The organism is Zoogloea sp. LCSB751, assembly GCF_002028455.1.
Lineage (GTDB): Bacteria > Pseudomonadota > Gammaproteobacteria > Burkholderiales > Rhodocyclaceae > Zoogloea.
This window is the reverse complement of record NZ_MWUM01000025.1, coordinates 1-57,671: the sequence shown is the minus strand read 5'-3', so window position 1 is coordinate 57,671 and position 57,671 is coordinate 1. Positions and strand designations below refer to the sequence as shown.

49 protein-coding genes and 1 pseudogene (1 of these 50 running past the window's edge) are annotated in these 57,671 nt (G+C 61.6%); 32 read left to right on the top strand and 18 right to left on the bottom strand.

The window, feature by feature from the left end:
• On the bottom strand, positions 1–388 hold the 5' end (the start) of the coding sequence (locus B4920_RS21140) for a mannose-1-phosphate guanylyltransferase/mannose-6-phosphate isomerase (protein ID WP_079436666.1). Its footprint begins 1,049 nt before the window's first position; only the first 388 of its 1,437 coding nucleotides appear in the window; its start codon is at positions 386–388; the stop codon falls past the left edge of the window.
• Positions 389–480: 92 nt separating this feature from the next.
• A complete protein-coding gene (gene yihA, locus B4920_RS21135) occupies positions 481–1,098 on the bottom strand; it encodes a ribosome biogenesis GTP-binding protein YihA/YsxC (protein ID WP_079436665.1) in 618 nt (205 codons plus the stop codon).
• 112 nt (positions 1,099–1,210) lie between these two features.
• Between yihA and B4920_RS21130 the strand changes: the two genes are divergently transcribed.
• The 3 genes from B4920_RS21130 (at position 1,211) to ccsB (ending at position 5,146) form a co-directional block, all read left to right on the top strand.
• A complete protein-coding gene (locus B4920_RS21130; protein WP_079436683.1) occupies positions 1,211–1,846 on the top strand; it encodes a cytochrome c in 636 nt (211 codons plus the stop codon).
• Positions 1,847–1,942: 96 nt separating this feature from the next.
• Positions 1,943–3,991 (top strand): cytochrome c biogenesis protein ResB, encoded by a 2,049-nt coding sequence (locus B4920_RS28470; RefSeq protein ID WP_088179525.1) that lies wholly within the window; start codon positions 1,943–1,945, stop codon positions 3,989–3,991.
• Positions 3,992–4,006: 15 nt separating this feature from the next.
• Positions 4,007–5,146 (top strand): c-type cytochrome biogenesis protein CcsB, encoded by a 1,140-nt coding sequence (gene ccsB / locus B4920_RS28465; RefSeq protein WP_088179524.1) that lies wholly within the window; start codon positions 4,007–4,009, stop codon positions 5,144–5,146.
• Between the two features lie 7 nt (positions 5,147–5,153).
• On the opposite strand, the gene B4920_RS21120 is transcribed toward ccsB, so the two are convergent.
• From B4920_RS21120 to ffh, 5 genes are all read right to left on the bottom strand, one after another.
• Complete coding sequence (locus B4920_RS21120) at positions 5,154–6,032, bottom strand: ferritin-like domain-containing protein (protein ID WP_254051008.1); 879 nt, start codon at positions 6,030–6,032, stop codon at positions 5,154–5,156.
• A gap of 50 nt (positions 6,033–6,082) precedes the next feature.
• Positions 6,083–6,628 (bottom strand): phasin family protein, encoded by a 546-nt coding sequence (locus B4920_RS21115; RefSeq protein WP_079436664.1) that lies wholly within the window; start codon positions 6,626–6,628, stop codon positions 6,083–6,085.
• A 198-nt stretch (positions 6,629–6,826) separates the two neighbouring features.
• A complete protein-coding gene (locus B4920_RS21110) occupies positions 6,827–7,444 on the bottom strand; it encodes a response regulator transcription factor (protein ID WP_079436663.1) in 618 nt (205 codons plus the stop codon).
• A gap of 78 nt (positions 7,445–7,522) precedes the next feature.
• Entirely contained in the window at positions 7,523–9,037 is a 1,515-nt protein-coding gene (locus tag B4920_RS21105) for a PAS domain-containing protein (RefSeq protein ID WP_079436662.1), read from the bottom strand.
• Between the two features lie 180 nt (positions 9,038–9,217).
• A complete protein-coding gene (ffh, locus tag B4920_RS21100) occupies positions 9,218–10,579 on the bottom strand; it encodes a signal recognition particle protein (RefSeq protein WP_079436661.1) in 1,362 nt (453 codons plus the stop codon).
• Between the two features lie 38 nt (positions 10,580–10,617).
• On the opposite strand from ffh, the gene B4920_RS21095 reads away from it, so the two are divergent.
• From B4920_RS21095 to nudB, 12 genes are all read left to right on the top strand, one after another.
• Complete coding sequence (locus B4920_RS21095) at positions 10,618–11,445, top strand: inner membrane protein YpjD (RefSeq protein WP_079436660.1); 828 nt, start codon at positions 10,618–10,620, stop codon at positions 11,443–11,445.
• A gap of 53 nt (positions 11,446–11,498) precedes the next feature.
• Positions 11,499–12,773 (top strand): HlyC/CorC family transporter, encoded by a 1,275-nt coding sequence (locus B4920_RS21090; RefSeq protein WP_079436659.1) that lies wholly within the window; start codon positions 11,499–11,501, stop codon positions 12,771–12,773.
• Between the two features lie 90 nt (positions 12,774–12,863).
• Positions 12,864–14,585 carry a type IV-A pilus assembly ATPase PilB gene (gene pilB / locus B4920_RS21085; RefSeq protein WP_079436658.1) on the top strand — a complete coding sequence of 574 codons (1,722 nt, stop codon included), beginning with the start codon at positions 12,864–12,866 and terminating at the stop codon, positions 14,583–14,585.
• Positions 14,586–14,605: 20 nt separating this feature from the next.
• On the top strand, positions 14,606–15,850 hold the full coding sequence (locus B4920_RS21080) for a type II secretion system F family protein (RefSeq protein WP_079436657.1): 1,245 nt from the start codon (positions 14,606–14,608) through the stop codon (positions 15,848–15,850).
• A gap of 18 nt (positions 15,851–15,868) precedes the next feature.
• Entirely contained in the window at positions 15,869–16,726 is an 858-nt protein-coding gene (locus tag B4920_RS21075) for an A24 family peptidase (RefSeq protein ID WP_079436656.1), read from the top strand.
• Between the two features lie 117 nt (positions 16,727–16,843).
• Positions 16,844–17,110, top strand: coding sequence for an FmdB family zinc ribbon protein (locus tag B4920_RS21070; RefSeq protein WP_079436655.1), 267 nt, complete (start codon positions 16,844–16,846; stop codon positions 17,108–17,110).
• Between the two features lie 25 nt (positions 17,111–17,135).
• Entirely contained in the window at positions 17,136–17,771 is a 636-nt protein-coding gene (locus tag B4920_RS21065; RefSeq protein WP_079436654.1) for a DUF502 domain-containing protein, read from the top strand.
• A 53-nt stretch (positions 17,772–17,824) separates the two neighbouring features.
• The gene (gene aspS, locus B4920_RS21060; RefSeq protein WP_079436653.1) at positions 17,825–19,615 is read left to right on the top strand and encodes an aspartate--tRNA ligase; all 1,791 of its coding nucleotides are present in this window, start codon (positions 17,825–17,827) and stop codon (positions 19,613–19,615) included.
• A gap of 170 nt (positions 19,616–19,785) precedes the next feature.
• On the top strand, positions 19,786–21,411 hold the full coding sequence (locus tag B4920_RS21055) for a tetratricopeptide repeat-containing response regulator (RefSeq protein WP_079436652.1): 1,626 nt from the start codon (positions 19,786–19,788) through the stop codon (positions 21,409–21,411).
• Between the two features lie 115 nt (positions 21,412–21,526).
• The gene (locus B4920_RS21050; RefSeq protein WP_254051010.1) at positions 21,527–21,832 is read left to right on the top strand and encodes a ribonuclease domain-containing protein; all 306 of its coding nucleotides are present in this window, start codon (positions 21,527–21,529) and stop codon (positions 21,830–21,832) included.
• Positions 21,833–21,834: 2 nt separating this feature from the next.
• Positions 21,835–22,278: a barstar family protein gene (locus tag B4920_RS21045; protein ID WP_079436650.1), complete on the top strand. Its 444-nt coding sequence runs from the start codon at positions 21,835–21,837 to the stop codon at positions 22,276–22,278.
• Positions 22,275–22,748 (top strand): dihydroneopterin triphosphate diphosphatase, encoded by a 474-nt coding sequence (gene nudB, locus B4920_RS21040; RefSeq protein ID WP_079436649.1) that lies wholly within the window; start codon positions 22,275–22,277, stop codon positions 22,746–22,748. The genes B4920_RS21045 and nudB overlap by 4 nt, the downstream gene beginning before the upstream one ends.
• Here nudB and B4920_RS21035 read toward each other — a convergent pair.
• Positions 22,711–22,923, bottom strand: coding sequence for a cysteine-rich CWC family protein (locus B4920_RS21035; protein WP_079436648.1), 213 nt, complete (start codon positions 22,921–22,923; stop codon positions 22,711–22,713). The genes nudB and B4920_RS21035 overlap by 38 nt on opposite strands.
• A 141-nt stretch (positions 22,924–23,064) precedes the next feature.
• Here B4920_RS21035 and B4920_RS21030 point away from each other — a divergent pair, with 141 nt between their 5' ends.
• The 9 genes from B4920_RS21030 (at position 23,065) to ychF (ending at position 34,015) form a co-directional block, all read left to right on the top strand.
• Entirely contained in the window at positions 23,065–23,481 is a 417-nt protein-coding gene (locus B4920_RS21030; RefSeq protein WP_079436647.1) for an Hsp20/alpha crystallin family protein, read from the top strand.
• 129 nt (positions 23,482–23,610) lie between these two features.
• Positions 23,611–24,510 (top strand): acetylglutamate kinase, encoded by a 900-nt coding sequence (gene argB / locus B4920_RS21025; RefSeq protein WP_079436646.1) that lies wholly within the window; start codon positions 23,611–23,613, stop codon positions 24,508–24,510.
• 80 nt (positions 24,511–24,590) lie between these two features.
• On the top strand, positions 24,591–25,088 hold the full coding sequence (locus tag B4920_RS21020) for a disulfide bond formation protein B (RefSeq protein WP_079436645.1): 498 nt from the start codon (positions 24,591–24,593) through the stop codon (positions 25,086–25,088).
• A gap of 341 nt (positions 25,089–25,429) precedes the next feature.
• Positions 25,430–27,892: a nitrite reductase large subunit NirB gene (gene nirB / locus B4920_RS21015; RefSeq protein ID WP_079436644.1), complete on the top strand. Its 2,463-nt coding sequence runs from the start codon at positions 25,430–25,432 to the stop codon at positions 27,890–27,892.
• A gap of 11 nt (positions 27,893–27,903) precedes the next feature.
• A complete protein-coding gene (gene nirD / locus B4920_RS21010) occupies positions 27,904–28,215 on the top strand; it encodes a nitrite reductase small subunit NirD (RefSeq protein WP_079436643.1) in 312 nt (103 codons plus the stop codon).
• A 154-nt stretch (positions 28,216–28,369) separates the two neighbouring features.
• Complete coding sequence (locus B4920_RS21005; RefSeq protein WP_079436642.1) at positions 28,370–29,584, top strand: NarK/NasA family nitrate transporter; 1,215 nt, start codon at positions 28,370–28,372, stop codon at positions 29,582–29,584.
• Between the two features lie 80 nt (positions 29,585–29,664).
• Positions 29,665–31,371: a bifunctional protein-serine/threonine kinase/phosphatase gene (locus B4920_RS21000; protein ID WP_079436641.1), complete on the top strand. Its 1,707-nt coding sequence runs from the start codon at positions 29,665–29,667 to the stop codon at positions 31,369–31,371.
• Between the two features lie 92 nt (positions 31,372–31,463).
• Entirely contained in the window at positions 31,464–32,657 is a 1,194-nt protein-coding gene (locus B4920_RS20995; RefSeq protein ID WP_079436640.1) for an acetylornithine transaminase, read from the top strand.
• A 266-nt stretch (positions 32,658–32,923) separates the two neighbouring features.
• Positions 32,924–34,015, top strand: a complete 1,092-nt coding sequence (ychF, locus tag B4920_RS20990) for a redox-regulated ATPase YchF (RefSeq protein WP_079436639.1) — start codon at positions 32,924–32,926, stop codon at positions 34,013–34,015.
• A 100-nt stretch (positions 34,016–34,115) separates the two neighbouring features.
• Here ychF and B4920_RS20985 read toward each other — a convergent pair whose 3' ends face one another.
• The 10 genes from B4920_RS20985 to B4920_RS20940 all read right to left on the bottom strand — a co-directional run bounded on the left by B4920_RS20985 (position 34,116) and on the right by B4920_RS20940 (position 46,970).
• Positions 34,116–35,744 (bottom strand): methyl-accepting chemotaxis protein, encoded by a 1,629-nt coding sequence (locus B4920_RS20985; protein WP_161493361.1) that lies wholly within the window; start codon positions 35,742–35,744, stop codon positions 34,116–34,118.
• A 198-nt stretch (positions 35,745–35,942) separates the two neighbouring features.
• Positions 35,943–37,601 (bottom strand): hypothetical protein, encoded by a 1,659-nt coding sequence (locus B4920_RS20980; RefSeq protein WP_079436637.1) that lies wholly within the window; start codon positions 37,599–37,601, stop codon positions 35,943–35,945.
• Between the two features lie 80 nt (positions 37,602–37,681).
• Positions 37,682–40,375, bottom strand: coding sequence for a type VI secretion system ATPase TssH (gene tssH / locus B4920_RS20975; protein WP_079436636.1), 2,694 nt, complete (start codon positions 40,373–40,375; stop codon positions 37,682–37,684).
• Between the two features lie 9 nt (positions 40,376–40,384).
• On the bottom strand, positions 40,385–41,428 hold the full coding sequence (gene tssG, locus B4920_RS20970) for a type VI secretion system baseplate subunit TssG (protein ID WP_079436635.1): 1,044 nt from the start codon (positions 41,426–41,428) through the stop codon (positions 40,385–40,387).
• A complete protein-coding gene (gene tssF / locus B4920_RS20965) occupies positions 41,392–43,227 on the bottom strand; it encodes a type VI secretion system baseplate subunit TssF (protein ID WP_079436634.1) in 1,836 nt (611 codons plus the stop codon). The genes tssG and tssF overlap by 37 nt, the downstream gene beginning before the upstream one ends.
• Positions 43,228–43,683, bottom strand: a complete 456-nt coding sequence (tssE, locus tag B4920_RS20960) for a type VI secretion system baseplate subunit TssE (protein ID WP_254051006.1) — start codon at positions 43,681–43,683, stop codon at positions 43,228–43,230.
• A 52-nt stretch (positions 43,684–43,735) separates the two neighbouring features.
• Positions 43,736–44,272, bottom strand: a complete 537-nt coding sequence (locus B4920_RS20955) for a type VI secretion system tube protein Hcp (protein ID WP_079436632.1) — start codon at positions 44,270–44,272, stop codon at positions 43,736–43,738.
• 29 nt (positions 44,273–44,301) lie between these two features.
• Complete coding sequence (gene tssC, locus B4920_RS20950; RefSeq protein WP_254051005.1) at positions 44,302–45,765, bottom strand: type VI secretion system contractile sheath large subunit; 1,464 nt, start codon at positions 45,763–45,765, stop codon at positions 44,302–44,304.
• 17 nt (positions 45,766–45,782) lie between these two features.
• Positions 45,783–46,292 (bottom strand): type VI secretion system contractile sheath small subunit, encoded by a 510-nt coding sequence (gene tssB, locus B4920_RS20945; protein WP_079436630.1) that lies wholly within the window; start codon positions 46,290–46,292, stop codon positions 45,783–45,785.
• A 60-nt stretch (positions 46,293–46,352) separates the two neighbouring features.
• On the bottom strand, positions 46,353–46,970 hold the full coding sequence (locus B4920_RS20940) for a tetratricopeptide repeat protein (RefSeq protein ID WP_079436629.1): 618 nt from the start codon (positions 46,968–46,970) through the stop codon (positions 46,353–46,355).
• A 117-nt stretch (positions 46,971–47,087) separates the two neighbouring features.
• Between B4920_RS20940 and tssJ the strand changes: the two genes are divergently transcribed.
• The 8 genes and pseudogenes from tssJ to B4920_RS20900 all read left to right on the top strand — a co-directional run.
• Positions 47,088–47,699 carry a type VI secretion system lipoprotein TssJ gene (gene tssJ / locus B4920_RS20935; protein ID WP_079436628.1) on the top strand — a complete coding sequence of 204 codons (612 nt, stop codon included), beginning with the start codon at positions 47,088–47,090 and terminating at the stop codon, positions 47,697–47,699.
• Between the two features lie 13 nt (positions 47,700–47,712).
• Entirely contained in the window at positions 47,713–49,056 is a 1,344-nt protein-coding gene (gene tssK, locus B4920_RS20930) for a type VI secretion system baseplate subunit TssK (RefSeq protein WP_079436627.1), read from the top strand.
• Positions 49,053–49,826 (top strand): type IVB secretion system protein IcmH/DotU, encoded by a 774-nt coding sequence (gene icmH / locus B4920_RS20925; protein WP_079436626.1) that lies wholly within the window; start codon positions 49,053–49,055, stop codon positions 49,824–49,826. Before tssK ends, icmH begins: the two co-directional genes overlap by 4 nt.
• Positions 49,827–51,041: 1,215 nt before the next feature.
• Positions 51,042–51,647: a M15 family metallopeptidase gene (locus B4920_RS20920; protein WP_254051004.1), complete on the top strand. Its 606-nt coding sequence runs from the start codon at positions 51,042–51,044 to the stop codon at positions 51,645–51,647.
• A 52-nt stretch (positions 51,648–51,699) separates the two neighbouring features.
• A complete protein-coding gene (gene tssM / locus B4920_RS20915; RefSeq protein WP_079436624.1) occupies positions 51,700–55,446 on the top strand; it encodes a type VI secretion system membrane subunit TssM in 3,747 nt (1,248 codons plus the stop codon).
• The gene (tagF, locus tag B4920_RS20910) at positions 55,443–56,426 is read left to right on the top strand and encodes a type VI secretion system-associated protein TagF (protein ID WP_079436623.1); all 984 of its coding nucleotides are present in this window, start codon (positions 55,443–55,445) and stop codon (positions 56,424–56,426) included. Before tssM ends, tagF begins: the two co-directional genes overlap by 4 nt.
• A gap of 3 nt (positions 56,427–56,429) precedes the next feature.
• On the top strand, positions 56,430–57,242 hold the full coding sequence (locus B4920_RS20905) for an OmpA family protein (RefSeq protein WP_088179523.1): 813 nt from the start codon (positions 56,430–56,432) through the stop codon (positions 57,240–57,242).
• A gap of 95 nt (positions 57,243–57,337) precedes the next feature.
• Positions 57,338–57,526: pseudogene (locus tag B4920_RS20900) on the top strand (IS110 family transposase); the annotation flags it as partial.
• Positions 57,527–57,671: the final 145 nt, after the last annotated feature.

Below are 57,671 nucleotides of genomic sequence, written 5' to 3'. Positions count from 1 at the left end.
TGGCGCCCTGAAAGCCGTCCAGATCACGGATGACGTGGTCGGCCGGCATCACCAGCAATACCGGATCGGCCTCCTGCACGGCCAGGGCCGCCAGGGTGAGGGCCGGCGCAGTATTGCGGCCGAAGGGTTCGAGAACGATGTTGCGGCTGCTCTGGCCGCTCGCCCGCAACTGCTCGGCGGTGACGAAGCGGTATTCCTCGTTGCAGACGACGACCGGCTCGGTTGCCACCGGCAGACGCCCCCGGAAGCCGGCCAGCCGGCCGGCCGTGGCCTGCAGCATGGTTTCGCTGCCGACCAGGGCCAGCAACTGCTTGGGGTACTGCTCGCGGGACAAGGGCCACAGGCGGGTGCCGGAGCCCCCGGAAAGAATGACGGGTTGAAGTTCCATGGCGGGCTAAGGACTCTCAAAAATTGAAGCGCTGCACAATGCCATATGTTTTAACACAAAGTTGCGGAAAACACCCTCCCGTCATTCACGATTCACATATCGGAAGCCTCTTCCGCCAGACCGGCGAGCCAGCCACCGACCACCTTTTCGACGTCCTCAACGCCGGTTTTCTTGAGACTGGAGAAGAGTTGCACGGTCACATGCCCGCCGAGCGGCTCAAGTTCCTTGCGGACCGCAGCGAGGGTCGCGGCAGCTTCACTGCGGGTGAGCTTGTCGCTCTTGGTGAGCAGCACGTGGATCGGTCGCCCGCTCGGCGCAAACCAGCCGATCATCGTGCGGTCGAGTTCCTTGAGGGGGTGGCGGGAGTCCATGATCAGCACCAGCCCGACCAAGTTGGGCCGGCGGGTCAGGTAGTCCTCGAGCAGGTGCTGCCACTGGCGACGCACCGCCTCCGGCACTTCGGCGTAACCGTAGCCGGGCAGATCCACCAGCACGGCACCGTTTTGCAGACGGAAAAAGTTGATCAGCTGGGTGCGGCCCGGCGTTTTGGACACGAAGGCCAGCCGGGTGTGATTGGCGAGGGTATTGATGGCACTCGACTTGCCGGCGTTGGAACGTCCGGCAAAGGCGATCTCGGGGCCGCGGGGCGCAGGGAGGCCGCTGGCCTTGGCAATGGAAATTTCAAACTGGGCGTTGCGGAAGAGAGGCATGGGGAATGGCGTGGAGCTTGCGCGTCAGGGCTTTATTGCATCGCGCAAATGACTGGAATTGCTATAGAATAGCAGGTTTGAGACTTCCACATTCTTGGCTTCCGAGGACATCATGATCAAGCGTTCCCTGCTGCTTTCGTTGCTTCTGGCCACCGGTGCGGTTCAGGCTGAAGAAAAGGCTTCCGCCCAACCCGATCTGGCCAAGGCCAAGCAGACTGCAGAAACGGTCTGCGTCGCCTGCCACGGCGCCGACGGCAACAGCCAGATCCCCACCAACCCGAAACTCGCGGGCCAGCATGCGGAATACCTCGCCAAGCAGTTGCGGAACTTCAAGAGCCAGGACGGCAAGCCCGCCGAGCGCGCCAACCCGGTGATGGGTGGCATGGCCGCACCGCTGTCCGACGACGACATCAAGGGCCTGGCCGCCTACTTCGCCGGCCAGCAACTCAAGCCCGAAGCCGCCAAGAGCAAGGCCACCATCGAACTCGGCCAGAAACTGTGGCGCGCCGGTGACCTGAAGCGCGGCATCCCTGCCTGTGCCGCCTGTCACGGCCCCGCCGGCGCCGGTCTGCCCGCCCAGTTCCCGCGCCTGTCCGGCCAGTTCTCCGATTACACCGAAGCCCAGCTGAAGGCCTTCCGTGCCGGCGAACGCGCCAACGATCCGAACAAGATGATGCGCACCATCGCCCTCAAGATGACCGATCCGGAAATCAAGGCCGTCGCCGACTTCGCTGCCGGCTTGCGCTGAGTCAAGGCGCATTTCCGCGCCGTCCGGCTATAAAGAAAGGGGTGGTTTCGGCCACCCCTTTTTCCATTCTCGCCCCCGCCTATCTCGACGCCATTCATGCGACAGCGCAGTTTTTCCCGCGCGTTCTACGAGCTGATCAGCTCGATGCGCTTTGCGGTCAGCCTGCTGACCGTCCTCGGGATCGCCTCCATCATCGGGACGGTGCTCAAGCAGAACGAGCCCTACAACAACTACCTCAATCAGTTCGGCCCCTACTGGTTCCCGATCTTCGAGGAGCTCGGTCTTTACGCGGTCTATAACTCGGCCTGGTTCCTGGTCATCCTGGCCTTCCTGGTGCTGTCCACGTCAGCCTGCATCGTGCGCCAGACGCGGCCGATGCTGAAGGACATGCGCAGTTTCCGCGAGCATGCGAAGGAAGCCTCGCTGGCCGCCTTCCAGCACCACGAACGCCTGCACACCGCCCTCCCCACCGACTCCGCCTCCCAGAAGATTCAGGCGTATCTGGCCGCCAACGGCTTTCAGAGCCGGACCGGCGCTCGCGAAGATGGCGTGCTGCTGGCCGCCAAGCAGGGCAGCTGGACGCGCGTCGGCTACTTTCTGGCCCACTCCGCCATAGTACTTATCTGCATCGGCGGCCTGCTGGACGGCAATCTGCCGCTCAAGATCCAGATGGCGCTGGGTGGCAAGACGACCACCTCGGGCAACCAGTTGATATCCGACATCAAACCGGAGAGCCGCCTGGGGCTGGACAACTGGAGCTTCCGCGGCAACGTCTTCATCCCCGAAGGCAAGAGCGCCAACGTGGCGATCCTCAATGTGAAGGATGGCATCCTGCTGCAGGACCTGCCCTTCACCGTATCCCTGCGCAAGTTCCACCTGGAGCACTATTCCACCGGGATGCCAAAGCGCTTCGCCAGCGACATCCTGATCACCGACAAGGCCAGCGGCAAGTCCGTCGAGAAGACCATCGAAGTGAACAAGCCCTTCGAGTTCGACGGCATCATGATGTACCAGGCCAGCTTCGAGGACGGCGGCTCCCGCCTGCACCTGGTCGGCCACGACCTGCGCACCGGTGGCCGGGCGCCCTTCCAGACCGACGCCACCGTCGGCGAGGCCATCAAGCTCAAGCAGGACGGCCTCGACTACACACTGGAGCTGGGCAGCTTCCGCCCCTTCAACATCGAGAACATGGCCAACGAGGAGCCGGCCGAGACCAGCACCGTGGCCCGGCTCGAAAAGCATCTGGGCAGCGGCGCCCGCTCGGTGTCGAAGAAGGATCTGCGCAACGTCGGCCCCAGCTTCGAATACCGGCTGCGCGACTCGTCGGGTCAGGCCCGGGAATACCAGAACTACATGCTGCCGATCGAGCAGGACGGTGCCTGGTACATGCTGGCCGGCATGCGCGAGACGCCGGCGGCTCCGTTCCGCTTCATGCGCATCCCGATGGACCAGGACGGCAAGCCGGACAGCTGGTTCGTGATTCGCGGTGCACTGCTCGACAAGAGCCGCCACGCCGAGATCGCCAGTCGCTTCACCGCCACGGCCCTGGGAGCAGAGACCGACGAGACAGTGCGCGGCCGTCTGCGCGAGACCACCCGCAAGACTCTGGAACTGTTCGCCATTGGCGGTTTCGAGAGCCTCGGCAAGTTCATCGAGAGCACCGTGCCGCCGGCCGAGCGGGACAAGGCAGCCGACGTGTTCATCAAGATCCTGGAGGGCTCGGCCTGGGAGGCCTGGAAACTGGCGCGCAGTACTGCCGGCCTGCCGGCCGTCGAACTGGACCAGAAGAACGGGCGCCTGTTGCGCGACACGCTGAACGCCACCAGCGACAGCCTGCACTACGGCGCGCCGGTCTATTTCCAGCTCTCCAGCTTCGAGGAAGTGCGTGCCACTGTACTGCAGGTGACCCGCTCGCCGGGCAAGCCGGTGGTGTATTTCGGCTCCCTGCTGCTGGTGCTGGGCGTCTTTGCGATGCTCTACATCCGCGAACGCCGGCTCTTCGTATTGATCAAACACAACGGCGACGCACTGGTGGCCCTGAGCGCCAATCGCAAATCGATGGACGTGGAAGAGGCCTTCCAGCGCCACCGCAAGGCCATCGCGGCCCTGCTCGACCCAGCCGCCACGCCGCCAGCCCAATCCTGATCCGAGGTCATTCCCATGGACATCGCCCACTCCGGAACCCCATCCCCGCTGCGCCGCGTCGGCATTGGCGACGGCCTGTTCGCGCTCGCTCTGGCCCTCGCCGCCGGCTTTGCCCTGAGCCAGTACGGCGACTTCATGGACATCTACGACAAGGCGATCCTCGCCGCCGTGGTGCCCGCACTGGCCGCCATCGGCTGGGCCTGGAAACCCTTCCGGGGCTTCCTCGCCGCCGCTGCCGCGCTGGCCGTGCTGAGCATCAGCCTGTACGGCGGCGACCTGGCCCGCGCCGAGCAGGCCTTCTTCCTCAAGTACCTGATCTCCAGCCAGACGGCGATCATGTGGATGAGCGCGCTGTTCTTCATCGCCACCGGCGCTTACTGGATCGGCCTGGCAGCCCGCTCGGACTTCGCCGAGAAAACCGGATCGGCCCTGACCTGGAGCGCGGTGACGATGGGCACCACCGGCCTGCTGGTACGCTGGTACGAGAGCTATCTGATCGGCACCGACGTGGGCCACATCCCCATCAGCAACCTGTACGAAGTCTTCGTGCTGTTCTCGCTGATCACGGGCCTGCTCTATCTGTACTACGAGGGCCACTATGCGACCCGCCGGATGGGGGCCTTCGTGCTGCTGGTGATCTCGGCGGCAGTGGCCTTCCTGCTGTGGTACACCTTCTCCCGCGAGGCCCAGGAGATCCAGCCGCTGATACCGGCCCTGCAGAGCTACTGGATGAAAGTGCACGTGCCGGCCAACTTCATCGGCTACGGCGCCTTTGCTCTGGCAGCGATGATCGGCGTAGCCGACCTGCTGGTGCGCAAGGGCATCCTGGCCAGCCGCCTGCCGCCCGCAGAGGTGCTGGACGACGTGATGTACAAGGCGATTGCAATCGGCTTCGCCTTCTTCACCATCGCCACCATCCTCGGCGCCCTGTGGGCCGCCGAAGCCTGGGGCACCTACTGGCAATGGGATCCGAAGGAAACCTGGGCCTTCATCGTGTGGCTGAACTACGCGGCCTGGCTGCACATCCGCTTGACCAAGGGCCTGCGCGGCCCGATGCTGGCCTGGTGGGCGGTAATCGGCCTGGTGGTGACGGCCTTCGCCTTCGTCGGCGTCAATATGTTCCTGTCAGGCCTGCATTCCTACGGCTCGCTGTGAGCCCTGCCTAGACCTCGTTGCGGCGGGGCCGCCCGGCTTCCAACCGGTTGATTTCAGCAGCACTGAAGCCCGCCTTCCGGCGGGCTTCGACGTTTAGCGGCTTGGGCGGCCACGGAGCGTCGAACTCAGTCATCAGAGCGAGATAAGTCGCTTCCGGCTCAAGCCCCCGCTCCGCGCAGAAGTGACGGAACCAGCGGTCGCCCAGCGCCACATGGCCGATCTCGTCACGCAGGATGATGTCGAGCACCGCGATGGTCGCTTCGTCGCCGATCTTCCGCAGCTTGGCAACGATGGGCGGCGTGGCGTCCAGCCCCCGCGCTTCCAGCACCCGCGGCACCAGGGCCATGCGCGCCAAGGGATCGTCGGCGGTTTTTACAGCCATGTCCCACAGCCCACGATGGGCAGAAAAATCACCATAGGTAAAACCCACGGCGACGAGCCGCTCCGTCACCAAGCCAAAATGGTAGGCCTCTTCCGCCGCCACCTGTAGCCATCCCGCGTAGAAATCGGTTGGCAGACCACGAAAGCGGTAGACGCAATCCAGCGCCAGGTTGATGGCGTTGAACTCGATATGGGCAATCGCATGCAGCAACGCAGCCAAGCCCTCGGCAGAAGAGGGTTTGCGCCGCGGCACGGAGGTATGGGCGATCAGTTCGGGGCGATCCGGCCTGCCAGCATCGATCACTGGCAACACGGGACAGGCACCGGCATCGACGGGCGCCGGTAGCGCACCCCGTCTCCAGTCCTGGCTCAGGCTTGCCACCAGATCGGACTTTTCCGCGGGGTCAGCGCACATCAGGGCCCGGTAGGCCCGGGCATGCAGATTTTCAGGGGTTTCCAGCATGGCGCGATGGTACACCAGGAAAAAACGAAAGGCCGTCTGCATGGACGGCCTTTCGCGGGCGCGATTGCGCGCCTCTTTCTCTCCCCCCTCAATCAAGCGGTCTTGCGGGCAGCCTCCCGGCGAGGACTGGCAGCCGGCTTGGCGGCCTGAACGGCAAGCGCCACGTCCTGGATCTGCTCACCGAGCTTGCCGAAGTTCTCGAAGGCCGCCACCTGGGCCTCGAAACCACTGCGCAGGACATCAAACCATGCATCGAAGCCAGCCGGCGCACCTTCCGCCACGCGGTCGATGTTGTGCCGGACCTGACCGGTTGCCGTAGCAGCCGTGTTCCGGAAAGCCTCGGCGAAAAGCTGGCCAGCCTCCAGCAGCACTTCGTACTGCTGACGGGCACTGTCGGTCGAACGCTGCAGTTGCGGCTGGAAGAAGCGGGCCTGCCAGTCGGCAAGACCAGCCACATCGCGAATCCCGAAGAAGCCGGCGGAACCGGCCAGGGCCTCGCGGGCCAGCTCCAGGTTGTTTTCAAGTTGCAGACGCACAAGCTTCTCGGCCTGATCTGCCAGCCCCTGGGCCAGTTCGATGAACTGGTCGAGCTCGGCGCCCTGCAACGGCGCGAAACGTGCAATGCTGACCACGGTCATTCAAATCTCCTATCGAGTTGACCTCTTGCCATGGGTGTCTCCCCCATCCTTCTCGATCCTGCACCGGGCACAACACGGCGCCGGACGGGCTGCACATCCAGGTGCAGCAAGAAGTTGGATGGAGTATGTCATCGGCGGCCGCTTTCATGAAGACGGCATTTTCCCCGCGTCAATACCGGGAAAACCCTGAGACGGGATTCAGTCGGCATGGTAGCGGGCTTCGATCACCAAGCGGACCAGTTCGGCCAGGGACTCGACCTGCAGCTTTTCCATGACCCGCGCCCGGTGCTGCTCGACCGTCTTGATGCTGATGCCGAGGCCCTCGGCGATCTGCTTGTTGAGCCGGCCGGCCACCATGCCATCCATGACGTCCCGCTCGCGGGCCGTCAGCCCATCCAGGCGGCCCTGAATCTCGGTCCACCGGGCCCCTTCCTGGCGTCGCTGGGCGGCCACCTGCACCGCCTCATTGATCCGGTCGAGCAGAACCTGCTCGTTGAAGGGCTTCTGCAGGAAGTCAAAGGCGCCTTCGCGCATGACCCGGGCGACCATCGGCACATCGCCATGGGCCGACACGAAAATGATCGGCAAACGCTGGCCGATGCGTCCGAGGCGGTCCTGCAGGCCAACGCCGCTCAAGCCCGGCATGCGCACATCGAGCACCAGGCAGTGGGCACGCTCCAACGCTTCGCCATCATTCAGGAAGTCCACTGCCCCGCGATAGCAACGCACCGGAAAACCGAGGGTTTCGACCAGCAGGCCAATCGACAGACGAACGGCGTCGTCGTCATCGACCACACAGACAAGTGGCCTATTCATATGATTCTCCCGGTCGGTAGTGACTACCTTCTTGTCGTTGTCCCAACAGGGTAACGCCCTCTTCTTGCGTGCACACCGCTACCCAGCTGGCTGCGGCAGGGACAGGCAGAACGTAGTGCCCCGCCGCGTACTCTTTTCGACCCACATCCGGCCACCATGGTTCTCGATGATGGTGCGGCAAATCGCCAGCCCGAGCCCGACACCGTCAGGCTTGGTGGTGACAAAGGGCGCAAAGGGATCGTCACGCACGGTATCGGCGAGGCCGCCTCCACTGTCGCTGACCGCCATTTCGACCATGCCGTCGGGCCCCAGGCGGGTCGCGACCTGCAATAGCCGCTCACCCTCGATCTCACTCATCGCGTCGATGGCGTTCTTTGCCAGATTGCTGAGCACCTGCTCCAGCTGCAGCTGGTCTCCCTGGACCTGGAGGGAAGGCTCGGCCAGCGCCAGCTGCCACTGCACCGCGTGGGCCCGCGCCTCGAACTCCATGAAACGGACCACGTCATTGATCACGTCGTTGATGGTGATGGGCGCCGTCAGCAGGCTGTCCCGGCGGACAAAACCGCGCACCCGGTGCACGATCTCCCCGGCCCGCAAAGCCTGTTCGGCAATCAGTTGCAGGGGCTCCCGGATGCCGTCGCCCGAGGCTCCCAGCTCATCCAGACGCCGCAAGGCCACGGCGCTGAAATTGCGTAATGCGGTGAGTGGCTGGTTGAGCTCGTGGGCCAGCGCCGAAGCCATTTCCCCCACGTGGATCAGGCGGGCCGCCCGGGCCAGTTCCTGTTGCTGGCGCATCTCGCGCTCCACGCTGAGATAGTGGTCATGCACGTCACGGACGGTGCCGATCATGCGCAAAGGCTTGCTATTGCGGTCCCGCTCCATGATCTTGCCGCGCAGGGCAACCCAGCGATACGCCCCCTCTTCGGTGCGCAGCCGGAACTCCACCTCGGTAATTGAGCGCACACCCACCAGATGTGCCGAAAAAGCAGCCACCGCACCGCGCACGTCGTCCGGATGCAGGCGTGCCGGCCAGATGTCATTACCGCGCAGGGGGCGGTCGGCAGGCAGGCCGATGATCGCCCGGAAGGTCTGGCTGACATTGATCACGCCGCTTTCCAGGGTCCAGTCCCACAGCGCATCGCCGTGGCCCTCAAGGGCAAACTGCCACAGCCTCTCGGAGGCCTGCAGGGCATCCATCAGGCTGTGTGCCTCATGAATGTCCCGATAGACGCCAACCATGCGGCCCGGCCGGCCCGATGCATCGCGGGCGACGACCCGCCCCCGCGATGCCACCCAGCGATACTCGCCGTTCTTGCAGAGCAGACGAAACTCGGCAGCGAAATCCGGGGATGCGCCCGACAGGCAAGCCGAGAGTCTGTGGTGAGCCTCCTCCCGGTCGTCGGGGTGCAGCAACTCCCCCCATTTCAGGCCAGTTGAATCCTCGCTCGAGTAGCCCAGCATTTCCCCCCACAACGGGCTGCGGTATATCTGTCCGCTGTGGAGGTTCCAATCCCAGACGCCCTCGCCGGCCACCTCGAGGGCCAGACGCCAGCGCTCCTCATCTTCGGCCAGGTCCGCCGATACGGCGCTCATTCCGCTCTCGCGCTTCACTCCCAGCCCCTTGCCTGCGTCACCCTCCGAATGGGGCGCACTCTGTCCGAATAAAGACGGACATGCGTCGGAAGGCAAGCCCTGCGGGCACCTTCGACGCCGGCAGCGGAACCACTACACGTTTGCGGGCGAATGAATTCGCCCCCACACGCCACGCCACCCTCAGCGCAAGCCACCGCCAGGCATCAGCCCCTTCATGGCGCGCATCATCTTCTGCATGCCGCCCTTGGAGAATTGCTTCATCATCTTCTGGGTCTGCTCGAACTGGCTGAGGAGGCGATTCACCTCCTGCACCGTCACGCCGGCCCCCGCCGCGATGCGGCGTTTGCGAGAGGCCTTGAGGAGCTCCGGCTTGGTACGCTCGATCGGCGTCATCGAGTTGATGATGCCCTCGATGCGTTTGATGGCCTTTTCCTCGACACCGCCCTGCAGCTGGCCGGCAGCCTGGGCGAACTGGGCCGGCAGCTTGTCCATCAGGCTCGACAGGCCACCCATATTCTTCATCTGCCCGAGCTGCTCCTTGAAGTCGTTGAGGTCGAAGCCCTTGCCGCTCTTCAGCTTCTGGGCGAAGGCCTTGGCCTTTTCCTCGTCGACGCCTCGCCGCGCATCCTCGACCAAAGACAGGATGTCGCCCATGCCGAGGATCCGGCTGGCCATCCGCTCGGGGTGAAACTCTTCCAGGCCAGCCAGCTTCTCGCCGACACCGGCGAACTTGAGAGGCTTGCCGGTGACATGGCGCACCGACAGGGCCGCACCGCCGCGGGCATCGCCATCGAGCTTGGTGAGCACGACGCCGGTCAGCGGCAGCGCGTCGTTGAAGGCGCGGGCGGTGTTGACCGCATCCTGGCCGAGCATCGCATCGACGACGAACAGGGTTTCGATCGGCTTGACTGCGGCGTGCAGGGCCTGGATCTCCTCCATCATCGCCTGGTCGATGGCGAGCCGGCCGGCGGTATCCACCAGCAGCACGTCGATGTAGTGGCGGCGCGCGTAATCCACCGCCGCCAGCGCGATGTCCACCGGCTTCTGGTCCGCAGTGGACGGGAAGAACTCGATACCGGCCTGTTGCGACACGGTTTCCAGCTGGGCGATGGCGGCCGGACGATAGACGTCGGTGGACACCGCCAGCACCTTTTTCTTCATCCGCTCGGTAAGCAGCTTGCCGAGCTTGCCGGTGGTGGTGGTCTTACCGGCGCCCTGCAGACCGGCCATCAGAATGATCGCCGGAGGCTGGGTGGCGAGATTGAGGCCAGCATGGGCGCCGCCCATCAGCTCGGTGAGCTCCCGGTGCACGACCCCGACCAGGGCCTGGCCCGGCGTCAGGGAGCTGAGGACTTCGGTACCGACGGCCTTTTCCTTGACCCGGGCGATGAAGTCCTTGACCACCGGCAGCGCCACGTCGGCTTCGAGCAGGGCCATGCGCACTTCGCGCAGGGCGTCCTGGATGTTGTCTTCGGTAAGGCGAGCCTGACCGCGCAGGGTCTTGACGACTTTGGCGAGTCGCGTTGTGAGGTTGTCCAGCATGATGGTTTGGAACCGAGGCCTTGGAGTAAACTTGAAGAATGCCCTCGATTCTACTTCATCTGCTCCCCGCCTCTCTGTATGCGCTGCTCGGCCTGCACTTCTGGCATAGCCGTTGGCATGCGCCCGCACAGACGCCCCATCATGGCCTGAGCCTGTGGGAGCGGATATCCTTGCTGGCCGCCCTGCTGGCTCACGGCATTTCCCTGCACCGCGCCTTCTTCTCGCCGGAAGGCCTGCATTTCGGCTTCAGCCTGGCGCTGTCGCTGATGCTGTGGCTGGCCATGCTGTTCTACTGGATCGAAAGTCTCTATGCCCGCCTCGAGGGCCTGCAGACCCTGGGCATGCCGGTTGCCGCGATATGCGCAGCCTTGCCGGCCATCCTGCCGGCACCTCATCTGCTGGAGAACACAGGATCGCCGCTGTTCCGTGCCCATTTCGTGGTCGCCATGCTGGCCTACAGCCTGTTCACGCTGGCTGCCCTCCACGCCATGCTGATGGCGGTAGCGGAACGCCGCCTGCATGGTGCCCGCCTGAGCCGTGCCTTCGCATCCCTGCCGCCGCTGTTGACGATGGAAACCCTGCTATTCCGGCTGATCAGCATTGCCTTCGTGCTGCTGACCCTGACCCTGGGCTCCGGCATCCTGTTCTCCGAGGCCCTGTTCGGCAAGGCTTTCCGCTTCGATCACAAGACCGTCTTCGCCATCGTATCGTGGGGCATTTTCGGTAGCCTGCTGGTCGGCCGGCAGGCCTGGGGCTGGCGCGGCAAGAAGGCCCTGCACTGGACTCTCGCCGGCTTCGTGGCGCTGATGCTGGCCTATGTGGGCAGCCGCTTCGTCGCCGACGTGCTGCTCGGCCGGCCGGCTTGACAAGCCGGCACCCGGACTGAATACTCTCCCGAACGTCATTTTTCCCACGCCTCGTGGACAGCATCCCCCTTTCCGCCCAGTCCGCCATCCTGGCCGCTCTGCTGGCCCTGTCCGGCTTTTTCTCGATGGCCGAAACGGCCATGATGGCCGCCAACCGCTACCGCCTGCGCTCAGCTGCCCAGCTCGGCTCCCGCGGCGCCCGGCTGGCGCTCGACCTGCTCGATCAGACCGACAAGCTGCTCGGCATCATCCTGCTCTTCAACAACCTAGTGAACGCGGCCGCGGCCACGCTGGTCAGCGTCATCACCATTCAGCTGTTCGGCAGCGAGGAATGGGTGCTCGGCGTCAGCACCCTGCTGGTGACCTTCCTGATCCTGGTGTTTTCCGAGATCACCCCCAAGGTGATCGGCGCCAACCATGCCAACCGACTCGCCTGTATCGTCAGCTACCCCCTCTCGGCCCTGCTGAAGGGGCTGTATTTCATCGTCTGGTTCATCAATCTTTTCGTCACCGGGCTGCTGCGCCTGCTGCGGCTGGCGAAACACGACAACAACGACGCCCACGCCTTGTCCACCGAAGAACTGCGAACCCTCGTCCTCGAATCCGGCGCCTTCATTCCCCCCAAGCACCGCAGCATCCTCCTCAACCTGTTCGAGCTGGAGGACATCACCGTCGAGGACGTGATGACCCCACGCAACCAGATCGAAGCGGTCAACATCGCCGAACCACTCGACGTCATCCAGCGCCATCTGGCCACCTGCTACCACACCCGCCTGCCGGTGTTCGACGGGGAAATGAACGCCGTCATCGGCGTGCTGCATGTGCGCCGGGTGCTGGGCCAGACGCTGGACCACCATCTGGAGGTCGCCGACATCCGCCAGATGCTGGCCAGACCCTACTTCATTCCCGCCAGCACCGCGATCTACTCACAGCTTCAGTTCTTCCAGGAAAATCGGGAGCGCCTCGGCCTCGTGGTGGACGAATACGGCGAACTGCTGGGCCTCGTGACCCTCGAGGACATCATTGAAGAGCTGATCGGCAAGTTCACGACCACCGCCCCGGATGCAGCCGAGAAACTGAGCTGGGGTGCCGATGGCAGCGTACTGACAGATGGCAGCCAGCACCTGCGCGATCTGAACCGCAAGCTCGGCCTGTCCCTGCCCCTGGACGGCCCCAAGACCCTCAACGGGCTGATCCTCGAGTGCCTGCAGGACATTCCCGAATCCGGTGTCTCGGTGAAGATCGCCAACGTTCCGATCGAAGTGGTGCAGGCCGAAGACCGTCGCATCAAAACCGCCCGTATATTCCGTCCACACAAACGCAAATAGCCACTCCCGGCGTGCAGGCTTTACAAGCCTTGCCCGCGGCGGCATGATCGCCGCACGCCTCCGGCCGCTCAACCTTATCGACGCTTCGGCATGTCTGCTAACCCCCAGGTCGCGCTGAGCGGCCTCGCCCGCGCCCTCATCCAGCATGGTCGCCTGCTCGAAGCAGAGGCGGTCGCCTGTTCGTCGCCGTCGGGCAACCCCAACGACTTCATCATCGCAGTCATCCAGCGCGGGCTGATGAGCGCGCTGGACATCGCCCGCTTTGCTGCCGAGACCTTCGGCTCGCCGGTCCTTGATCTCGCCGCGTTCGACGAATCCTTCATTGCAGCGGATGCCATCGACCGCAAGCTGATGAACAAGCACCAGGTCGTGGCCCTCGGGAGGCGCGGCAACCGGCTTGCCCTCGCGCTGTCCGACCCGTCCAACCTGCGCATCCTCGACGAGATCCGTTTCCAGACCGGGCTGGCGGTGGACCCGGTGGTGGTCGAAGCTCCAAAGCTCGTAGCGCTGGTGGAGAAGCTGTCGGAATCGGCGGCCGACACGATCAAGGAGCTCACCGGCGAAGACTTCGACATGGAGCTCCTCGGCCAGGAGGGGGCCGCCGAAACTCAACTGCAGCAACAGGACGACAACCCGTCGGAGGTGGACGACGCACCGGTCGTGCGCTTCATCCAGAAGCTGTTGATCGACGCCATCAACGAAGGGGCCTCGGACATCCACTTCGAGCCCTACGAAAAGTATTACCGGATCCGTTTCCGCACCGACGGCGTCCTCCGCGAGATCGCCCAGCCGCCGCTGGTGCTCAAGGAAAAGATCGCCGCCCGCATCAAGGTCATCTCCCGCCTCGACATCTCGGAGAAGCGCATCCCGCAGGATGGCCGGATGAAGCTGGTGCTGTCCAAGAACAAGGCCATCGATTTCCGGGTTTCGACGCTCCCGACGCTGTACGGCGAGAAGATCGTGATGCGGATCCTCGATCCGACCTCGGCCATGCTGGGTATCGAGGCCCTCGGCTACGAGCCGGAGCAACGGGATGCCCTGATGGCCGCGATCGAGCGCCCCTACGGCATGATCCTGGTCACCGGCCCGACCGGCAGCGGCAAGACGGTTTCGCTCTATACCTGCCTGAATATCCTCAACAAGCCCGGCGTGAACATCAGCACCGCCGAGGATCCGGCGGAAATCAACCTCCCGGGGGTCAACCAGGTCAATGTCAACGAAAAGGCCGGCCTCACCTTCGCCTTTGCCCTGCGCGCCTTCCTGCGCCAGGATCCGGACGTGATCATGGTGGGCGAAATCCGCGACCTCGAAACCGCCGAGATCTCGGTCAAGGCGGCCCAGACCGGCCACCTGGTGCTGTCCACACTGCACACCAACGACGCTCCCTCGACGCTGGAGCGCCTGAAGAACATGGGCGTGGCACCGTTCAACATCGCCTCCTCGGTCATCATGATCACCGCCCAGCGTCTGGCCCGGCGCCTGTGCACATGCAAGCAGCCGGTGGATATCCCGATCGAGGCCCTCATTTCGGCCGGCTTCGACGAGGCCGAACTGGATGGCAGCTGGCAGCCCTACGGTCCCAAGGGGTGTGAGCGCTGCAAGGGCAGCGGCTACAAGGGACGTCTTGGTATTTACCAGGTGATGCCGATTTCCGAGGAGATCGCACGTATAATCATGACAAACGGCAACTCGATGGATATCGCAGCCCAGGCCCAGATCGAAGGAGTCCGGGATCTGCGCCAGTCCGGCCTGCTGAAGGTCAAGCAGGGGGTCACTTCCCTGACCGAAGTCCTTGCCTGCACGAACGAGTGATCGCCTAGCGGAAAGCACCGATGGCCACAGCAACCAGCAAGAAACCCGCCCCCCGCGGCACAAACACCACCCGCGAACACCTCTTTCTCTGGGAAGGCAAGGACAAGAACGGCAAGATCATCCGCGGTGAAATGCGGGCGGCCACGGAAACCGTGGTCCAGACCATCCTGCGCCGCCAGGGCGTTCTCGCCCACAAGATCCGCAAGCAGTCCTTCTCCCGCGGCCGCAAGATCTCCGACAAGGACATCGCGCTGTTCACCCGGCAGTTGTCCACGATGATGCGTTCGGGCGTACCGCTGCTCCAGTCTTTCGACATCGCCATCAAGGGCTGTGGCAATCCGTCCCTGGGGCGCCTGCTCAACGACGTGCGCGCCAATGTTGAAACCGGCAGCAGCCTGTCCCAGGCGTTCCGGCGCCACCCCGAACATTTCGACGCCCTGTTCTGCAACCTCGTCGAGGCCGGCGAGCAGGCCGGCATCCTCGACTCCCTGCTCGATCGCCTGGCTTCCTACAAGGAAAAAATTCTTGCGATCAAGAGCAAGATCAAGTCCGCAATGTTCTACCCGATCGCCGTGGTGGTGGTTGCCGCCCTGGTTGTCACGGTGATGATGCTGTTCGTGGTGCCCGAGTTCAAGAAGGTGTTCGCGAGTTTTGGTGCCGATCTGCCAGCCCCGACCATGTTCGTGATCGCCATTTCGGACTTCTTCGTCCAATACTGGTACATTGGCTTCACGGCGGTCATTGGAACGATCGTGGGCATTGCCTACACGTATAAACGTTCGGTGCCGATGCAGATCGCCGTGGACAAGGCCGTGCTGCAGCTTCCAGTGATCGGTGACGTGGTGCGCAAGGCCACCATCGCCCGCTGGACGCGCACGCTGTCCACCATGTTTGCGGCCGGCGTCCCCCTCGTCGAAGCCCTCGACTCGGTCGGCGGCGCCTCCGGCAACGTGGTCTACAAGAACGCGACCAAGCAGATCCAGTCCGACGTGAGCACCGGTACCAGCCTGACCGTCGCCATGCAGAACTCCCTCGTCTTTCCGACCATGGTGGTGCAGATGGTGTCCATCGGCGAGGAATCCGGTCAGCTCGACGCCATGCTCAGCAAGGTGGCCGACTTCTTCGAACGTGAAGTGGACGATGCCGTGGCCGGCCTCAGTCAGTTGCTCGAACCCCTGATCATGGTCTTCCTCGGGGTGGTGATCGGCGGCCTGGTGGTGGCCATGTATCTTCCCATCTTCAAGCTCGGCGCCGTCGTCGGCTGAGTCGCTGCCTCCCGCAATATGGACATCCTGCAGGACAACTTAGTCTTCTCAGCACTGTGCACGCTGCTCGGCCTTTTCATGGGCAGCTTCCTGAACGTGGTCATCCATCGCCTGCCGATCATGATGGAGCAGGAATGGCAGGCCGAGGCGGCAGCCCTGCGCGGCGAGGAGCCCGGCAACGGCGGCGCCCAGCCGCGCTTCAACCTGGCGACACCGCGCTCGCGCTGTCCCCACTGCGGCCACCTGATCAGCGCCCTCGAGAACATCCCGGTCGTCAGCTACCTGCTGCTGCGCGGGCGCTGCCGGCACTGCAACGGGCGGATCAGTGTCCGCTACCCGCTCATCGAGGTGTTATGCGCCGGGCTTTCCTGGTTCACCGCCCACCACTTCGGGTTCGGCTTGGCCGGCTGGGGGGCTCTGGTCCTGGTATGGGCCCTGATCGCCCTGTGTTTCATCGACCTCGACACCCAGCTGCTGCCCGACAGCATCACCCTGCCTCTGCTGTGGCTGGGCCTGCTGCTCAACCTGTCGGACACCTATACGGATATTTCCAGCGCAGTGATCGGTGCATCGGCCGGCTACCTCATCCTGTGGTCGGTGTATTGGCTGTTCAAGCTCACCACTGGCAAGGAAGGCATGGGCTACGGCGACTTCAAGCTGCTCGCCGCCCTCGGCGCCTGGCTGGGCTGGCAGATTCTGCCGCTGACCATTCTGCTCTCCTCGGTGGTCGGGGCGGCGGTCGGCGTGGCGCTGATCATCCTGCGGCGCCATGGCCGGGAAGTCCCGATCCCCTTCGGTCCCTACCTGGCCGCCGCCGGATTACTGGCTCTGTACTGGGGAGGCCCCCTGACGCAGGCCTACCTCGGCATGCTGTGATGAGCACCTCCGGAGCTTGAAACCGGCTCCGCTGCCCCCAACTGGTGGACTGCGGGTCTGTTTCGCCCGATGTTGCGATGCGCTAAACTTCGCCCCATTGACCTCCCGGAGCTCGTCATGCCTATCTACGAGTACCGCTGCAGCAGCTGCGGCCACCAAAAAGACCATCTTCAAAAAATGAGCGACGCACCGCTCACCACCTGTCCGGCCTGTGGCGCGGAAACCTACGCCAAGCAGTTGTCGGCGGCCGGTTTTCAGCTCAAGGGCAGCGGCTGGTACGCCACCGACTTCAAGGGTGGCAGCGGCTCCAGCCCGAAGGCCGAGGCGTCCAAGTCCGACAGCCCGGCGCCAACGCCCTGCGGCGGCAGTTGCGCGTGCCACTGACAGCGATGCACGCGAACTGCACTGAATGAAAAAATACTTCGTCACCGGCCTGCTGATCTGGATCCCGGTCGTCATCACCTTCGTGGTGCTGGCCTGGATCGTCAACACCCTCGACCAGATCCTGCTGCTGGTCCCCGAAGCTTTGCGTCCCGAGGCCTTCCTGGGCTTCCACCTGCCCGGCATCGGCGTCATCGTCTCCCTGCTGCTGATCCTCGTCACCGGCCTGGCCGCCGCCAATTTCGTCGGCCAGCGCCTGGTGCGCTTCTGGGAAGGCGCCCTGTCGCGCATCCCGGTCGTCAAGTCGATCTACTACAGCGTCAAACAGGTCTCGGACACCTTGCTGTCCAGCAATGGCCAGGCCTTCCGCAAGGCGCTGCTGATCCAGTACCCGCGCGAAGGGATGTGGACCATAGGCTTCCAGACCGGCGCACCGGGTGGCGACGCGGCCCATCACCTGGGGCCCGACTTCGTCAGCGTGTATGTGCCGACGACGCCCAACCCGACCTCCGGCTTTTTCCTGATGCTGCCCCGCAAGGACGCGATCGAGCTGGACATGAGCGTCGATGAGGCCCTCAAGTACATCATCTCGATGGGTGTTGTGGCGCCCCCTGCGCACCGTACGCCAGGCCCGCAGCCCGCACCTGCCCTTCTGAATCAATAAACGCGGTTGCCTCCCAACCGCGTTCCGCTTTCTCCAGGAATACTGATCCCACCATGCGAACTCAATATTGCGGCCTTGTATCCGCTGCCTACCTCGACCAAATCGTTACCCTCAGTGGCTGGGTCCACCGCCGCCGTGACCATGGCGGCGTGATCTTCATCGATCTGCGCGACCGGGAAGGTCTCGTGCAGGTCGTGTGCGATCCGGACCGCGCCGAGACGTTCCAGGTGGCCGAATCGGTTCGCAACGAGTTCGTTCTGCAGATCACCGGCAAGGTCCGCCGCCGTCCGGCCGGCACCGAGAACACCGGCCTGGTGTCCGGTGAGATCGAGGTCCTGTGCCATGAGATCGAGATCCTCAACACCTCGGCCACGCCCCCGTTCCAGCTCGACGAGGAAAACCTCTCCGAGACCACGCGCTTGACCCACCGGGTCATCGACCTGCGCCGGCCGCAGATGCAGAAGAACATGATCCTGCGCTACCGCACGGCCATGGCCTTCCGCCGCTTCCTCGACGCCCAGGGCTTCATCGACATCGAAACCCCGATGCTCACCAAGAGCACCCCGGAAGGCGCCCGCGACTACCTGGTGCCGTCCCGCGTGCACGATGGTCAGTTCTTCGCGCTGCCCCAGTCCCCGCAGCTCTTCAAGCAGCTGCTGATGGTGGCCGGTTACGACCGCTACTACCAGATCGTCAAGTGTTTCCGCGACGAAGACCTGCGCGCCGACCGCCAGCCCGAATTCACCCAGATCGATATCGAAACCTCCTTCCTGACCGAAGCCGAGATCACGGCACTGACGGAAGAGATGATCCGCACGATCTTCAAGGAAGTGCTGTCGGTCGAGCTGCCCAACCCCTTCCCGCGCATGACTTACGCGGAAGCCATGGACCGTTTCGGCTCCGACAAGCCTGACCTGCGCGTGACCCTCGAACTGACCGACGTCACCGACGTGGTCAAGGATGTGGCCTTCAAGGTCTTCTCCGGCCCGGCCAACTCCGGCGGCCGTGTCGCGGCGATCCGCGTACCGGGCGGTGCCAGCCTCTCGCGCGGCGAGATCGACGAGTACACCAAGTTCGTCGGCATCTATGGCGCCAAGGGCCTGGCCTACATCAAGGTCAATGACGTTACCCAGCCGAACGAAACCGGCCTGCAGTCGCCGATCGTCAAGAACCTCAACGAAACCGCACTGCGCACCATCCTCGAGCGCACCGGCGCCCAGTCCGGCGACCTGATCTTCTTTGGCGCCGACAAGACCAAGGTGGTCAACGATGCGCTCGGCGCCCTGCGCACCAAGCTCGGCCACGAAAAGGGCTACGTCAATGGCAAGGCCTGGGAGCCCCTGTGGGTTGTGGACTTCCCGATGTTCGAGTACGACGAGGACGACAAGCGCTGGACCGCCTGCCACCACCCCTTCACCAGCCCGAAGGACGAGCACCTCGAGCTGCTGACCAGCGATCCCGGCAAGTGCCTGGCCAAGGCCTACGACCTGGCCCTCAACGGTTGGGAAATCGGTGGCGGCTCGGTGCGTATCCACCGTGCCGACGTGCAGGAAAAGGTCTTCTCCGCCCTCAACATCGGGCCGGAAGAACAGCAGGCCAAGTTCGGCTTCCTGCTCGATGCCCTCAAGTACGGTGCGCCCCCGCACGGCGGCCTGGCCTTCGGCCTCGACCGCATCGTCACGATGATGACCGGCGCCGAGTCGATCCGCGACGTGATCGCCTTCCCGAAGACCCAGCGTGCCCAGTGCCTGCTCACCAACGCCCCGTCGCCGGTGGACGAGAAGCAACTGCGCGAACTGCACATCCGTCTGCGCAACAAGACACCCGAGGCACCAGCGGCCTGAGCGACAAGGTAGATTGCATCAAAGGGCGAACGGCCGCACAGGCTGTTCGCCCTTTTTCTAGGTGTGCCGACAACACTGTTCCGCCAGGCGTCATTCGTGGCCGTACCACTCTCAAGAATGACGCTGCGCGGCCGTAGCTCTATCCGTACCCGATATCCGCCCCAGCAGCCGTGATCGACCTCGACAACATCTCCGCCCTCGTCGTTGAAGCCAATCCGAGCATGCGGACCCAGCTCCGCAACATGCTCAACATGAGTGGCATCAACAAGGTGCAGTTCGCCGTCACAGCAGGGGTTGCCGTACGCAAGCTGCGGGAATCGCGCTTCGACCTGATCCTGTGCGAGTACCACCTGGGCGACGGCCAGGACGGACAGCATCTGCTGGAAGACCTGCGCCACCACCACATCATTCCGCTGACCACCCTGTTCCTGATGGTCACCGGCGAACGCCAGTACGAACGGGTCATCAGCGCCGCCGAGCTGGCCCCCAACGATTACATCCTCAAGCCCTTCGCCGCCGACACTCTGCACGACCGCATCGAGCGTGCGCTGGAAAAGCGCAACGCCTTCATGCCCGTCTATCGGCTGATTGAACTGGGCAACGCGCCGGACGCCATTGCCGCCTGTGTCACCGGCGAGGAAAGCCACCCCCAGTGGGCCATCGATTTCATCCGCCTGCGTGCCGAGCTCCAGCTCGCCAGTGGTAACGGCGAGGAAGCCTTTGCGCTGTACGACAAGATCCTGGCCAACCGAAGCATCCCATGGGCCAAGCTGGGCCTGGCCAAGGCACTGCATATGCAGCGCCGTTACGGAGAGGCCGAGGAGATCCTGCAAAGCCTGGTTGCTGAAAACGACATGTTCCTGGATGCCTACGACTGGCTCTCACGCACCCGTGAGGCCGCCGGAGAACTTCAGGGCGCCCGTAACGTGCTGGCCACGGCAACCAGTCTGTCGCCCCACCGGGTGGGCCGCCTGCGCCGCCTCGGTGAGTTGGCCATCGAGACCGGCGATCACGATACCGCCGAGAAAGTGCTCAGCGAGGTCGTACGCAAGGGCAAATACTCCGACTTCCGCGATCCGGAAGACCACGTCCGGCTCATTCAAGCCCAGCTCGGCAAGGGCGACACGGCCCAGGCCGAAGCCACCATCCGCGATCTCGATCGCTCCATGCTGGGGCTCGACAAGACCCGCAGCTGTTCGTCCCTGTCGAGTGCCCTGGTGCACCTTAAAAAAGGCGACACAGCCAAGGCTGGCGAGGCCATCAAGGCCCTCGCCAGCGAGGGCACTGCCGCCGGCACCAACCTGTCACTGAGCCTCAAGAAGGAACTCGCCCGGGCCTGTTTTGCCAGCAAGATGGAAGAGCACGGTACCGAAGTGATACTCGACCTGATGCGCAACGCCACCGACGACCGGGCCCTGGAAAGCACCAAACGCATCCTCCGCGAAGCCGGTCGGAGCGAGTTGTGCGAACAGCTGCTGTCGCGCACCCAGGGTGAAGTCAAGGATCTGGTGGCCGAAGGCGCCCGCAAGGCCCAGGGCGGCGATTACGAAGGCGCGGTGCAGTTCATGCTGAGCGCCGTCCGCAAGATGCCGACCAATATCCACGTGCTGTTCAACGCAACCCTGGCGCTGCTCAAATACGTGGAAAACTGCGGCTGGAACGAACGCTTCGCGGAGCAGGCCCGCAACCTCATGGAGCGTGCCCGCCAGATCGACCCGGGCAATTCCCGCCTGCCAGCACTGACCACCTACTATTACAACCTGTTGAAGAAGTACGGCATCCGCCCCTCCTCCTGAATCGCCGCTGCTACACTGGCAGCGTCGTCCGTGACTCCGGCCTGCCATGCCCACACTCTTCCGTCTTCTTGTCGCCCTTCTACTGTGTGTCGCCGGTGCCGTCCAGGCCCGCGACATGCCCGACTGGCTGCGCCGCGAACCGGCCCCGGTCAGCGCCCATGCCCTGCCTCCGGAAGCCCGTGACACCCTGGCACTGATCCGCCAGGGCGGCCCTTATCCCTACCGGCGCGACGGCGTCACCTTCCAGAACCGGGAAGGCCGCCTGCCGGATGCGCAGAACGGTTTCTACCGGGAATACACCGTCACCACCCCGGGCTCCCGCGACCGCGGCGCCCGGCGCATCATCAGCGGCGGTCGCCCCCCCAACGTGTTCTACTACACCGACGATCATTACCGCAGCTTCCGGCGGATTCAGGACTGAGCATGAACGCCCCCCCCTTTCACACGCTGCTGCCCCGTGCCGAACGGGCCGGCATCTATCACCTGCCCTACGCGGCCGACCTTGCCCTGGAGGAAGCGGCCGAAAGCCTGGGATACCCGCTGCTCCGGCTCGATCTCGCCCGCGTCAACGACAGGGAAGGCTTTCTGGCCGCCATCGGCAAGGCCCTGGATTTCCCCGACTGGTACGGGCACAACTGGGACGCACTGGCGGACTGCCTGAACGACATGTCGTGGCTGGAAGCGGACGGCTATGTGCTGGTCCTCGACCATGCGGATGCCTTTGCCGCCGCCAGCCCTACCGATTTCGGCACCGCCCTGTCGATCCTCCAGGAAGCGTCCGATGCCTGGCGGGAGGACGGCGTTCCCTTCTGGACCCTGGTCGGCATCACCGCCGACGGCATCGCCTGGCTGCGCGACCTGGAATGAGCGAATACAAGCAGCCGGTCTCGGTGCTGGTCCTCATCCACACCCCGGCGCTGGACGTCCTCCTGCTCGAGCGGGCCGGCAGCGGTAACCTGTGGCAATCGGTAACCGGCAGTCGCGAAGGCGACGAGAGCCTGACGGCCACTGCCCTGCGGGAAGTGGCGGAAGAAACCGGCATCCAGGCGTCGCCGGACACCCTGGTCGATTGGCAGCTGTCCAACCGCTTCGTGATCCTGCCGCGCTGGCGCGGCCGCTATGCCCCCGGCGTGACCCACAACACCGAGCATGTGTTCAGCCTGCGCGTGCCCGCCCCCATACCCGTGCAGCTCGCCGCCGACGAACATACGGCCGCCCTGTGGCTGCCGTGGCAGGCCGCGGCTACCAAGGTCTTCTCGTGGACCAACCGCGACGCCATCCGCCTGCTGCCGCGTCGTCTCAGCGCAACGCAGCCGCCGCCGCGAGCCTGCGCTTGAGACAGTCGGGGCAATAGCAGGCACCGACATCCCCGGCCGGTATCGCCGGCACATCCAGCACCGGCGGCAGGCTCGCGCACCAGCACTCGGGTAGCCCTGCGTTCATCCCGCAGGTGAAGGCAACGCCACAGGCCGGGCACACATTGGTAACCGGTACATTCTTGTTCTGCTCCATCGACTTGCTCCGCTTGATCCACCTCAAGTCTAGCGCGGATCGGCAGCCCAACGCCTTGAAGCGGCCCCGGGCCCTCCCTATATAACAATCAGGGAGGGCGGACTGCCCTCAGCTACGCCCACCAGAACAAGGAGACGACACATGAGCAACATCACTCGCCGCGACCCTCTGGACGATCTGTTCCGCGGCTTTTTCGTTCGCCCGGTCGAATACGCCGGCGCCCCCGTCGAAGCACCTCAGATGCGCGTGGACGTGAAGGAGGCCAGCGATGCCTACCAGGTGCACGCCGAGCTGCCAGGCATCAAGAAGGAAGACATCCACGTGCATATCGACGGCCCGGTCGTCTCGATCAGCGCCGAACGCAAGCAGGAGAAGGAAGTGAAGGAAGGCGAACGGGTTCTGCGCACCGAACGCTATTTCGGCGAGGTGTCACGCAGCTTCCAGCTCGGCGCAGATGTGGACGAAGCCAGGGCCACCGCCAAGTTCAACGATGGCGTTCTTGAATTGACACTCCCTAAGAAAGCGCCGGCCCAGAGCAAACGGCTCGTCATTGAATAGGCCGTCCCGGTCGCCACATCCGGTCGGCAGCAGAGCGGGAAGAGCGATCTTCCCGCTTTTTCTTTTGGTTTGAGTGTCGCCTCATTACAATCGCAGGCACACCAAAACAACCTTGCGCTGCAACACATCATGACCGTTCCCATCGACACCTCCGATCTGACTCCGGCCCAGAAGGCCGCCATCATCGCCGAGGCCCTGCCCTACATCCGGCGCTTCCAGGACAAGACGCTGGTCATCAAGTACGGCGGCAACGCGATGACCGATCCGCACCTGAAGGCCTGTTTCGCCCACGACGTGGTGCTCCTCAAGCTGGTCGGCTTCAACCCGGTGGTGGTGCACGGCGGTGGCCCGCAGATCGAGAACATGCTGTCGCGCGTCGGCAAGAAGGGCGAATTTGTGCAGGGCATGCGCGTGACCGACGCCGAAACCATGGAAGTCGTGGAGATGGTGCTCGGCGGCCAGGTGAACAAGGAGATCGTCAATCTGATCAACCAGGCCGGCGGCAAGGCGGTGGGCGTGACCGGCAAGGACTCCAACTTCATCCGCGCCAAAAAGCTGATGATGGAGGACAAGGACGCGCCCGGCGAATTGATCGACATCGGCCAGGTCGGCGACATCACCCAGATCGACCCCAGCCTGATCTCCTTCCTCGACAAAGGCGACTTCATCCCGGTCATCGCACCGATCGGCGTCGGCCCCGACGGCGAGAGCTACAACATCAATGCCGACGTGGTGGCCGGCAAGCTGTCCGAAGTGCTGAAGGCCGAGAAGCTGGTGCTGCTGACCAACACCCCGGGCGTGCTCGACAAGGACGGCAAGCTGCTCACCGGCCTGACCCCGCGCCAGATCGACGAACTGGTGGCCGACGGCACCCTGTCCGGCGGCATGCTGCCGAAGATCGGCTCTGCCCTCGACGCCGCGCGCAATGGCGTGAAGAGCGTGCACATCATCGACGGCCGCGTCGAACACTGTCTGCTGCTGGAAATCCTCACCGACCACGGCGTCGGCACGATGATCAAGAGCAAGTAAAACACGCCATCTTTGCGGAACTCCGGGGCGCGGCGGGCACTCTTCACTTGCCCCTAGCTCCGGTTTTCCGTTTGCGATCCATGCCAACCCATCAAACGCGCCCCCTCGCCCTCGCCCTCTTCGTCGTCTGCAGCAGCCTGCTCGCGATCGGCCTCTATCTCCAGCACGTCAAGGGCATCGAACCCTGCCCGATGTGCATCATGCAGCGGTATGCGCTGCTGGCCTGCGGCCTGATCGGCCTGGGCGCCGGCCTGCACAATCCGGGCACCAAGGGGCGCTACGTGTGGTCGGCCTTGCTGGCCGTGGCGGCCATTGCCGGCGCCGGTGTGGCAGCACGCCAGTCGTGGATCCAGTGGTATCCGCCGGCCGTCTCCGAATGCGGCCCGGGCCTGGAATACATGCTGGAGAGCTTTCCCCTGTCCTCCTCGCTGCCGATGATCTTCCGCGGTGCCGGTGATTGCTCGGTGGTGGACTGGACCTTCCTCGGCCTGTCCATCGCCAACTGGTCCTTCCTGGCCTTCGCGACCATCCTCGCCGGCCTCGCCGTGCATCTGCTGCGGCACCGCAAGTCCGCCTGATTCTGCGCCCCAGCGCAGGGCGATGCGCACCAGCCAAGTGCGCATCGCCACCTCTTCCGCCCTCCTCCTCCGCACTTTTCCCAGTCTTTACCTGACTTGGGCGCAGTGGCACGGCCATTGCTAATAGCCATCCAACAAACGTGCGCATGAGGCAATAAAGACTTTGCCGCACTGCGCACTACCTGAATCCAGGTGCTTGCGCGCCGCCCCCGAGGCTGGCGACGCGGTTCGGCCAACGACGGCCCCGCCGCGATCAACGACGATCTCTCTCCTGCTCAAGGCTTACCCGCCCGCATCGGTCCTGTGTGTCCGGTCCGGGGAGAATCAATGTCGGAGGAATCATGCGCAAACAGAAACTGGTCATGGTCGGCAACGGGATGGCGGGCGTCCGCACGCTGGAAGAGCTGCGGAAGATCGCCCCGGACATGTACGACATCACGGTCTTCGGCGCCGAGCCGCATCCCAACTACAACCGCATCCTGCTCTCCCCGGTGCTGGCCGGCGAGATGACCATCCAGGACATCATCCTCAACGACCTGCAGTGGTACGCGGATAACGACATCACGCTGCACCTGGGTGCCCGCGTCACCCAGATCGACCGCAAGAGCCGCTCCATCGTCGCCACCGGCCAGGACGGCCAGCCGATCACCGTCGATTACGACCGCCTGCTGCTGGCCACCGGCTCGACCCCCTTCATGCCGCCGATTCCGGGCAAGGACTTGCCCGGCGTGATCTCCTACCGGGACATCAAGGACACCGACGAGATGATCGACGCGGCGTCCAAGTACCAGCACGCGGTGGTCATCGGCGCCGGCCTGCTGGGCCTGGAAGCCGCCAACGGCCTGGCCCTGCGCGGCATGGACGTGACCGTGGTGCATCTCTCCGACTGGATCATGGAGCGCCAGCTCGACCGCACCGCCGGCAAGATGCTGCAGGCCGCCCTCGAAGCCAAGGGCATGAAGTTCAAGCTCAACGCCCAGACCGCCGAGTTGGTGCAAGGCGAGTCCGGCCGCGTCTGCGCGATCAAGTTCAAGGACGGTGACAGCCTCCCCGCCGACCTCGTCTGCATCGCCGCCGGCATCCGCCCCAACGTGGAGCTCGCCGAGAAATCCGGCATCCACTGCAACCGCGGCATCGTCGTCAGCGACACGCTGCAGACCTACGATCCGCGCGTCTACGCCGTCGGCGAGTGTGCCAACCACCGGGGCACCGCCTACGGCCTGGTGGCGCCACTGTTCGAACAGGCCAAGGTGGCCGCCAATCATCTGGCGGAAATGGGGATCGGTCGCTACGAAGGCTCGGTGACCAGCACCAAGCTCAAGGTCACCGGCATCGACGTGTTCTCCGCCGGCGACTTCTCGGGCGCCGAAGGCACCGAGGACATCGTCCTCCACGATCCCGGCGTGGGCGTCTACAAGCGCCTGGTGCTGAAGGACGACAAGCTGGTCGGCGCGGTGCTGTACGGCGACACCAAGGACGGCGCCTGGTACTTCCAGCTGCTGAAGGACGAGCAGGACATCCGCGACATCCGCGACAACCTGGTATTCGGCAATTCCCACCTGGGCGACGTCGGCCACAAGGGCAACAGCCTGGCCGCCAGCATGCCCGACACCGCCGAGGTGTGCGGCTGCAACGGCGTGTGCAAGGGCACCATCGTCAAGGCCATCAAGGAACAAGGCCTCTTCACGCTGGAAGACGTGCGCAAGCACACCAAGGCTTCCAGCTCCTGCGGCTCCTGTACCGGCCTGGTCGAGCAGATCCTCGCCTCAACGATCGGCGGCGCCTACCAGCCGGCCGACTCCAACAACAAGGCGGTGTGCGGCTGTACCGACCATTCCCACGGCGAAGTACGCAAGGCCATCCGCGACAACAAGCTGTTGTCGGTGGCCGACACACAGAAGTTCCTGGCCTGGAAGACGCCCAACGGCTGCGCCACCTGCCGCCCGGCCCTCAACTACTACTGCATTTCCACCTGGCCCCACGAAGCCATCGACGATCCGCAGAGCCGCTTCATCAACGAGCGCGCCCACGCCAACATCCAGAAGGACGGCACCTACTCGGTGGTGCCGCGCATGTGGGGCGGCCTGACCACTCCCGACGAGCTGCGCGCCATTGCCGACGCCGCCGAAAAGTACAAGGTACCGACCGTCAAGGTGACCGGCGGCCAGCGCATCGACCTGCTCGGCGTGAAGAAGGAAGACCTGCCGGCCATGTGGGAGGACTTCGCCAAGGCCGGCATGTGCTCCGGCCACGCCTACGGCAAGAGCCTGCGCACCGTGAAGACCTGCGTCGGCGCCGAGCACTGCCGCTTCGGCACCCAGCGCTCGATGGACCTGGGCGTCAAGCTGGAGAAGATGCTGTTCGGCATGTGGAGCCCCCACAAGGTCAAGCTGGCGGTCTCCGGCTGCCCGCGCAACTGCGCCGAATCGGGCATCAAGGACGTGGGCGTGATCGGCGTGGATTCCGGCTACGAGCTCTACATCGGCGGCAACGGCGGCATCAAGACCGAAGTGGCGCAGTTCTTCTGCAAGGTGAAGGACGACGCCGAAGTCATGGAATACGGAGGCGCCTTCATCCAGCTCTACCGGGAAGAAGGCTTCTACCTGGAACGCACCTGCCATTACCTCGAGCGGGTCGGCATGGAGCACATCAAGAAGCGGGTCCTCGAAGACGAGGCCAACCGCAAGGCGCTCTACGAAAAGCTCCTCTTTGCACTGCAGAACTACAAAGACCCGTGGGCCGAGATCTTCGAAGACAAGAGCGGCGGCATCCACAAGCGTCAATTCGAGATCATCAAGGTTTGAGGAGCCCGCAAATGAGCGAATGGAAACGAATCTGCGCCGTCAGCGACGTGCCGGTCCTGGGCTCCCGCGTGGTGCATAGCGAGGACGAAGGGCGCATCGCGCTGTTCCGCAACTCGGCCGACCAGGTCTTCGCGGTACGCGACCGTTGCCCGCACAAGGGTGGCCCCCTGTCCCAGGGGCTGGTCCATGGCACCACGGTCACCTGCCCGCTGCACAGCTGGAAGATCCAGCTCGATGACGGCCAGGTCGTACCGCCGGACGTGGGCTGCGTGAAGCCCTTCCCGGTCAAGGTCGAAAACGGCGAGGTCTTCCTCTCCTTGTAAGGGTTTCACGCGCGGGGGCGGTGTCCTGCGCAAGCCGTCTCCCCCACCGCCCCCGTCGCGTGAGCCCCTTTTAACGCGTTCCCGATATTCAAAACTGCCCACGGCAGCGCCTCGCAAGGCGCCGCCAGGCCCCACTCGTACCCAGGAGTCTGAAATGGACCGCAAATCCTTCCTGAAAGCCGGCCACACCCCCACCCTGCTGGCGGCCTTCCTCTACTTCGACCTCGCCTTCATGGTGTGGGTGCTGCTCGGCCCGCTGGGCGTGCAGATCGCCAAGGACCTCGGCCTGACCCATGCCCAGAAGGGCCTGATGGTGGCCACGCCGGTGCTCGCCGGCGCGCTGCTGCGCCTGGTGATGGGCGTGCTGGTGGATCACCTCAAGCCCAAGATGGCCGGCGCCATCGGCCAGGTCATCGTGATCTGCGCACTGGCCTTCGCCTGGCACTTCGGCATCCACAGTTATGAAGAGACGCTGGTACTGGGCCTCTTCCTCGGCGTCGCCGGCGCATCCTTCGCCGTCGCGCTGCCGCTGGCCTCCCGCTGGTATCCGCCGGAGCACCAGGGCACGGCGCTGGGCATTGCCGGTGCCGGCAACTCCGGCACTGCCATGGCCGCCCTGTTCGGCCCCGGCCTGGCCGCCGCCTACGGGTGGACCAATGTGTTCGGCCTCGCGCTGATCCCGCTGTCCATCGTCTTCGTGCTCTACCTGATGTTGGCCAAGGACGCGCCCGAGTGCCCGCCGGCCAAGTCCTTCGCGGAATACCTGAAGGTGCTCAAGGACAAGGATTCCTGGTGGTTCATGTTCTTCTACTCGGTGACCTTCGGCGGCTTCGTCGGCCTGGCCTCGTCCCTGACCATTTACTTCAACACCCAGTACGGGCTCGACCCGAAGATGGCCGGCTTCTTCACCGCCGCCTGCGTGTTCGCCGGCAGTCTGGTGCGCCCGATCGGTGGCAACGTGGCCGACCGCATCGGCGGCATCAAGATGCTCACCACCATGTACGCGCTGGCCGCCATTTTCCTGGCCATCATCAGCTTCGGCCTGCCGGCGGCCTGGATGGCCCTCGCCGTCTTCGTCTGCGCCATGCTGTCCCTCGGTATGGGCAACGGCGCGGTGTTCCAGCTGGTACCCCAGCGCTTCCGCAAGGAGATCGGCGTGATGACCGGCCTGGTGGGCATGGCCGGCGGCGTCGGGGGCTTCTACCTGGCGCTCAGCCTCGGCTACAGCAAGCAGGTCACCGGCAGCTACCAGGCCGGCTTCCTGATCTTCGCCAGCCTGGCCCTCGTCGCGCTGGCCGGCCTCACTGCCGTCAAGAGCCGCTGGCGCACCACCTGGGGCGCCTCACACCTGACCAGCGCCAAGATCTGAGCGCCCTCCTCCCTGACACCCACTTGAACAGATCGGAACCGGGGCATACTCCCCGCTTCCGATCCGCGCCGTTTACGACCATGACCGCGCCCCGCCTCCTCGCTTCCCTCGGCTATTCGTCCCTCACCGGCCCGCGGCCGCGCAACGAGGATTTCTGCGGCGCCGTCACGCCGGAAGGCCCGGAGCTCGACGCCAAGGGCATCCTGGCGGTGGTGGCGGACGGCGTCGGTGGCCACGCCAACGGCCGCGAAGCCTCCGAATACACCGTGCGCGGCCTGCTCTCCGACTACTACGCGACGCCGGACACCTGGGCCGTCAACAAGTCCCTCGACACCGTACTGGCCTCCCTCAACCGCTGGCTGATCTCCCATGCGGCACGCACGCGGGAGGCCGCCGGCATGGCCACCACGCTGTCCGCCGTGGTGCTGCGCGGGCGCCGCTACTATCTGGCCCATGTGGGCGACTCGCGGATCTACCGGCTGCGCGCCGGCAAGCTGGAGCAACTCTCCACCGACCACGTGTGGGAGCACCCGGAACTCAAGAACGTGCTGTCCCGCGCGGTCGGCCTCGACGCCCACCTGTCGGTGGATTACGCCGACGGCGAACTGGAAGCCGGCGACGTCTTTGCGCTGATGAGCGACGGCGTGTGGGGCCAGCTCGGCGACCGCAAGATCGGCGACATCCTGCGCGCCGAGCAGGATCCGCAGGACGCTGCCGCGCGCCTCGCGATGGGTGCCGAAGGTGGCGGCAGCCAGGACAACTGCACCGCGCTGGTGCTGCGCGTGGAGGCGCTGCCGGCCGACAAGCTGCGCGACAACATCGCCCGCTTGCAGCACCTGCCGCTGCCACCGCGCTTGAAGATCGGTCAGACGCTGGACGGGCTGACCGTCGACGCGCTGCTGCACGAGTCCATCGCCACACTGCTCTACCGGGTCAGCGACGAGCAGGGCCAGCCCCGCGTGCTCAAGACCCTGCGCCCCGAACACGACGACCCGGAGGCCGCCGCCGCCCTCGCCCACGAGGAATGGCTGGCCCGGCGGGTCAACGACAGCTGGTTTCCGCAGGTCATTCCCTACCCGCCGCGCAATCACCTGTACTACCTGATGAGCTGGCACGAAGGCGCCACCCTCAAGGCCCGCCTCGACAGCGGCCATCGCTTCGGCACCGGCGAGGCGGTCAACCTGGGCGAGCGCATCCTGAAGGGTGTGGCCAGCCTGCACCGCCTGTCCATCGTGCACCGGGACATCAAGCCGGACAACCTGCACCTGGACGCCGAAGGCCGCCTGCGCATCCTCGACCTGGGCGTAGCCGCCTCCGACGCCACCCAGCAGGGCCAGAAATTCGAAGAGATCAACAATCCCGGCACGCCCAGCTACATGGCGCCGGAGCTCTACGGCGGCAAGAGCGTGGCCGCCAGCGAGCAAACCGACCTCTACGCGGTCGGCGTGACCCTCTACCAGCTGCTGACCCGCAAGTATCCCTACGGCGAGATCGAACCCTTCCAGCATCCGAAGTTCGGCGACCCGGTGCCGCCGACGCGCTACCGCCCGGACATCCCCGACTGGCTCGAAGCGGTGCTGCTGAAGGCCGTCGCCCGCGAACCCAAGGCCCGCTTCGAGACCGCCGAGGAATTCCTGCTGGCCCTCGAACGCGGCGCCCGCCGCCCGCTGGTCGTGGCCCGCAAATCGCCGCTGCTGGAGCGGGATCCGCAACTCGGCCTCAAGCTGCTGGCAATCACCTCGCTGGTCCTCAATGTGCTGCTGGTCTACCTGCTGCTGGCGCGCTGAGGAGCCCCCTCGCCGCATGAATTTTCCGTGAAAGGTCGCATCGCGCCCCTGCGCGCGCTAACATTTATCGCTTTACGCAAGGAGATAGCGCCATGCAATACGGCGAATTCGACGCCAATTCGTTGATGTACATCACAAACCGGCCCGAGCTCGTCTTCGTCCGAGGCAGTGGTTCCTGGCTGTACGACGAACAGGACAAGGCCTATCTCGACTTCGTGCAGGGCTGGGCGGTGAACTGCCTCGGCCACTGTCCGCCGGAAATCAGCGAAGCCCTGGCCACCCAGGGCGCCCAGTTGATCAACCCGAGCCCGGCCTTCTACAACGGCCCGGCCATCGAGCTGGCCGGCCTGCTGACCCGCCATTCCGTCTTCGACCGGGTGTTCTTCGCCAACACCGGCGCCGAAGCCAATGAAGGCGCCATCAAGCTGGCCCGTAAATGGGGGCGCCTCAACCGCGACGGTGCCTACGAGATCATCACCTTCGAGCACGCCTTCCACGGCCGCACGCTGGCCACCATGTCGGCCTCCGGCAAGCCGGGCTGGGACACCCTCTTCGCGCCGCAGGTGCCGGGCTTCCCGAAGGCCAGGCTCAACGACCTCGACTCGGTGAAGGCCCTGATCGGCCCCAAGACCGTGGCGGTGATGCTCGAACCCGTGCAGGGCGAAGGCGGCGTGATCCCTGCCGAGCCCGACTTCCTGCAGGCCCTGCGCGAGCTCACCCGCGAGCACGGCCTGCTGCTGATCGTCGACGAGGTGCAGACCGGCATGGGCCGCAGTGGCCGCCTCTTCGCCCATGAACATGCCGGCATCGAGCCGGACATCATGACCCTCGGCAAGGGCATCGGCGGCGGCGTGCCCCTGTCGGCCCTGCTGGCCCGCGAAGCAGTGTGCTGCTTCGAACCCGGCGACCAGGGCGGTACCTACAACGGCAATCCGCTGATGTGCGCAGTCGGCGCGGCGGTGATGCGTCGCCTGACCAGCCCCGGCTTCCTGGACAAGGTCGACGAAACCGGCCGCTACCTGGGCGCCGCCCTCAACGAACTGGTGGCCCGCCACGGCCTCGTCGGCGAACGGGGCCAGGGCCTGCTGCGCGCGCTGATCCTCGACGACGATCGCGGCCCCGCGCTGGTGAAGGGCGCCCTCGAGCATTCCCCCAAGGGCCTGCTGCTCAACTCGCCGCGCCCCAACCTGCTGCGCTTCATGCCCTCGCTGACCGTCAGTACCGCCGAGATCGACGAGATGATCGGCCTGCTCGACACCCTGCTGCACGCCACGCGCAAGGCCTGACAGCACGTACCGCATGTCCGGACGGCCTCCCACGAGGTCGTCCAGCACCGCGTCGGCACGTGAACATGCCTTTGGAAGGGGCTGGGCAACAGCGGTACAATGCTGATTTTCCGGAACAAAGCAGCCCAGAACCGTTGAGCCACGGCCCCGGTCCTGCTGTCTTGTCCTGACCCACCCCCCGCCCCGGTTTCGCCCCCGGCGCGGGTCGCGCGCTTCGACGATGCCTGCACAAGGCTCCGAAGTGCCCTGTTTTTCAAAGGATTTTCATGGCTCTCCAATGCGGCATCGTCGGCCTGCCCAACGTCGGCAAATCGACCCTCTTCAACGCCCTCACCAAGGCCGGCATCGCCGCCGAGAACTACCCCTTCTGTACCATCGAGCCCAACGTGGGCATCGTTGAAGTACCCGATCCGCGCCTCGACGCCCTGTCCGAGATCGTCAAGCCGCAGAAGGTCCAGCCCGCCATCGTCGAATTCGTGGACATCGCCGGCCTGGTCGCCGGCGCCTCCAAGGGCGAAGGCCTCGGCAACCAGTTCCTTGCCAACATCCGTGAGACCGACGCCATCGTCAACGTGGTGCGCTGCTTCGACGACGAGAACGTCATCCACGTGAATGGCAAGGTGGACCCGCTCGCCGACATCGAGACCATCGTCACCGAACTCGCGCTGGCCGACATGGCCGCCGTCGAGAAGGCCATCCACAGGGAGAACAAGAAGGCCCGCTCCGGCGACAAGGATGCCCAGAAGCTGGTCGCCATCCTCGAAAAGCTGCTGCCGCACCTCAACGAAGGCCAGCCGGCACGCACCATGCAGCTCAGCGACGACGAGAAGCTGATCCTCAAGCCCCTGTGCCTGATGACCCTCAAGCCCGCCATGTACGTCGGCAACGTGATGGAAGACGGCTTCGAGAACAACCCCTACCTCGACCGCCTGCGCGAGCACGCCGCCAAGGAAGGCGCCCCGGTCGTCGCCCTGTGCGCCAAGATCGAAGCGGAACTCGCCGACCTGGACGACGAAGACAAGATGGCCTTCCTGGCCGACCTGGGCCTCGAAGAACCCGGCCTCAACCGCCTGATCCGCGCCGGCTACAGCCTGCTCGGCCTGCAGACCTACTTCACCGCCGGCGTGAAGGAAGTGCGCGCCTGGACCATCCACGTCGGCGACACCGCCCCGCAGGCCGCCGGCGTCATCCACACCGACTTCGAACGCGGCTTCATCCGCGCCCAGACCATTTCCTACGAAGACTTCATCGCCTTCAAGGGCGAACAGGGCGCCAAGGAAGCCGGCAAGATGCGCTCCGAAGGCAAGGACTACGTGGTGAAAGATGGGGACGTCCTGAATTTCCTGTTCAACGTCTGAACACCGGCTTGAAGATGCAGAAAGCCCCGCTGAAGCGGGGCTTTTTTTGGCCCCGCAAGCACGACGGGGCTCTTCAAACCGGTACATCCCACCGCGGACCCTACAGGCTGAAACGGGATACGCTGCTGATCAGCGTCCTGGCGGAACGCTCCATCTGCTGAGCGGCATTGGCCACCGCCACCACGGCGGCGGAGTTCTCGTCGGACATCTGGGCAATACCTTCGACGTTTCTGGACAGATGCGTGGCTGCCGAACGTTGCTCGACCAAGGCATCGGCAATCTCGTTCATCGCCAGCTTGACGTCATTGGACATTGTGCAGATTTCCTCCATGGACTGACGTGCCCCGGCCGCGGTCTCGGCAACCCTGGACACGTCGTTGCTGGCGTGCTGCATGCTACCCGCCGCTGCCACGGAGCCCTGCTCGACCGCCGAGATGATGCTGGAGATCTCCTGCACCGAAAGAGAGGTGCGTTCGGCCAGCTTCCGGACCTCGTCCGCAACCACAGCGAAGCCACGCCCCTGTTCACCCGCGCGGGCAGCTTCAATGGCCGCGTTGAGGGCCAGCAGATTGGTCTGGTCCGCCACCTCCTTGATCACCGTCGCAATGCTTCCGATTCCCTTGATCCGCTCGGACAGTGACTGGATGTCATCGGCCGCCCCACTCACATCCGCAGCAACGTCCTGAATACTCCGCGTTGCCGACGCCACCTGCCGGCCGCCGGTATCCGAAACACGCCCAGCCTCCTCGGCCTTCTGCGACGCACCGTGGGCATTGGCGGCCACATGCTCGATGCTGACCGTCAGCTCTTCCACCGCGGCCGCGGCCGTCGAAGTGGAACTGGCCTGGGCCTGCACGCTGCTCGAAACCTGCTCCGCTGCCGATGAGACGTCACCGGCAATCCGGGACAGGGCTCCGGCCTCTTCAACTACCAGTCCGATAATCCCGGCCAGATCCGAACGCATGCGGATCAGGGCTGCCGTCAGTTGCCCCAGTTCATCCCCGGCAGCAGAACGAATGCCATCGTTCTTGAGATTGCCGCTTGCCACCTGCTCGGCGAGCGCCTGCGCATCCCGAATCCTCCGCGCAAAGCTGCCGGACAGCACTGCCGCCAGGACGATGCCCGTAAGCAGCGCGAATACCGCCACCAGCGCCACTCCACTGCGGATGGAATCCGCGTTCTGCTGAATTGACGAAACCGCTTCCGCCATCTTCTGGTCCTGATGGGTCGACAACGCATCGACCGCCTGCCGGAAACGCACAATCGCCGGGCTGTACTCCGCTTTCACGAAAACGAGGGTCGCTGCGCTGTCCCGTGCCGCCAACAGTTCGACCAGGCGGGGATACATGGCCCGGATCGGCTCCCGCGCCTCTTTGATGGCCATGAACATGCGCCGCCCCGTTTCGGACGCGACCAGCTTCTCCAGCCGCTCCAGATCCTCGGCATTGGCCGTCGCAATGGCCTTCAGCTTGCCGGCGATTCTTTCGAGATCCTGCGGATCCTTTTCCACTGCACCGACCAGAGCCAGCCCTTCCGCCTCGATGGCGCGCTTGGTCAGATTGTTGGCGAAAACTGCCTTGGGGTACACGTCCTTTTCAATGGCAACGGCTTCAGCGGCAAGACGGGAAAACCCCCAAAACGCACTACCGCCAATCACCAGCATCAGTGCGATTACCGCTCCGAAACTCGCAAAGAATTTGGCTTTTATACTTGAATTGGTGAAACGCATGATCAACCCCCTTTGCGCAAACATTGGCGCAATTATTGTTTTTGCTTCGCAGACTCACAGACACCCGACCCATTGGTGCCGATGTCATTCTACGCCTGCCCAAAGGGGATGAACTCCGGCTTCACGCGGCCTTCAACAGCGTGAATTGCTGGAATTCACGCCACGACTTTCTCAACAATAAGAGAACTGCATACCGGCTCATGGCCGCATCGCCCTCCCTGCATCACGACGTTTGCTACGCCTGCGCCACAGTCCGACGGCAGTCACCCCGAAGAATCCGCCATACGCCGCCAGCGCGATACTGGAAGCTTCCATCGGCACGTCCCCTGCATCCCCATCCTTCAGGGCAGTGGGGAACGGGCGGGGCGGCACAGGAATGATCTTCCAGTCCTTTCGGTCTTCCGGCACGCGCTGCATGTACTCGTCGAAAGAGGCGACCGGCGCCTGCCCGAACGCCCGCGAGGACGGGAACTGGGGAATCCGCACATAGACCAGTGCTTCGATATCCTCTGCCAGCATGCCTTCCAGCCCGGAAGTGGCCTGCTTGCCGGCGACCAGCCGCTCGAGGATGTCCCGGCCGATGGCCTCGAAGGCTACAAAGGGATAAAGGGCCGTCCGCTCCGTGGACATATAGTCGAAAGCCTGCCGACCGCTTTCCAGACTCCCCTCCTTCACCGCCATGTAGGGCAGGCCCGCAATCGCCTTCACCCTGCTCGTCGGCCCCTGCTTCGGGACCTGCCATCCCAGCGCACGCAGGGTATCGATGCTGATTCCCGCGCAATTGGCCGTGGCATGGCGATAGACGAAATCATGCCGATAGAAATGATTGAAGACCCGTGAAATGGCGCCCTGGTAAAGGGCCGACGCCCGGTCCTGCTTCAATACGGCCACCAGCATGTAGGAGGGCCGATACCACGCCTGCCCGCTGTTGAGGTCCCCCATGTAGGCATCCATCGGCAAGGACGAGGCCACAATACCCTTCTCGCTCACCGAGTCCAGGTTGTAGAAATTGTTTACCAGCCAGTCGCGCCATTCCCCTCTTTCCCCGAAACGGCCGGTGGCAATTGCGAAATGTCCGCCGTGCGCCTCGTCGTCGTCGCCCTGAGCCCCATTGAGTATCACGGCCAGTACCGGCTTGCCATTCCAGCCCTCGGGGCCAGGTGCCGAACGCTGCCATAAGACTCGCGCGGCAAGAGGCTGACGAGCCCCGCCGTCCTCAGCACGGACGACCGTGTCGAGCGTCTCCCCCCTCGCCAAGGGCTTGAACGGCACGGACGCAGCATCCAGCCGGAAATCATCCGGCCACACGCTACGCGCAATGAAGCGCCCACGCTCCATCCTTCCGCGCAGGGAAAGAGAGCGCCCGGCCAAATAGCGCACGCTCTGTGCGTCGTAATACGACTGGTTGCTGGGAAGACGCGGTGCCACTGCAAATGGCAGGGTCGCCCCTGCCGGGCCGGAGATGGCGGCCCCCTCAGCCACCAACTGCCACCCTTCGGCGATCAAGGGCGATCCGACCCACGCCAGCGGCGGCAAACCTCCGGAGAGCGCTCCCTTGTCGGCAGCAGCCCATTCGGCAACGTCACGCAAGCCGGGAAGGCCCCGACTGAACCCCGCGGGCACAAGCTTGGGAACCGCCACCCAGTCGTCACGGAAATACCAGAGCGCCTGGGGAATCGTTACGCAATCGGGACAGCTTCCATTGATAAGGCGGAAATCCGTTGCAGAAATGAGCCCCACACTCCCCGAATCCAGCGCACCGCGGATCCCCTGCACATACTCGGTGGCACCTGCATCCGGCCCCCCCACTGCCACAGCCAGCGCCATGCTCCGCACAAACCAGCCGATATAACCCATGTCGTCAAACTCCAGAAACCGAGAAAATTGCGCGTGATACAGCCCTTACGGCACGCATCACATCCATTGCCGATCGCTGTCTACGCGATGGAGTACTGGAAATGTCCCTGCTCACTCGTATCGATGTGGATATGCTCCACGCCATCACCGTCGGCCATGCGCGCAAGAACGATCTCGGCAATCCCTGGCAGCAGGGATCCGTCGAGGATGTGATCCACATTGCGGGCGCCGGAATCCACCTCGGTGCAGCGCTCGAGGATGGCATCGATCACAGATTCATCCCACAGCAGGGACGCCTGATGGTTGGCGGCAACGCGGCCACGTATCCGCTCCAGCTTCAGACGGATGATCTGAACCAGCACCTCGTCCGAGATGGGAAAGTAGGGCACGACCTTCACACGCCCAAGGAAAGCCGGCTTGAAGGACTTGCACAGAACCGGCCGCAGGGTCTCGGCCAACGCGTCAGCTGAAGGCAGCGCTTCGGGCTCCTGGTTCAGGCAGGCCTGCATGATCTGGCCCGAGCCGACGTTGCTGGTCAGGATGATCAAGGTGTTGCGGAAATCGATCTCGCGTCCTTCCCCGTCCTCCAGAACACCCTTGTCAAAAACCTGGAAGAAAAGCTCGAGCACATCCGGGTGCGCCTTCTCGACTTCATCAAGCAATACGACGCAATAGGGATTGCGGCGCACGGCCTCGGTCAGGACGCCCCCTTCACCGTAACCGACATATCCGGGTGGTGCCCCCTTCAAGCCGGAGACGGTATGGGCCTCCTGGTATTCGCTCATGTTGATGGTGACCAGTCGCCGCTCACCGCCGTAAAGGATGTCCGCCAGCGCAAGAGCCGTTTCCGTCTTTCCCACCCCGGACGGCCCCACGAAGAGGAAGACGCCCTTTGGTTTGTCGGGATTCTCGAGTGCAGCGCGGGACGTGCGCACACGTTGGGAGATGGCCTCCAGCGCATGGTCCTGGCCGACAACGCGTTCCCGCAGCAGGTGGCCCAGCTTGAGGATCGTCTTGATCTCGTCACCGACCATCTTGCCGAGGGGGATCCCGGTCCAGGAGGAGACGACCTCCGCTACCACGTGACGATCCACGTGCACCGGCACCATCGGCCGGTCTCCCTGCAAGGCGTGCAAGCGTTGCAGGACCTCCTCCAGTGCCTGCCTATCCGCGTCGGCAGTGAACGCCGGCCCTCCATCCTCGCGCGCGTCCGCAACTGCGCCCTGGGCACGGGATACCACCCGCCCCTCCATCCGTGCCCGCATGTCGAGAACACGCTCGACAAGGCTCCGCTCCTCGGCCAGACGGGCATGCAGCCGGGCGAGTTCGGATTCCAGCGCCGCGACACGACTCTCGAGCGCCGTAATTCGTTCTGCATTGCGTGGCAGCGCCGCCGACTCCCTCAAGACGGCCGCGAGTTCGGCCTCTACCCGCTCCTGTTCCTTCTGCAACTGGTCGATCAGCAAGGGGGTCGCCCCATGCGCCAGCGCCACTTTGGCGCAGGCCGTGTCCAGCACGCCAACGGCCTTGTCCGGCAACTGGCGCCCGCTGATGTAGCGTTGGGAAAGACGCACAGCCTCGGTCACAGCCTCATCCAGCACTCGGACACCGAAATGCCGCTCCATCAACGGCACCATGCCCCGCAGCATCGCAGCGGCGATCGACTCGACAGGCTCATCGACCTTCACAACCTGAAAGCGCCTGGCCAACGCCGCGTCCTTCTCGAAGTACTTCTTGTACTCCGCCCAGGTCGTCGCCGCGATGGTGCGCAGTTCGCCGCGGGCCAATGCCGGCTTCAGAAGATTGGCCGCGTCGTTCTGGCCGGACTGCCCCCCTGCACCGATCAGGGAGTGGGCTTCGTCGATGAACAGCACAATCGGGGCCGAGCTTTGCCGGACCTCCGCGATCACCCCCTTCAGACGATTCTCGAATTCCCCTTTGACGCTGGCTCCGGCCTGCAGCAAGCCCATGTCCAGCACATGAACGCAAACACCCCGGAGCGGCACAGGGACATCATCGGCGGCGATGCGCAGCGCCAGCCCTTCCACGACTGCCGTCTTGCCGACCCCTGCCTCTCCGGTCAGGATGGGATTGTTCTGCCTGCGGCGCAGCAGGATATCGATGAGCTGACTGATCTCCGCCTCCCTGCCTATCACGGGATCAACTCGGCCCTCCCTGGCTTGCTGCGTGAGGTTGGTGGTGAAACGGCCCAGTGCCGTGCCATCCCCAGCGCTGGGGATGGCACGCGCACTGTCGTCGCCCTGCGGAGAAACAGGCTCTGCATTGCACGCCCCACCGTACTCGGCGGACCCTCGCGTCAGCTCGTCGAACTTGTGCTTGAGATCGTCGAGCCTGACCCGGGACAGCGAAGATATGCTACGCGCAGCGATCTGCTCCAGTTCAGGCTCCGTCAACAAAGCCAGCAGAAGGTGGCCAGAACGGATCTGCTGCAGCTTGGCGTCCAGGGATGCGATCAGCCATGCCTGTTCGAGCAGTTTGGGAATCCGGACTGAAAATACCGGTGTACGGCTATTTCCCGTTCTGAAGCGCTCCATCTCGCGGTTCAGTTCGTGCTCCACATCCCGCGTGTTTATGCCATTGCGCACCAGGATCAACGAAAAGTCAGCGTCGGGCTGTTCGAGCAGGGCAGAAAACAGGTGCTCGATGTCGACCTCGTGATGACCTCGCGACATGCATAAGCTCGCGGCACGCTCTGCCGCAACGCGGCATGGAGCATTGAGTTTGCCAATCAGGACTTTGAGAGTAGCCGTCATCCGTCGACCTTAATCCGAGCATTGAACAAGAAATCGCAGATCCCCACGATCACGGGTTTCTGCGCGAGACTTCAAGAAGGAGTCGTACCCAAGCCGTCCGCCCTCGAATACGCCCAGCACAGTCGGGCGTACCTCAGAAGCCCGGAGTTGCGGACAGACCTCACACTCGAACTGCCCCCCCGTTGCAAATCCGAGCAATCTGCCGAGGGCCATTGCCAGTTCGCCCCTGGGAAGAAACGAGATATAGCGTTCGTAGCCCAAGGCCCGGATATGAATCCGTATGCGAAGATTCCGCTGCCAGACCTTTTCGCCGAGCAGTGCATTCACGCCCAGAGCTGCGTTACCTCCGCCCAGTGCAGACCGCTGGGCGATGGGCGCCACGTACCAGCGCCCAACGAACTGCTCAATGGCGACATCCACTTGAAAGTAGGCACTCAGAATCTGTTTCAAAGTACTGGCGGAGACCGGACGCTGACTGAGCAAACCGGAAAAATAGGCCAGGGACTCGTCGTCGATTCGTCCAGAATCCCGGCTCATTCGCTGCCGCAACGCGCCATGACCAAGCCCGAGCAAGGACATCAGCAGCGGCAGAAAATGGTTCCTGCGATCGGTTTCGTAAAGATAAGGAAGCTTGTATTTCTTCCAGGCCCGATAGAAGTGACCGACGGCACGATTCACGAACATGTCGAGGAAGGCACGCCCGGCCACGTCCCGACCGTGCCGCTCCCGCTCAACAACCCGCTCCGTATAGTGCAGCGGCAAAGTACCGCTCACCCCCAGCATGCCGATGAAGCCGGGCGTAATCTCAATACGGTCGACATCTCCATTTTGATCCTGTCCTTTGAAAAAAACGGACATGGCATCGATCTGACTGGGCGAAAACCCCAGACGCAGGGAGTTACGGAACTGGATCCGTTCGGACAGAGGATCCCCCCCCTCTTTCAGGAAAAGCTGCTCGTACAGGCGAACGAGTTGAAAAAACTCATACGCTGCCGGCTCCTGCTGCGTGTGTGCGATCAGGCCAGGGCCGAATCGCCGCTTCGGGGTGCGCATCGGATCAATTCCTCTCCGGTTCGGCCCGAGAGGATCACCAGTTGAATGAAACTGTTCAGGCCCACATAGAGCCCTAGAAAGCGGTCGATACAGCGGGCAAAAGCGTGAAGACCACTCCCGACAAAACTCGACTCATCAATAGTCAGACGAACTTCAAAGCCTCTCACAAAGCACGCAAACGGCTTGCCCTTCATCCAGACGGTCTTGTCCACTCGTTCAATGGACAGCAGCCCCTCAAGACGACGACGCGAGGTGGCCGTCTGCGGAAGGTCATACAGCGCCAACATTTCCTTGAATGCCGCCAAGCCGCTCCCCGTCAGCGAGAGGTGATTGAGGGAGAGATGGGAAATGAGACGCCACTGCGCATCCCCGCGATGGTCAAAACGCCACGGCTGTGAGGGTCTCTTCAGCAAGCGCACCAGCGCAGCCTGCGAGCCGCCCTCCAACAACAGGTCCCCATCCAGCCCGCCCCACGACATCAGTGTTGGCAAATCCCGATTGGAACATGTGAGCCGGAGGCTCAAGACGTCGTTCTTTGGTTGAAACGGATCACAATCCGTATCGATCACCGACAGCAGGGTCTCGAAACCGGGACTGCTCTCTGCAATCATGCTGTCGCGCTGGGCAAACCAGTAATGGCCATGGAGATCAGGCGTCTCGCCATGCCGCAGGGAGAAAAATGGACGAAACTCCACAATGGACTCGCCCTGGAGCGTCTGACGCACGCGATGCACGCTGTCGATCGAATACACCTCATACGCAGAAGGCCGACGTCCGTCGGGGATGACAGGGTAGGACGATGCCTGCCCCGATACACGGATGGGATCACCGCATTGTTTGAACAAATTGACGACCGGCACACAGCCGAGGCGCAGATTCTGTGCCGTCACGGCTTTGAGCAGTCGTGATGCGTCGCTGTCAGAGCGCAAGCCACCCAGTGCAACATGCAGACGCACACGTCCTTTGCTATAGCTGGCTGCCGGCAGGCCACGCAGATCGAGATCGAAAAAATTGAATTTTTCGGGAAAGCAGAAATATTCAGTCAGATATCGATAAGCATCGTGAGCGGACTGAGGCATATCGATGAGCGCCTCATCGGTAGCAAATCCAACCTCGCTCAGCACATCCTCCGGAACCGTATCCCAAATACGGTCTGTTGCCTCGACATAAATCCTCAAGCGGTTCAGAAACAAGGCATCTCGCAGCGCCGACGCCACTGACGGCTCCGCGTCGATATAAATTCGCAACTTTCCAGGAGCCACGATGGCTGCACTTGCCGTATCACCGCCCCGCAGCAAGGAAAACGAGAGAATCGCATCGCACCCCGCTGGCAGCTGGACACCCGAGGGAGTGCCCGCCGCAGGGTCGAATTTGAGATCTGAGACGGAGACAGGGGAAACTGCAAGATCCCACACGGTCCTGAAGCGGCATACGGTCCCCTTGATTGGCCTGGACTGAAGTTCAGTTCCTCGCGGGACAAGGAGTAATTCTGGAGAGACGCCCTTATCCGGTGGAGAGAAACTGGCTATCGAACAGCTGGGAAATGCACGAAGATAATGCGGATACAGGACGCTCAGCAACGCCTCGGTGAATTGGGGGTAACCGTCCTCGATCTTTTTCGATACGCGGGCGGTCAGAAGTGCAAAGGACTCGATCATCCGCTCCACATGCGGATCCTCACAGCCATCGCCAGAGAGCGACAACTGTGCTGCCACCTTTGGATATCGTTCGGCAAACGTCCTTCCGTGATTACGCAGAAATGCAAGCTCGCGTTCGAAATACGGCAGCAGATCCTTCATTCAAGCACCGGCCCGCATCGCTCGCTGACTCACCGAATACTGCAAGCAGGCCGGCTGTAACGTAGCATCGAAGGCAACACGCTCCTCGGCAAGACTCACGATCAGCATGGCGCGGATTGAAAACAAAAGCGCATTGACTGCCTTGTGTTCAGGCTCCAGATCAACTCGAACATCCTTGAGGCGCGGTTCGTGCGCATTGATGGCCGCTTCGATCGAACTGCATATGCGGCGTCGGTCGTGAACGCTGATCAGGTTCATTCCAGCAAAATCGGCCAAGCCGAAACCTATTACCGAACGACCGGCTAGCGGAAAATCCCGGTGCGTCACGTCGTCGACAACAATGCGGGTGTTTAGGAGCGCCTCGAGATCTCGTGCCACACCGTCAATCAATTGTTCCAGATTCAACCTGCGGCGAGCCGCGCCAAGCGGAAGATCTTCAAACAGCTTGTCAAACAAGGACGGCTCAAATCCATTCGCCATTGCAGCCCCGATCTTGCTTCAAGAAGGACTAAGTGAGATTGGGCGTATTCTTGGCAAGGTTCCAAGCCCCCTGGATGTTCACCTTGCCTGACTTGCTCCCGTCGATATTGAGCTCATCGTAGGTCCATTTCACTGCGGAATACTTGAGGGAAAAACTCTCCGTCGGAATACCTTCTTCCGCGACGATGGGCGAGACAGAAGCGACAATCACGTTCTTCAACTCGATCTTCAAGTACTGGTGCCGGTTCTGGGTGGACGACGGATTCCCCGTTGTATTCTTCCCGCCAAATGCACGATAAAAGTAGATCACCACGTCGTTAACGAGCAGGCCCGATGAACAAGCCTGATAGAGCTTCGGGCTGGATCCGTCGATATCCTTTGTGAATACCATTTCACCGTGCTCGACGCGCTCGGCGGTGTGCCCGCCGGCAGCCGATGCAGTTGCGGACTTCGGCTGGCGCATGGTGTGGCTCCAGCTGGAGACCTCTACGGTATCCTTATGCTTGGTGTCCCTGGAGTCACCCTTTATGTCGCTACCCTTGAACTCGATGTAGATATCTTTCATAGCTTTCTCCAACCTGTGCGTTTATGACGTCAGTTCTTTCCACTGGGCAATTCGGCCACCAGTCGCAATGACACTGAGAGTTCGTCCAGCTGAAAATGGGGACGGATGAATGAGACCGCGCGATATGTCCCCGGCCGGCCAGGTACTTCACTGACTTCAATGGCAGCCTCCCTCAACGGGAACTGCGCCTTGGTTTCCTGGGAGGCGGAATCGTCAGTCGTTACGTAATTGTCGATCCAGCGCTGCAAATAGCTCTCAATATTCGCAGCGGTTGCGAAACTACCCACCTTTTCCCTCATCATCGCCTTCATGTAATGGGCGATCCGAGAGACTGCGAAGATGTACTGTAACTGGGCGGACAGTGTCGCATTGGCATTGGCTGAATCGGTGTCGTACTTCCTGGGCTTCTGAGCCGACTGAGCACCAAAAAAAGCCGCGTAGTCGGTATTCTTGCAGTGCACCAGCGAGATGAAACCAAGATCGTTCAACTCTTTCTCCCGACGGTCAGTTACAGACACCTCCGTTGGGCATTTGAGGACGACCTCCCCATCATCAGTTCGAAAGGTATGCGTCGGTAGATCTTCAACGAGCCCCCCACCTTCGACCCCCCGGATGGCGGCACACCATCCATGCTGGTCGAAGGCATCAGTGAGCCGGGCCGCAAAAGCAAAGGCCGCATTGCACCAAAGGTACTTTTCATGGTCGGCGCCATCCACACTCTCGACAAAGTTGAACCCCTCCGTCACCACTCCATCGATCGGGTTATACGGCAGGCGCCCAAGGAAGCGCGGCAGGATCAGGCCGACGTAACGAGCGTCTTCCGAGCCTCGGAAAGACTTCCACTTTGCATACTCTACTGTATCAAAGACTTTGGCCAGATCACGCGGTTTGCCAAGTTCAACATAAGAGTCGAGACCAAAAAGCTGAGGTGCGGCCGCCGTAATGAAAGGCGCGTGAGCAGCAGCCCCAATATGTGACATCTGCTCAATGAAGAACATGTCTTCGGGCTGACGCGTCACCTCGAACTGCCCGACCAGTGCCCCAAATGGCGCACCACCAAAGGTGCCGAACTCTTCTTCGTAAACTTTCTTGAATAGCGCACTCTGATCGAAGTCGATAGCGGATCTAAAATCCTTGATCAAGTCACGCTTGCTTGCATTGAACAACTTTATCTTTAGATGCGTACCCGACGACGTCTTCCTGCATAAGTAGTGCAACCCCGTCCACGCGCTTTCCAGGGCCTGAAACTCAGGCGCGTGCATGACGCTACTGAGCTGTGCGGAGATCAATCGATCCAGCTCTGCCACTCTCGCATCAATCGCTGCGGCCAGGTTCTCGGATACGATGACCTCACCCTCTAGAACCTGACTGACCAGTTCCCCGATAATGTCCTTGGCACGGGCCTTTTCATGCGCCGATTGCGCGACCTTGCTTTCCTCGACAATTCTGTCCAGCAGGCTGGATTCATGGCCATCTGCAACGACAGACGCCATGAGTTGCGCCCCTCCCATCACAGCCCCTCCCCGGAGGTTCTAGTCTTAAGTGCCTGAAGATTCTCGGTATTGGCCAGTACTTCACTCAAAAGATCCTCGAGTTTCTCATTGCCAGCAAGCTTGTTCCTCAGATCAGCCAGTTTGGCACGCGCCTCCTGAAGCTTCCGCAAAGGCTCGACCTGCTGCACAACCGATTCCGGGCGGAAGTCGTCGAACTTCTTGAACGTGAGTTGCACTCCCAACTCACCGCCGTCCTGCTGCAGAACATTCTTAACCTTGAAGCTGGCCTGCGGTGCCATGGATGCAATCACATCGTCGAAATTGTCCATATCCACATTGACGAACTTCCGATCGCGAACCTTTCCTTGTGACACGTCCGATTGAGCGGCGAAATCACCCAACACTCCGACAACGAAAGGCAGCTCCTTCAACTCAGTCGCGTCCCCCACCTCGACGTCATAGGTGAGTTGCACCCGGGGAGGTCGTACCCGTTGTAGCTGTTTTTGAATACTCTCTTTTTTGGCCACGGCTGTACTCCTGCAGTTGATATAGAAGGCGATCACTCAGAGGGGGGCGCAAAGGAGCCCTTATTTCAAAGCATCGAAGGGGTTTCCCCCCGCAGCGGGCGGCCGAGCTTCAGCCTCCCCTCCGGCCTTGCGCCGTGGCGCTGGAGCCGCCTGAGGCCTGGCCCTGGCTCCACGCGACGAAGACACATCTCGCTTGGCTTCAGCCGGGGGAACAAGCACATCCTCCCCCAGGGTTTCACGCATCACCCTGACGAGCCCCACCGCGTCGGAATGTGCGCTCCCCTTCAGTTCGGCATCGCTACGCAGTTCATTTAGGGACTGTCCGGCGATCCTCAAGCCGGAAACAGCGCGGATGACTTTGGCGGAACGTTCCGCAGGATCCCGCTGCAGCACCTCCTCGGCCGCGGTTATGGCTTGCGCGTAATTCCCCGCGTCGAAATAGATCTTGGCCCTGCGCGCCCATGGCTCCTTGCGGTCCGGATTCCGCCTGGACATGTCATCAAGAAGCTTGATCGCATCCTTCTGATTACCTTGCTGCAACAGGGCGTCCACCGATTTTCCCAAAGCCTCAAGCACCACGTTGAACTCCTCAGGCTTCAAGGACGGCGCAGGCGCGGCCGCGCATCCAGACAACATGAGAACAAAGACCAGCGACTGAAAGGATCGTGCTTTCCACATAGACGTTCATTCACAAGGAAGAGGACACAGCTCATCCATAAAATCTTAAACGCATATTACATACATGAACATGACGATACAATAGCCAAAATAAATATTCTTTTGTACTATCGAAAAATGCTTCGCCACATCTTCCCCTGCCCTGCAAACCTATCCCTCATCGCAACCAGCATGTTGCTCGCGGGATGCGCCAGCACTGCGGTCGTGCAGGCTGCCGGCAGCATTCTCGACGTTGCGTTGAACACGTCAGGGCTGATCGCCAAACCGGGGAACAACAAGCAAGCGCCCGAGGTTCCGCTGAGGATCCATGCCGGGGAGCAACTCAATACATCCCGTGATGGCAGATCCCTATCCCTGGTCATCAGGGTCTACTCACTCCGGTCCACAGAGCGCCTGAAAAGCCTTACTTACGAACAACTGACAACATCGGAAGGAGAAAAAGAGGCTTTAGGTGACGATTTGATTGCCGTTCGTGAGCTCGTCCTGCTACCCGGCAAGACCCACATCGTGCCATTCCGGAGCAGCCCAGAAATGGCAGCAATAGGTGTGACAGGCCTGTTCCGCGCGCCCCATGCCGAACGCTGGAAACTCGCTTTCGCCCCAGGCGCGTCCAGCGAAATCGTCATCGGAGCCCACGCGTGCGCCCTGACGACAAGTTCGGCAACCCAGATTCCCGAGCCCGGAAGCGGGTCCGCCAACTCGCTTATGGGCGTTCAATGCAACCGCTAGGTAATCCTCGACAATGAATCGCGCACAACCTCTATGGGGCGAAGGCCTCTTTCTCCGCCCTCAGCATTTCCAGCAGCAGGATATCTACACCGATGCAATGAACCGTCGCACCCTGCTGGCGGCCAACCCTTTCGCCTGGGGAGTCAGGGAACTGGAGCTGGACAGGGACGCACTCAGCAGCGGCATTCTCCATTTCAGCCGAATCGATGCCGTATTCTCGAACGGAGACTCACTGCTCGCGCCCGACATTGACCAATTGCCCACCCCTCTCTCCCTGAACGAGATGACGCTGGATGACGGGGGAACAGAGTTTCACCTCGCCCTGCGACATCTGAATCCTCAAGGCGGCAACTGCACACACGATCTCACATCTGCCGGCAACACGCGTTACCTGGTCGTAACGACGGAAACCCACGATCTGTTCTCGGACTCGATGGAAACCGACATTTCCCGTCTGAGCAAGATTGCCCAGATCAGGCAGGGAGGCGAACCTCATGAGCAGTTCCAGACCCTACCGATCACACGGATCCGCAGGACTTCGAGCAATGGATTCGAGATTGATCCAAGCTTCATTCCCCCATCAGTCAGCCTTCGCAGCAGCGCCAGGCTTCATCTCATGCTACGCAGACTGATTGATGCACTGCTGGCAAAGGTTGACGCACTCTATGGCCTGCACCGGGAACCATCAAAAAACATCATCGAATTCCGCTCAGGAGACATCGCATCCTTCTGGCTGTTGCATACGGCCAGCTCCGCATGCGCCGCACTGACTCACCTACTGCGCAATCCCGAGTACTCCCCTGAACGACTTTTCCACGAGTTGCTGAGACTGGCTGGCGGGCTACTCACGTTCTCCAGGCACCACACGCTCAATGCGCTTCCAAGCTATGACCATACTCGCCCAGGCCCCTGCTTTGCCCGCCTTGACGCATTGATCCGGGAGCTCCTGGACACCGTGATATCCACCCAGTATTTCGCCATTGCCCTAGCACACCCCAAGCCTGCGTTCTACACGGGGCGCCTGGATTCCGAGAAAATCGATGACAAGACACGATTCTTCCTATCCATCAGTGCCGCACACCCTCAGTCAGAGATCATTGAGTCCATTCCGTTCCGCCTGAAAGTGGGAGCCCCTGACGATGTGGAAAAGCTGGTTCTCTCCGCGATGTCCGGCGTACGACTTAGCCATGCGGCCCAAGTACCAGCAGCCATCCCTGTACGACCGGGAGCATGCTATTTCACCCTCGATGGTCACGGCCCTCTCTACGAGCGGATGATAAAAGCGCAGTCCGTCATGATCTATGCACCTGAAAGTTATCAAGATCTGAAGATCGAAATGATTGCCGTCATATCATGAACTCCATACCCAATCTTTTCGCCGAAACGCCACAACCAGCCACCGCGACCAAGGAGCCCACGTCCAGTTCGTATACCTTGGTCGACCTGCTTTACGATGGGTTTCACATGCTTATGCTGCTCCGCACGGGCAATATGCCCGAAGATGAGGGCAAATTTTCCGATGCAGTACAGAAGCTGCTGGAATCCTTCGAGCAAAGAGCCAGAAAATTCAACTTCAGTAGCGACGATATTTTCGACGCCAAGTATGCTTTTTGCGCGCTGATCGACGAGCTCATTCTGTCCACCCAAAACAGCATCAGGGAAACATGGGAACGCCGCCCGCTCCAGCTTCTTCTTTTCGGGGAACAACTCGCCGGCGAACACTTTTTCGACAAGCTTGAGCAAGCACGCAACGATGGCGCACGACGTATCGCTGCGCTCGAGATCTTCCATATGTGCCTGCTGATAGGCTTTACGGGCCGTTACGTTCTCGAAGGCCCTGAAAAGCTGAAATACCTGATATCTCAGCTTGGCGATCAAATCGCTCACATAAAAGGCAAGCCCGCTGGATTTGCCCCCAAGTGGGCCCCACCGGATAACGTGATCCACACAATTCGGCACGACACTCCGGCATGGATTGTGACATCCGTTCTCACCCTGCTGGGTCTGCTGGCTTATTCGGGATTGCTGTGGCACGGCAGGGATACAGTCTCAACCTCACTGTCAGCATATTCTAATGTCGTTCAACTGCCGCAGCCCGCACCCAATTTGACAATCACCCTCCCGTGATCTTGGCGATCAGATCTGCTCATTGGAGTCCTTCAAGCCTCCAATGAGCTATTTAACAATCGCAGTAATGATGTCCACATCCCGCTCCGGCCTCGGCGCCTCCGGCTTTGGTCTGACTACATCAGACGAGCTCCGCTTGTTCACCACCGCCAGCCTTTCGCCATCTTTTAGCCGCTTCGACACTAGCTTTTGTTCAGTCTTCTTGCTGTTCGATCTTGATGCGACGACACCACTCCGTTCTTTTCGAGAAGGCACGGCATTACTTGACGCTCGACCTGCAGAAGAATGTGGCTCATGTTTCTTCACCACCTTCGTTCCGGGAGACCGAGCTTCATGCATCGGTGGCACCAATGCAACTTGATCAGCGTGGATCAAAGCGGCCCCCTCTGACGAAGTTGGACCAGGAGTGGCAGCAAGCACCGAGAGAGACCCCCTCCTTGGCTCGGCAGTCGCCGCATCCTTTACCACTCGCGGAGAATCCGCCTCCATATGTCTTTCGCTCCCCACCCGTGCGCGGTGATCCGCGACTACATTGGCAGCCACCTGAGCCCCTGTTGAGCCCACCGGTGTCTGCCCTAGCAAAAGGATACCTGCAGCGATCCCCGAGACAACTACTCCTGCTCCAGAAAGCCAGATTACGACAGCCCTCCTTCTTGCTGACGCAGTTCGAATTCCCCCCGGCGAATTCAGATCGCTCAGGATACTTACCGAAGGGCTGGCCGCAGCGGTGGATCTCCCGTGAGAGCCTCCCCGAACAGTCTCCATGTTAGTGCTCATAACGTAAAAATTTGCCATTGGCATAATTCAACATTGCGCTAAAATACCAAAAACTTCCCAAAGGTCATAATGCTTTATGCCTTGCCGCAATAAAAAACATGGGTGCATCGCAGCACTGGTCACCAGTCAAACTGCAGATTGGCTGGTGACAGGACGGAGCCCGAGACAATCGCCCTCCGCGCAGGGGCTGTCCACATGATCTTCTATGGCGTGCTTGCCTACTTTCTGCTCATAGCACTCGGAGTCGCTATTTTCGTTCTGCCGGGATCCCCACCACGGATATGGCATGCCCTCGGAAAACACCGGGACCGTTACAAGGCGTTTCTCACATCTCCTTACGCGTACGCTCGCGCTGCCTTGCGACACAAGGATCCAAGGAGCGGAGCCTCAATGCTGGGGAATTCATTCCAAGCTGTGCTCAGTCACCCAGTACTCAGCATGGGCGTCGTCCTTTTATTGACTCTCCCATCGTTAACGATTCTCAGCCTGAACGGGGCCAGAGTCTTCGAGTTCGACAACACCGGACACGCCACCGATCCACAGGTCGTGGCACTTCTGGAGGGCGAACGCCTTATCCCTCCCGCCCCGCTTCCTCCCGAGGTGTTTACAACCCAAGAGGTGGAGATCAGCCGTCCGGATCTGGCTCACGCCAGCCGCAACTGGCAGCAACTCGACATCGAGTTCACACAACGCCTCCTGATCGTCTTTAGGTTAATGGAGGAACGACATGGATATCGCATGGCGTTGATAGAGGGCTATAGAAGCCCTGAGCGACAAGCAAAGTTGTTCGAACAAGGAAGCCACGTAACCAAAGCCAAGGCAAACATGAGCTACCACCAGTATGGTCTGGCAGCTGACAGCGCATTTTTGAGGGATGGCAAGATCGTGATCTCCGAGCGCGACCCATGGGCAATGCGTGGCTATGAACTGTACGGACAAATTGCGGAGCAGCTAGGACTAACCTGGGGAGGGCGATGGCAGCTCCGGGATTTAGGCCACGTCGAACTCCGCCGCCAGAATGTTCTGGGCCAGGTTGTGCGTTGAGGAACTGGTCTGAACAAGCATCAACCCGCGTGATCAGCAAGCAAAAACTACGATGCCTCCACTTCGAAACCCAATTACCGCTTCCCGAGCCCTCTCAATTCTCGGAATATCTGCACTGGCGGTCACGATAATCCTCGGGGCACAGCTGCTCGAGATATCTCGGACATGGGCAGTCATTGCCTGCATCCTCCTTGCCGCAGCCTGGGCCGGCGCGCTGTTCGTCCAGCGTATGAAAGCCCGGCGAGCAGGCAAGGACATCGGGGAGATGCTCAAGGAACAGGGTGCGGATTCGAGCCCCCCTGAGGAGGCGGACCCCGAACGTGTCGATGTCTTGAAACGCCGTATGCAAGAGGCCGTCACCAGAATCAAGACATCCAAATTGGGCCAACTGTCAGGCTCCGGAGCCTTGTATGAATTGCCTTGGTACATCACCATTGGTAACCCAGCAGCCGGCAAGAGCACGGCAATTGTCAATTCCGGACTACACTTCCCGTTTGACGATGGTGGCAATGCCGTAATCAAGGGCATCGGTGGAACCCGAAACTGCGACTGGTTCTTCACTACCGAAGGGATTCTGCTCGATACCGCAGGTCGGTACGCCGTGCGTGAGGAGGACCGGGCAGAGTGGCTGAGCTTTCTGGGCCTTCTGAAAAAGCATCGCCCCAGAGCTCCCATCAATGGCATTCTTGTTGCCGTCAGCATCGGGGAGTTGATCCACAATGAACCCGAGTTTGCGTTGAATCTGGCCAAGGATCTCCGGCAGCGCGTTCAAGAGCTGACGGAGCAACTGGAAGTCTTCGCTCCAGTCTATGTTCTATTCACGAAGGCGGATCTGCTCCCCGGTTTCCGCAATTTTTTTGCCAACCTGGACTGGACGGAGCAAGACCGAGTCTGGGGAGCCACGATTCCTTATCAGCAGGCGAGCAGCCACGACTCCATCGCACTCTTCGAACAGCATTTCGATGAACTCTACTGCGGCCTGCGCGCGTCAAGCATCTCACAACTCTCACATCACCACGCGAAAAACGGCGCTCCGGAACTTCTCACGTTCCCAGCCGAGTTCGCTGCAATCAAGCCTGCCCTACGTTCATTCATCGCCACTTTGTTTGAAGAGAATCCGTTTCAGTTCAAACCGGTGTTTCGTGGCTTCTACCTAACTTCAGCTATTCAGACAGCAGGCACACAAGCCATATCCAGTGAGCGCATTGCTCTCCAGTTCGGACTCTCAACTCCTCCCCAAACGCAGCCTGAACCAAGCACCACACAGGGCTACTTTCTCAAACGGCTGTTCTCCGAGGTCATATTCCCAGACCGTCACTTGGTTCGCCAACATACAACTCGAGCTGGCAACCTTTGGCGTCAAGCCGTCATCATAGGAAGCCTCTTGGCGCTCGGTCTTGCCCTTGCAGGGTGGAGTTGGTCCCATATGAACAACCTGAGCCTGCTCAGAAACGTCGAGCAGGATTTGGCTAAAGCCGTCAAGATTCAAGACGGAAGATTTGACCTTCAATCCCGTCTCGAGGCCCTTGAGATTCTCCAAGACAGGCTATCCCAGCTGGAGCGTTTTAACGAGAGTCACCCAATATCATTAGGATTGGGCCTCTACCGCGGTCAGCAAATGGCCGACAAGCTACGCCAGGAATACTTTTCTGGTATCGCCACAGTCATGCTGGACCCCGTCAAGAACGCCTTGGAATCGTTCCTTAGTGAGGTCAATCAGCGCAACAGCGACGTATCCGCAACTCAGGCCCCGACAACGGACACACCTGCACGCACCCCTACTCAATACAAGAACGCAAACGCATCCGATACAGAGGAGAGCTATAACGCCCTCAAGACTTACTTGATGCTATCCAGTCACGATCACGTCGATGTCGGACACCTTTCAGACCAGATCACCCGCTTTTGGCGCGGCTGGCTTGAGGCCAACCGTGGCAACATGGAAAGAGACAAGATGATCGCAATCGCGGGCCGCCTCGTATCATTCCATTTGGAGCACGCCGGCACATCTGATTGGCCGACAATTAGCAACAACCTCGCCTTGGTCGACAGTGTACGCGAAAAATTGCGCCGTGTAGTCCGCGGCATGCCTGCCGCAGAGCGCGTCTACGGCGAGATCCGCGCCAGAGCTTCAACGCGTTTCGCCCCAATGACTGTCGTCAGCATTGTAGGAGCGGACAATGCATCATTGATAAGCAGCAGTCGTGTCGTCTCGGGTGCGATGACAGCCGAAGCATGGAAGGAGTACGTACAACCAGCAATCAGGGATGCCGCAACCAGCGCACAGAAAAGCGTCGATTGGGTCCTCCAAACCTCGAATAGAGATGACCTCACCCTGGAGGGCAGTCCTGAACAGATCCAGAAAACCTTGGCAGCAATGTACAAGCGTGACTTCGCAGAGGAATGGAAACAATTCATTCTGGGCATCAGCATCACGCCTTTCCCTACCTTCCCCGACGCAGTGACCGCCATGGGGCGTCTCGGGGATGCTCAAACATCCCCCATTGGAAAACTGCTCAAGACCATTTTCGAACAAACAGCCTGGGACAATCCAAAACTAACTCACATTGCGCTACAAAAAACCCAGAACGGAGTCCTCGAGTGGTTCAAACAATCCGTACTGCAGATGGCTCCGAGTCAGATTCCGCTAGAAGGCAGCATTCCCACAAAAAGCGCTGAACTTCCCCTTGGGCCAGTAGGCCGGGAGTTCTTGGGTATTGATCGTTTAGCCACTCCTCAAGACGGCGGAGAAGCATTGCTAGACACCTATCTTAAGCTCTTGTCCAAGATTCGCTCTCGTCTGAACCAGCTAAAAAATCAAGGCGACCCCGGCCCCGGAGCACTCAAAGTCATGCGGGACACCTTGGATGGCAACAATTCGGAGCTGGCGGAAACACTCAAATTTGTGGACGAGCAGATGCTCACCGGCATCCCCGATAGCCAGCGGGCAACCCTTCGCCCCTTGCTACTCCGTCCACTGCTGGAAACGTATGCAGCCATAATCAAACCTGCTAGTGAAGACCTCAACAAGACATGGGCAGCTCAAGTCTATGAACCCTTTAATCGCCGACTTGCCATCAAATACCCTTTCTCTCCCAAATCAGGCATAGAGGCATCACCCACGGAAATTGCGCAGACGTTTGGTCCCGATGGGGCCATCTCGAAATATGTCGAATCTGCAATGGGAGCGTTGGTCATTCGCCGCGGCAACACTGTTACCCCTCGTACCTGGGGCGATCTTGGGCTGGCCCTGCAACCCGATTTCTCGAACGGCTTTGCGCAGTGGGTTTCCCCACTCGAAGGCGGAGCTGCCAGCGAGACGGGACAGGGAGGCGCAACCCAGGCCCAAACTGTCTTCATGCTGCGACCGCAGCCCTCACCGGGCTTAACCTCTTACACCCTCGATATAGACGGCCAGCGGCTCACATACCGCAATGGAGCTCCTCAGTGGGCGAACTTCGTGTGGCCCAGCCCCTCAGGTGCCCCTGGCGCCAAAGTAACGGCCACCACATATGATGGGAAAGTCGTAGAGGTGGTAAACCACCCTGGTCGCTTCGGCCTAGAGAAGATGATCAATGCAGCACAACGAAGCAAACAGCCTGACGGCAGCTTTCGTTTGAATTGGAAAAACGAGGGTATTGAAGTCAGCGTTGACCTGAAAGTCATAAGTAACACACAAGCACAAGGCTCACCAGCCTCAACGCAAGGACAACGAGGCCTGAGTGGTCTCTCGCTACCGAGCAATGTGGTCACGCTTACAGTGCCACACTTCCAAGCTCCGACCACGGTGGCTCGATGATTCAAACATATGCAACCTACTACGGAAAATTGGCCGGCCATGCTGATTTCATCAGTGAAAATGGGCAGCAGAAGCTCATCAGCCTTATCGATGCATGGCTCTCAAGAGCCATGGAGCAGCTATCTCACTATCCCGACTGGAAGTCCTCCTACGACAACGCAGGCGCAATCGATTTCGCTTTTGTCAGCCAAGCCAGCCAACTGACCTTGATAGGGAGTCTGCGCCCAAGTAGAGATACGTCAGGCAGGCGCTTCCCATTTCTCATCGCAGCCACGATTCCAAGAGACGATATCCGCCTCTTCCGGTGCGCCCCATCTGCTCTCGGAAACAGCTACACCAAGCTTTCCAAATTGACCGACGCTGCAGTAAACGGCATCGAACTTAATGTGCTCCAAAACGAACTGAGCCAACTGAACTGCGCTCATGACTTCGACAACGCAATCACATGCGACCCTTTAGGCAACTTTGTTCGCGAAACAACACTTGAAGAACTCTCTCTCATCCTCGGAGGCAAAAACACAAGCCAGAGCGTCGCCAGAACCCTCCTGTCGATAGGGCTCGTCATGCAACAACTCCTTACCAGTACAAACACACACATCGATAAGGAGCTCGAACTTCCCCTTCCTCACATCACCGACGAAAAATACTGGAATGTGGCAGGACTTTGGCTGTACCTGATTACTGCCTTTATCCGAAATCCAACGACGGAGATCCAAATAATAATCAAAAGAGATATCGTACAACCACGCATGTTTATAGGACTGAATGGTTCAGCTGCCCATCCACTTTGCACTGCCCTCATGGGAACTTGCAGGAGCGAACGAAACGTCTGCCTTATCAATCCAGAGTGGGTGAGCACCCCCACCAGCATTCTTTATCACAGCAGTGGGATCAGCAAACTGACCAGTTACCTTGCACAGCCAACCCTCAGCCTAGAGCGGATTATTGGGACATTCAGAGAGACTTTTCTGAAAGCATAGCTCATGTACATGCACCTGATCATTGCCACCACTAGCCTCCTGTGCTCACTGAACGCAATTGCGACATCCCAGATGCCCAGCAACAGGCCTCCAAACCATGCCACGCCGCCCCCAAGCGAGAACATTGCCCAGGTAATAGCTTCCGGAATGGTACCTAATGAAGCAACTCGCATGACAGTTCTCGGAAAGCTACGGGAATTGTATGGCGAAAACAGTGTTATCAACAAAATCGAAGTGGGAGGAGTAAGTTCGCCACCGAAATGGACCGAAAATGTCGAAAAGATACTAAACACCTCAATCAAAAAAATACATAAGGGCCAGATACAGATAAACGGAACTCAAGTGCGGCTAAAAGGTAACGTGGCCACACCATCAATAGGTCTACATATCTCTGAAAACATCGCAACATCGCTGAGTCCCACGTATACGATAGTCAACTCCCTTACTGCATCAGACTCCCGCCAAGAAACTCTCGATAAGGCTCTATCCAATCGGGTCGTGGAATTCGAAAGTGGGTCGGCTAATCTAACAAGCACTGGTCAAGCTATCCTTGACGACATGGCAGCCGCCATCAAGCAAATCAATATGCCCAGTGTCGAACTCATCGGTCACACAGATAATGCAGGAAATCGTCAAGCCAACCTAGGACTCAGTCTTGCCAGGGCCAATACGGTACGCACTTATCTTATTGGAAAAGGAATTCCTGCTGAGAGCTTGAGTACAGTCGGGGCAGGTCCGGACAACCCTATCCGAAGCAACGACACGGCCCAGGGCCGTGCTCAAAACCGTCGTATCGAGTTCCGCTTTAGAGAATAATGAATCAATGGAATGGACGCCCCCACCCGATGCGGCATTGATGTGCCAGAGTGGAAGCGGCTGATCAACCACTCAAGTCGAAAAGGGCGTCCATCATGAAGATTACGACAGTTGGAATCGACCTGGCCAAGCACGTGTTCCAGGTTCATGGCGTCGATGAGCAGGGCAACACGGTGCTGCGCAAGCAACTCAAGCGCGACCAGTTGAGTGTGTTCATGGCCACCTTGCCGCCGTGTCGGGTGGGGATGGAGGCGTGTGGCGGCGCGCATCACTGGGCACGCAAGCCCCCTGCGCCAGAATAGTTGTCGCCTCGATAGAATCCTAAAGAACTCGGGGGCGATGATGAGAGAACGACGTGGCACGATACGGACAGGAATTCAAGGATAGAGCGGTGGCGCGATTGCTGCCGCCGGAGAGCGCGACGGTGGA

Bases quoted from the DNA above. Each gene is read 5' to 3' on its own strand.
- yihA (WP_079436665.1), bottom strand. From the start codon at position 1,098: ATGCCTCTCTTCCGCAACGCCCAGTTTGAAATTTCCATTGCCAAGGCC.
- B4920_RS21130 (WP_079436683.1), top strand. From the start codon at position 1,211: ATGATCAAGCGTTCCCTGCTGCTTTCGTTGCTTCTGGCCACCGGTGCG.
- B4920_RS28470 (WP_088179525.1), top strand. From the start codon at position 1,943: ATGCGACAGCGCAGTTTTTCCCGCGCGTTCTACGAGCTGATCAGCTCG.
- ccsB (WP_088179524.1), top strand. From the start codon at position 4,007: ATGGACATCGCCCACTCCGGAACCCCATCCCCGCTGCGCCGCGTCGGC.
- B4920_RS21120 (WP_254051008.1), bottom strand. From the start codon at position 6,032: ATGCAGACGGCCTTTCGTTTTTTCCTGGTGTACCATCGCGCCATGCTG.
- B4920_RS21115 (WP_079436664.1), bottom strand. From the start codon at position 6,628: ATGACCGTGGTCAGCATTGCACGTTTCGCGCCGTTGCAGGGCGCCGAG.
- B4920_RS21110 (WP_079436663.1), bottom strand. From the start codon at position 7,444: ATGAATAGGCCACTTGTCTGTGTGGTCGATGACGACGACGCCGTTCGT.
- B4920_RS21105 (WP_079436662.1), bottom strand. From the start codon at position 9,037: ATGAGCGCCGTATCGGCGGACCTGGCCGAAGATGAGGAGCGCTGGCGT.
- ffh (WP_079436661.1), bottom strand. From the start codon at position 10,579: ATGCTGGACAACCTCACAACGCGACTCGCCAAAGTCGTCAAGACCCTG.
- B4920_RS21095 (WP_079436660.1), top strand. From the start codon at position 10,618: ATGCCCTCGATTCTACTTCATCTGCTCCCCGCCTCTCTGTATGCGCTG.
- pilB (WP_079436658.1), top strand. From the start codon at position 12,864: ATGTCTGCTAACCCCCAGGTCGCGCTGAGCGGCCTCGCCCGCGCCCTC.
- B4920_RS21080 (WP_079436657.1), top strand. From the start codon at position 14,606: ATGGCCACAGCAACCAGCAAGAAACCCGCCCCCCGCGGCACAAACACC.
- B4920_RS21075 (WP_079436656.1), top strand. From the start codon at position 15,869: ATGGACATCCTGCAGGACAACTTAGTCTTCTCAGCACTGTGCACGCTG.
- B4920_RS21070 (WP_079436655.1), top strand. From the start codon at position 16,844: ATGCCTATCTACGAGTACCGCTGCAGCAGCTGCGGCCACCAAAAAGAC.
- B4920_RS21065 (WP_079436654.1), top strand. From the start codon at position 17,136: ATGAAAAAATACTTCGTCACCGGCCTGCTGATCTGGATCCCGGTCGTC.
- aspS (WP_079436653.1), top strand. From the start codon at position 17,825: ATGCGAACTCAATATTGCGGCCTTGTATCCGCTGCCTACCTCGACCAA.
- B4920_RS21050 (WP_254051010.1), top strand. From the start codon at position 21,527: ATGCCCGACTGGCTGCGCCGCGAACCGGCCCCGGTCAGCGCCCATGCC.
- B4920_RS21045 (WP_079436650.1), top strand. From the start codon at position 21,835: ATGAACGCCCCCCCCTTTCACACGCTGCTGCCCCGTGCCGAACGGGCC.
- nudB (WP_079436649.1), top strand. From the start codon at position 22,275: ATGAGCGAATACAAGCAGCCGGTCTCGGTGCTGGTCCTCATCCACACC.
- B4920_RS21035 (WP_079436648.1), bottom strand. From the start codon at position 22,923: ATGGAGCAGAACAAGAATGTACCGGTTACCAATGTGTGCCCGGCCTGT.
- B4920_RS21030 (WP_079436647.1), top strand. From the start codon at position 23,065: ATGAGCAACATCACTCGCCGCGACCCTCTGGACGATCTGTTCCGCGGC.
- argB (WP_079436646.1), top strand. From the start codon at position 23,611: ATGACCGTTCCCATCGACACCTCCGATCTGACTCCGGCCCAGAAGGCC.
- B4920_RS21020 (WP_079436645.1), top strand. From the start codon at position 24,591: ATGCCAACCCATCAAACGCGCCCCCTCGCCCTCGCCCTCTTCGTCGTC.
- nirB (WP_079436644.1), top strand. From the start codon at position 25,430: ATGCGCAAACAGAAACTGGTCATGGTCGGCAACGGGATGGCGGGCGTC.
- nirD (WP_079436643.1), top strand. From the start codon at position 27,904: ATGAGCGAATGGAAACGAATCTGCGCCGTCAGCGACGTGCCGGTCCTG.
- B4920_RS21005 (WP_079436642.1), top strand. From the start codon at position 28,370: ATGGACCGCAAATCCTTCCTGAAAGCCGGCCACACCCCCACCCTGCTG.
- B4920_RS21000 (WP_079436641.1), top strand. From the start codon at position 29,665: ATGACCGCGCCCCGCCTCCTCGCTTCCCTCGGCTATTCGTCCCTCACC.
- B4920_RS20995 (WP_079436640.1), top strand. From the start codon at position 31,464: ATGCAATACGGCGAATTCGACGCCAATTCGTTGATGTACATCACAAAC.
- ychF (WP_079436639.1), top strand. From the start codon at position 32,924: ATGGCTCTCCAATGCGGCATCGTCGGCCTGCCCAACGTCGGCAAATCG.
- B4920_RS20985 (WP_161493361.1), bottom strand. From the start codon at position 35,744: ATGCGTTTCACCAATTCAAGTATAAAAGCCAAATTCTTTGCGAGTTTC.
- B4920_RS20980 (WP_079436637.1), bottom strand. From the start codon at position 37,601: ATGGGTTATATCGGCTGGTTTGTGCGGAGCATGGCGCTGGCTGTGGCA.
- tssH (WP_079436636.1), bottom strand. From the start codon at position 40,375: ATGACGGCTACTCTCAAAGTCCTGATTGGCAAACTCAATGCTCCATGC.
- tssG (WP_079436635.1), bottom strand. From the start codon at position 41,428: ATGCGCACCCCGAAGCGGCGATTCGGCCCTGGCCTGATCGCACACACG.
- tssF (WP_079436634.1), bottom strand. From the start codon at position 43,227: ATGAAGGATCTGCTGCCGTATTTCGAACGCGAGCTTGCATTTCTGCGT.
- B4920_RS20955 (WP_079436632.1), bottom strand. From the start codon at position 44,272: ATGAAAGATATCTACATCGAGTTCAAGGGTAGCGACATAAAGGGTGAC.
- tssC (WP_254051005.1), bottom strand. From the start codon at position 45,765: ATGGCGTCTGTCGTTGCAGATGGCCATGAATCCAGCCTGCTGGACAGA.
- B4920_RS20940 (WP_079436629.1), bottom strand. From the start codon at position 46,970: ATGTGGAAAGCACGATCCTTTCAGTCGCTGGTCTTTGTTCTCATGTTG.
- tssJ (WP_079436628.1), top strand. From the start codon at position 47,088: ATGCTTCGCCACATCTTCCCCTGCCCTGCAAACCTATCCCTCATCGCA.
- tssK (WP_079436627.1), top strand. From the start codon at position 47,713: ATGAATCGCGCACAACCTCTATGGGGCGAAGGCCTCTTTCTCCGCCCT.
- icmH (WP_079436626.1), top strand. From the start codon at position 49,053: ATGAACTCCATACCCAATCTTTTCGCCGAAACGCCACAACCAGCCACC.
- B4920_RS20920 (WP_254051004.1), top strand. From the start codon at position 51,042: ATGGGCGTCGTCCTTTTATTGACTCTCCCATCGTTAACGATTCTCAGC.
- tssM (WP_079436624.1), top strand. From the start codon at position 51,700: ATGCCTCCACTTCGAAACCCAATTACCGCTTCCCGAGCCCTCTCAATT.
- tagF (WP_079436623.1), top strand. From the start codon at position 55,443: ATGATTCAAACATATGCAACCTACTACGGAAAATTGGCCGGCCATGCT.
- B4920_RS20905 (WP_088179523.1), top strand. From the start codon at position 56,430: ATGTACATGCACCTGATCATTGCCACCACTAGCCTCCTGTGCTCACTG.